The 55,345-nt window shown below is 67.9% G+C and carries 56 protein-coding genes, 1 tRNA gene and 1 riboswitch; of the genes, 11 read left to right on the top strand and 46 right to left on the bottom strand.

Annotation, left to right across the window (positions count from 1 at the left end; genetic code table 11):
* The first annotated feature begins 431 nt into the window (after positions 1-431).
* Positions 432-1,760, top strand: coding sequence for a CoA transferase (locus tag ACIOU8_RS15560; RefSeq protein ID WP_400791353.1), 1,329 nt, complete (start codon positions 432-434; stop codon positions 1,758-1,760).
* Here the strand turns inward: ACIOU8_RS15560 and ACIOU8_RS15565 are convergent.
* From ACIOU8_RS15565 to ACIOU8_RS15580, 4 genes are all read right to left on the bottom strand, one after another.
* Positions 1,745-2,542 carry a DUF4184 family protein gene (locus ACIOU8_RS15565; protein ID WP_400791356.1) on the bottom strand — a complete coding sequence of 266 codons (798 nt, stop codon included), beginning with the start codon at positions 2,540-2,542 and terminating at the stop codon, positions 1,745-1,747. The genes ACIOU8_RS15560 and ACIOU8_RS15565 overlap by 16 nt on opposite strands.
* Before the next feature lie 95 nt (positions 2,543-2,637).
* Entirely contained in the window at positions 2,638-3,939 is a 1,302-nt protein-coding gene (tyrS, locus tag ACIOU8_RS15570; RefSeq protein WP_400791359.1) for a tyrosine--tRNA ligase, read from the bottom strand.
* A 53-nt stretch (positions 3,940-3,992) separates the two neighbouring features.
* Positions 3,993-4,883: a hypothetical protein gene (locus ACIOU8_RS15575; RefSeq protein WP_400791362.1), complete on the bottom strand. Its 891-nt coding sequence runs from the start codon at positions 4,881-4,883 to the stop codon at positions 3,993-3,995.
* Positions 4,880-5,524, bottom strand: coding sequence for a SatD family protein (locus tag ACIOU8_RS15580; RefSeq protein ID WP_400791366.1), 645 nt, complete (start codon positions 5,522-5,524; stop codon positions 4,880-4,882). Before ACIOU8_RS15580 ends, ACIOU8_RS15575 begins: the two co-directional genes overlap by 4 nt.
* A 59-nt stretch (positions 5,525-5,583) precedes the next feature.
* Between ACIOU8_RS15580 and ACIOU8_RS15585 the strand changes: the two genes are divergently transcribed.
* Positions 5,584-6,171 (top strand): DUF1349 domain-containing protein, encoded by a 588-nt coding sequence (locus tag ACIOU8_RS15585; protein WP_400791369.1) that lies wholly within the window; start codon positions 5,584-5,586, stop codon positions 6,169-6,171.
* Between the two features lie 198 nt (positions 6,172-6,369).
* Positions 6,370-7,203, top strand: a complete 834-nt coding sequence (locus tag ACIOU8_RS15590; RefSeq protein WP_400791371.1) for a DUF559 domain-containing protein — start codon at positions 6,370-6,372, stop codon at positions 7,201-7,203.
* A 170-nt stretch (positions 7,204-7,373) separates the two neighbouring features.
* Here the strand turns inward: ACIOU8_RS15590 and argH are convergent, their stop codons facing one another.
* The 23 genes from argH to infC form a co-directional block, all read right to left on the bottom strand.
* A complete protein-coding gene (argH, locus tag ACIOU8_RS15595) occupies positions 7,374-8,804 on the bottom strand; it encodes an argininosuccinate lyase (RefSeq protein ID WP_400791903.1) in 1,431 nt (476 codons plus the stop codon).
* The gene (argF, locus tag ACIOU8_RS15600) at positions 8,804-9,733 is read right to left on the bottom strand and encodes an ornithine carbamoyltransferase (RefSeq protein WP_056373277.1); all 930 of its coding nucleotides are present in this window, start codon (positions 9,731-9,733) and stop codon (positions 8,804-8,806) included. Before argF ends, argH begins: the two co-directional genes overlap by 1 nt.
* Complete coding sequence (locus tag ACIOU8_RS15605) at positions 9,730-10,941, bottom strand: acetylornithine transaminase (RefSeq protein ID WP_400791375.1); 1,212 nt, start codon at positions 10,939-10,941, stop codon at positions 9,730-9,732. Before ACIOU8_RS15605 ends, argF begins: the two co-directional genes overlap by 4 nt.
* Entirely contained in the window at positions 10,938-11,855 is a 918-nt protein-coding gene (argB, locus tag ACIOU8_RS15610; RefSeq protein ID WP_042536571.1) for an acetylglutamate kinase, read from the bottom strand. Before argB ends, ACIOU8_RS15605 begins: the two co-directional genes overlap by 4 nt.
* Complete coding sequence (argJ, locus tag ACIOU8_RS15615) at positions 11,852-13,009, bottom strand: bifunctional glutamate N-acetyltransferase/amino-acid acetyltransferase ArgJ (RefSeq protein ID WP_400791378.1); 1,158 nt, start codon at positions 13,007-13,009, stop codon at positions 11,852-11,854. The genes argB and argJ overlap by 4 nt, the downstream gene beginning before the upstream one ends.
* Complete coding sequence (argC, locus tag ACIOU8_RS15620) at positions 13,006-14,058, bottom strand: N-acetyl-gamma-glutamyl-phosphate reductase (protein WP_400791381.1); 1,053 nt, start codon at positions 14,056-14,058, stop codon at positions 13,006-13,008. The genes argJ and argC overlap by 4 nt, the downstream gene beginning before the upstream one ends.
* A 244-nt stretch (positions 14,059-14,302) precedes the next feature.
* The gene (locus ACIOU8_RS15625; protein WP_400791384.1) at positions 14,303-16,453 is read right to left on the bottom strand and encodes a bifunctional hydroxymethylpyrimidine kinase/phosphomethylpyrimidine kinase; all 2,151 of its coding nucleotides are present in this window, start codon (positions 16,451-16,453) and stop codon (positions 14,303-14,305) included.
* Positions 16,450-17,298, bottom strand: coding sequence for a hydroxyethylthiazole kinase (gene thiM / locus ACIOU8_RS15630; RefSeq protein ID WP_400791387.1), 849 nt, complete (start codon positions 17,296-17,298; stop codon positions 16,450-16,452). Before thiM ends, ACIOU8_RS15625 begins: the two co-directional genes overlap by 4 nt.
* Positions 17,289-17,382: riboswitch (TPP riboswitch) on the bottom strand. (Overlaps the previous gene by 10 nt.)
* A gap of 23 nt (positions 17,383-17,405) precedes the next feature.
* The gene (locus tag ACIOU8_RS15635) at positions 17,406-18,371 is read right to left on the bottom strand and encodes an NAD-dependent epimerase/dehydratase family protein (RefSeq protein WP_400791390.1); all 966 of its coding nucleotides are present in this window, start codon (positions 18,369-18,371) and stop codon (positions 17,406-17,408) included.
* Positions 18,372-18,434: 63 nt separating this feature from the next.
* On the bottom strand, positions 18,435-19,151 hold the full coding sequence (locus ACIOU8_RS15640; RefSeq protein ID WP_400791393.1) for a DUF402 domain-containing protein: 717 nt from the start codon (positions 19,149-19,151) through the stop codon (positions 18,435-18,437).
* Between the two features lie 133 nt (positions 19,152-19,284).
* Complete coding sequence (gene pheT / locus ACIOU8_RS15645) at positions 19,285-21,789, bottom strand: phenylalanine--tRNA ligase subunit beta (protein WP_400791396.1); 2,505 nt, start codon at positions 21,787-21,789, stop codon at positions 19,285-19,287.
* Positions 21,789-22,829 (bottom strand): phenylalanine--tRNA ligase subunit alpha, encoded by a 1,041-nt coding sequence (gene pheS, locus ACIOU8_RS15650; protein WP_400791399.1) that lies wholly within the window; start codon positions 22,827-22,829, stop codon positions 21,789-21,791. Before pheS ends, pheT begins: the two co-directional genes overlap by 1 nt.
* 71 nt (positions 22,830-22,900) lie before the next feature.
* A complete protein-coding gene (locus ACIOU8_RS15655) occupies positions 22,901-23,860 on the bottom strand; it encodes an amino acid ABC transporter permease (RefSeq protein WP_400791402.1) in 960 nt (319 codons plus the stop codon).
* Positions 23,857-24,513: an amino acid ABC transporter permease gene (locus tag ACIOU8_RS15660; RefSeq protein ID WP_400791405.1), complete on the bottom strand. Its 657-nt coding sequence runs from the start codon at positions 24,511-24,513 to the stop codon at positions 23,857-23,859. Before ACIOU8_RS15660 ends, ACIOU8_RS15655 begins: the two co-directional genes overlap by 4 nt.
* Before the next feature lie 59 nt (positions 24,514-24,572).
* Positions 24,573-25,481 carry a glutamate ABC transporter substrate-binding protein gene (locus ACIOU8_RS15665; protein WP_400791408.1) on the bottom strand — a complete coding sequence of 303 codons (909 nt, stop codon included), beginning with the start codon at positions 25,479-25,481 and terminating at the stop codon, positions 24,573-24,575.
* 47 nt (positions 25,482-25,528) lie between these two features.
* Complete coding sequence (locus ACIOU8_RS15670; protein WP_400791411.1) at positions 25,529-26,278, bottom strand: amino acid ABC transporter ATP-binding protein; 750 nt, start codon at positions 26,276-26,278, stop codon at positions 25,529-25,531.
* Positions 26,279-26,630: 352 nt separating this feature from the next.
* A complete protein-coding gene (locus tag ACIOU8_RS15675) occupies positions 26,631-27,611 on the bottom strand; it encodes a TAXI family TRAP transporter solute-binding subunit (RefSeq protein WP_400791414.1) in 981 nt (326 codons plus the stop codon).
* On the bottom strand, positions 27,608-28,984 hold the full coding sequence (locus tag ACIOU8_RS15680) for an ATP-binding protein (RefSeq protein WP_400791417.1): 1,377 nt from the start codon (positions 28,982-28,984) through the stop codon (positions 27,608-27,610). The genes ACIOU8_RS15675 and ACIOU8_RS15680 overlap by 4 nt, the downstream gene beginning before the upstream one ends.
* A 6-nt stretch (positions 28,985-28,990) precedes the next feature.
* Positions 28,991-29,659 carry a response regulator transcription factor gene (locus ACIOU8_RS15685; protein ID WP_400791420.1) on the bottom strand — a complete coding sequence of 223 codons (669 nt, stop codon included), beginning with the start codon at positions 29,657-29,659 and terminating at the stop codon, positions 28,991-28,993.
* Between the two features lie 77 nt (positions 29,660-29,736).
* Positions 29,737-30,549 (bottom strand): TrmH family RNA methyltransferase, encoded by an 813-nt coding sequence (locus tag ACIOU8_RS15690; RefSeq protein ID WP_400791423.1) that lies wholly within the window; start codon positions 30,547-30,549, stop codon positions 29,737-29,739.
* Between the two features lie 102 nt (positions 30,550-30,651).
* Positions 30,652-31,038, bottom strand: a complete 387-nt coding sequence (rplT, locus tag ACIOU8_RS15695; RefSeq protein ID WP_029262486.1) for a 50S ribosomal protein L20 — start codon at positions 31,036-31,038, stop codon at positions 30,652-30,654.
* Between the two features lie 32 nt (positions 31,039-31,070).
* Positions 31,071-31,265, bottom strand: a complete 195-nt coding sequence (gene rpmI, locus ACIOU8_RS15700; protein ID WP_036278714.1) for a 50S ribosomal protein L35 — start codon at positions 31,263-31,265, stop codon at positions 31,071-31,073.
* Positions 31,266-31,337: 72 nt separating this feature from the next.
* On the bottom strand, positions 31,338-31,988 hold the full coding sequence (gene infC / locus ACIOU8_RS15705; protein ID WP_079113185.1) for a translation initiation factor IF-3: 651 nt from the start codon (positions 31,986-31,988) through the stop codon (positions 31,338-31,340).
* Between the two features lie 231 nt (positions 31,989-32,219).
* Between infC and ACIOU8_RS15710 the strand changes: the two genes are divergently transcribed.
* Positions 32,220-32,618 carry a DUF1844 domain-containing protein gene (locus tag ACIOU8_RS15710; protein ID WP_042536542.1) on the top strand — a complete coding sequence of 133 codons (399 nt, stop codon included), beginning with the start codon at positions 32,220-32,222 and terminating at the stop codon, positions 32,616-32,618.
* Positions 32,619-32,667: 49 nt separating this feature from the next.
* Here the strand turns inward: ACIOU8_RS15710 and ACIOU8_RS15715 are convergent, their stop codons facing one another.
* Together ACIOU8_RS15715 and priA are read right to left on the bottom strand one after the other, a co-directional pair.
* A complete protein-coding gene (locus ACIOU8_RS15715) occupies positions 32,668-33,492 on the bottom strand; it encodes an SseB family protein (protein WP_400791429.1) in 825 nt (274 codons plus the stop codon).
* Positions 33,476-34,222 (bottom strand): bifunctional 1-(5-phosphoribosyl)-5-((5-phosphoribosylamino)methylideneamino)imidazole-4-carboxamide isomerase/phosphoribosylanthranilate isomerase PriA, encoded by a 747-nt coding sequence (gene priA / locus ACIOU8_RS15720; RefSeq protein WP_400791907.1) that lies wholly within the window; start codon positions 34,220-34,222, stop codon positions 33,476-33,478. The genes ACIOU8_RS15715 and priA overlap by 17 nt, the downstream gene beginning before the upstream one ends.
* Positions 34,223-34,376: 154 nt before the next feature.
* Here priA and ACIOU8_RS15725 point away from each other — a divergent pair, with 154 nt between their 5' ends.
* Complete coding sequence (locus ACIOU8_RS15725; RefSeq protein WP_400791431.1) at positions 34,377-35,951, top strand: MinD/ParA family protein; 1,575 nt, start codon at positions 34,377-34,379, stop codon at positions 35,949-35,951.
* A gap of 13 nt (positions 35,952-35,964) precedes the next feature.
* Here the strand turns inward: ACIOU8_RS15725 and hisH are convergent, their stop codons facing one another.
* The 4 genes from hisH to ACIOU8_RS15745 all read right to left on the bottom strand — a co-directional run bounded on the left by hisH (position 35,965) and on the right by ACIOU8_RS15745 (position 38,756).
* A complete protein-coding gene (gene hisH / locus ACIOU8_RS15730) occupies positions 35,965-36,606 on the bottom strand; it encodes an imidazole glycerol phosphate synthase subunit HisH (RefSeq protein ID WP_311260383.1) in 642 nt (213 codons plus the stop codon).
* Positions 36,603-37,220, bottom strand: coding sequence for an imidazoleglycerol-phosphate dehydratase HisB (hisB, locus tag ACIOU8_RS15735; protein ID WP_400791434.1), 618 nt, complete (start codon positions 37,218-37,220; stop codon positions 36,603-36,605). The genes hisH and hisB overlap by 4 nt, the downstream gene beginning before the upstream one ends.
* Positions 37,217-38,311 carry a histidinol-phosphate transaminase gene (locus ACIOU8_RS15740; RefSeq protein ID WP_400791437.1) on the bottom strand — a complete coding sequence of 365 codons (1,095 nt, stop codon included), beginning with the start codon at positions 38,309-38,311 and terminating at the stop codon, positions 37,217-37,219. The genes hisB and ACIOU8_RS15740 overlap by 4 nt, the downstream gene beginning before the upstream one ends.
* 82 nt (positions 38,312-38,393) lie before the next feature.
* A complete protein-coding gene (locus ACIOU8_RS15745; protein WP_400791440.1) occupies positions 38,394-38,756 on the bottom strand; it encodes a LysM peptidoglycan-binding domain-containing protein in 363 nt (120 codons plus the stop codon).
* A gap of 281 nt (positions 38,757-39,037) precedes the next feature.
* On the opposite strand from ACIOU8_RS15745, the gene lexA reads away from it, so the two are divergent.
* A complete protein-coding gene (lexA, locus tag ACIOU8_RS15750; RefSeq protein ID WP_400791443.1) occupies positions 39,038-39,724 on the top strand; it encodes a transcriptional repressor LexA in 687 nt (228 codons plus the stop codon).
* A gap of 109 nt (positions 39,725-39,833) precedes the next feature.
* The gene (locus ACIOU8_RS15755) at positions 39,834-41,693 is read left to right on the top strand and encodes a prolyl oligopeptidase family serine peptidase (protein WP_400791446.1); all 1,860 of its coding nucleotides are present in this window, start codon (positions 39,834-39,836) and stop codon (positions 41,691-41,693) included.
* On the opposite strand, the gene smpB is transcribed toward ACIOU8_RS15755, so the two are convergent.
* The 3 genes from smpB to ftsE form a co-directional block, all read right to left on the bottom strand.
* Positions 41,694-42,170 (bottom strand): SsrA-binding protein SmpB, encoded by a 477-nt coding sequence (gene smpB, locus ACIOU8_RS15760; protein ID WP_042536531.1) that lies wholly within the window; start codon positions 42,168-42,170, stop codon positions 41,694-41,696.
* An 85-nt stretch (positions 42,171-42,255) separates the two neighbouring features.
* Positions 42,256-43,170, bottom strand: coding sequence for a permease-like cell division protein FtsX (ftsX, locus tag ACIOU8_RS15765; RefSeq protein WP_400791448.1), 915 nt, complete (start codon positions 43,168-43,170; stop codon positions 42,256-42,258).
* On the bottom strand, positions 43,167-44,228 hold the full coding sequence (ftsE, locus tag ACIOU8_RS15770; RefSeq protein WP_400791451.1) for a cell division ATP-binding protein FtsE: 1,062 nt from the start codon (positions 44,226-44,228) through the stop codon (positions 43,167-43,169). Before ftsE ends, ftsX begins: the two co-directional genes overlap by 4 nt.
* Positions 44,229-44,366: 138 nt before the next feature.
* Between ftsE and ACIOU8_RS15775 the strand changes: the two genes are divergently transcribed.
* Complete coding sequence (locus tag ACIOU8_RS15775) at positions 44,367-45,692, top strand: DUF2510 domain-containing protein (protein WP_400791453.1); 1,326 nt, start codon at positions 44,367-44,369, stop codon at positions 45,690-45,692.
* A 246-nt stretch (positions 45,693-45,938) separates the two neighbouring features.
* Here the strand turns inward: ACIOU8_RS15775 and prfB are convergent, their stop codons facing one another.
* Complete coding sequence (prfB, locus tag ACIOU8_RS15780; protein ID WP_400791456.1) at positions 45,939-47,048, bottom strand: peptide chain release factor 2; 1,110 nt, start codon at positions 47,046-47,048, stop codon at positions 45,939-45,941.
* A 108-nt stretch (positions 47,049-47,156) separates the two neighbouring features.
* Here prfB and ACIOU8_RS15785 point away from each other — a divergent pair, with 108 nt between their 5' ends.
* A complete protein-coding gene (locus ACIOU8_RS15785) occupies positions 47,157-48,389 on the top strand; it encodes an MFS transporter (RefSeq protein WP_400791909.1) in 1,233 nt (410 codons plus the stop codon).
* Positions 48,386-48,940, top strand: coding sequence for an NUDIX hydrolase (locus ACIOU8_RS15790; RefSeq protein ID WP_400791459.1), 555 nt, complete (start codon positions 48,386-48,388; stop codon positions 48,938-48,940). Before ACIOU8_RS15785 ends, ACIOU8_RS15790 begins: the two co-directional genes overlap by 4 nt.
* Before the next feature lie 24 nt (positions 48,941-48,964).
* On the opposite strand, the gene ACIOU8_RS15795 is transcribed toward ACIOU8_RS15790, so the two are convergent.
* From ACIOU8_RS15795 to ACIOU8_RS15825, 7 genes are read right to left on the bottom strand one after another with little or no spacing between them, the layout of a single operon-like run.
* On the bottom strand, positions 48,965-49,375 hold the full coding sequence (locus tag ACIOU8_RS15795; protein WP_400791461.1) for a hypothetical protein: 411 nt from the start codon (positions 49,373-49,375) through the stop codon (positions 48,965-48,967).
* A complete protein-coding gene (locus tag ACIOU8_RS15800; protein WP_400791464.1) occupies positions 49,372-49,803 on the bottom strand; it encodes a TadE family protein in 432 nt (143 codons plus the stop codon). Before ACIOU8_RS15800 ends, ACIOU8_RS15795 begins: the two co-directional genes overlap by 4 nt.
* Positions 49,796-50,206, bottom strand: coding sequence for a TadE/TadG family type IV pilus assembly protein (locus tag ACIOU8_RS15805; RefSeq protein ID WP_400791466.1), 411 nt, complete (start codon positions 50,204-50,206; stop codon positions 49,796-49,798). Before ACIOU8_RS15805 ends, ACIOU8_RS15800 begins: the two co-directional genes overlap by 8 nt.
* 12 nt (positions 50,207-50,218) lie before the next feature.
* Complete coding sequence (locus ACIOU8_RS15810) at positions 50,219-50,431, bottom strand: hypothetical protein (RefSeq protein WP_400791469.1); 213 nt, start codon at positions 50,429-50,431, stop codon at positions 50,219-50,221.
* Between the two features lie 19 nt (positions 50,432-50,450).
* Positions 50,451-51,389, bottom strand: a complete 939-nt coding sequence (locus ACIOU8_RS15815) for a type II secretion system F family protein (protein WP_400791471.1) — start codon at positions 51,387-51,389, stop codon at positions 50,451-50,453.
* A complete protein-coding gene (locus ACIOU8_RS15820; protein WP_400791473.1) occupies positions 51,386-52,243 on the bottom strand; it encodes a type II secretion system F family protein in 858 nt (285 codons plus the stop codon). Before ACIOU8_RS15820 ends, ACIOU8_RS15815 begins: the two co-directional genes overlap by 4 nt.
* Positions 52,240-53,439, bottom strand: coding sequence for a CpaF family protein (locus ACIOU8_RS15825; protein ID WP_400791476.1), 1,200 nt, complete (start codon positions 53,437-53,439; stop codon positions 52,240-52,242). The genes ACIOU8_RS15820 and ACIOU8_RS15825 overlap by 4 nt, the downstream gene beginning before the upstream one ends.
* A gap of 120 nt (positions 53,440-53,559) precedes the next feature.
* Here ACIOU8_RS15825 and ACIOU8_RS15830 point away from each other — a divergent pair.
* Positions 53,560-53,641, top strand: a tRNA-Leu gene (locus ACIOU8_RS15830).
* 19 nt (positions 53,642-53,660) lie between these two features.
* On the opposite strand, the gene ACIOU8_RS15835 is transcribed toward ACIOU8_RS15830, so the two are convergent.
* Positions 53,661-54,854, bottom strand: coding sequence for a tyrosine-type recombinase/integrase (locus ACIOU8_RS15835; RefSeq protein ID WP_400791479.1), 1,194 nt, complete (start codon positions 54,852-54,854; stop codon positions 53,661-53,663).
* Entirely contained in the window at positions 54,838-55,245 is a 408-nt protein-coding gene (locus tag ACIOU8_RS15840; protein WP_400791482.1) for a helix-turn-helix domain-containing protein, read from the bottom strand. The genes ACIOU8_RS15835 and ACIOU8_RS15840 overlap by 17 nt, the downstream gene beginning before the upstream one ends.
* Positions 55,246-55,345: the final 100 nt, after the last annotated feature.

Raw genomic sequence — 55,345 nt, forward strand, 5'->3', positions numbered from 1 at the left:
CATTTGACAAGTGCACGCTGTTGAGTTCTCAAGGATCGGATGCTCCCACGACCCAGTCATCACAACCAGGCCCGAAGGGCAACTTCTCTATCTTAGCCATCCCGTCTCGCTTGTCAAATCAGCGCGCCGTGCGGATCTTGGATCCGGTGCGCAGCCTGCGACAGCCGCAGATGGGGTGGATCTCCCATCCTAGACGCACGCGTCTGTTCTCACAAGTGAGTGGATTGGGAGGTGGTTCTCCGCTTGAGGGGGGTGAAGCTCTCGGCCTCTCCGCTTCCCTGTGGGGCGAACAAGTAATAAGTTACGTGGGTTCTGGGGTTTTGGCAAATCGGGCCACCACCCCCGGGCGTGTCGTCGCTCCTCTGGAAGGCGCTTTTCCCAGTCCAGCGCCGGTATTCATCACGGATCGCCGCCAGGAGTACGATCGCACCGTGAATGAGCCTGCGAATCACTGCCCTGTAGCCGCACTGCTGGACCGAGTGTGGGCAGACCTCGGCATCGACGCGGGGTTCGCCGACGCCGACGCTCCACCCCGTCATCCTGTGCCTCTTCCGTCGCGCCTTGCGACGGGTGAGCTGGCATGGGCGAGCGTCCGCGCCGCATGCCTAGCGTCCGGCATCGGCACCCTCCCCGACCCCGACCGCGTAGCCGTCGCCTATCGGAGTGATCGTGCTCTCACCGTCGAGGGCGCCTCGCCCGATGTCTGGTCGCCGTACTCGGGGTTCTTCCGCGCATCCGACGGGTGGATCCGCACTCATGGGAACTATCCGCACCACGCGACGCGCCTGCACGCCGCACTGGATCTGTCCCCCGGCGCCGATGCCGACGATGTGCGCAAAGCCATCCTGCCGTTGAGCGCTGCCGAGGCGGTGGATCGCATCACGGCCGAGCGCGGGCTGGCCGTGCGCGTTCAGCAGGAGAACCCGGAGCACGACGCGAAGCTGCGCGCCACTCCCCTGCTCCAGGTCGAGCGGATCGACCTCCCCTCTCGTGGTGGACGACACGGCGCGGGCACTCGGGACGATCGCGCGCCACTCGCCGGCGTCCGGGTGCTCGACCTCACTCGGGTGATCGCCGGCCCCGTGTGCACTCGCACCCTCGCGCTTCTGGGCGCCGACGTGCTCCGCATCGATCCACCGCATCTGGTCGAACCCGAGTGGCAGCACCTCGACACCGGTCACGGCAAGAGGTCAGCGCTGCTCGACGCTCGTACCGATCGGTTCGAGGAACTGCTCACATCGGCTGACGTCGTCGTTCTGGGGTATCGGCCGGAGGCCCTCGACCGTCTCGGGCTGTCGGCAGCCGCATTGCTCGAGCGACAGCCCGGTCTGGTCGTCGCCCAGCTCAGCGCCTGGGGCATCGAGGAACCGTCCCGTGCCGGGTTCGACAGTCTCGTGCAGGCCGAGGCCGGCATAGCCATGACCGAGACCCTCGACGGTGATCGCCCTGGCGTTCTGCCTGCACAGGCTCTCGACCACAGTGCGGGGTATCTCCTCGCGACCGCGGTCATCTCGCTTCTCGAGCGACGTCGGCGCGAAGGTGGAGGCTGGGTGGTGCGAACCTCACTGCGTCGGATTGCGGCCGAGCTCCTCGGGATGCCGCGATTCTCCCGACCGGAAGCGGGACAGGAGCTGGACCTCACCGCCCATACGTCCGCATTCGAGGTCGCAGGGCAGACCGTCGTCACCGCCTCATCAGTGCTTCCCGGCTTCGAGTTCGCAGCTCCCCACCGCTGGGGATCCGATCAGCCTCGCTGGTGAAGACGGCGGAACAGTGGCAGCGAGAGGCAGAGCGCGAGCGTCAGGACACCCCACAGCGCACACGCCGGCGGCAGCATCCGGTAGGCCAGATGCTGATACGTGAACCCGTCGGTGAACGGTCCGTACGCCGCGTATCCCACGACCCACGCCGTGATCAGCACTGCGGGAAGCGACAACCACCACGCGAGTCGGACGGCTCCTGGCACGGAGCGCTCAACGTCGTCGCGAGGATCGGCGCGACGCAGCCGCAGGATGGCCCAGCTGCCGATGACGAGGAGCCCGATCACGCTCGATCCGTGCTGCAGCCACTTGTACCCCGTCAACGGGCCCCACATGACGTCGAGCGCGGGAAGCGCATCCACTCCCCATCGACCCTCGTGCGTGAACAGATCCCAGACGATGTGCGTCAGGGCGCCCAGCACGAGCGAGGCCGCGAGCATGATCGGGTACAGCCGATTCTGCGCGCCGATGCCGACGGCCGCTCGCGCGGCCGCGATGCCGGACTCCGACCAGTCGGCGGGCAGTCGCCGAGCCAGCCAGAGCGGTGACAGCTCTCCGACCGCCGGGCGCAGCACCACGCGCCACAGCAGGAACAGAACGAAGGCGACCAGCGCGGTCCAGAGCACGTTGCCGAACGTGTGGGTGAACGAGTACTGGAGGCCGATGCCCCGGAGGAACAGGGGAAGGTCCGGGGTCATGGCACCGATCGCGATCGCGGCCGGCACGAGCGGGGTGCGGATGAAGGGCAGGGCGACCAGCGCGTGACTCGGCGTGAACGGCATCGGCTCTCTCCTGACGAGCTGGGTGGCGAGAAACGTGACGGCGGTCGTCCGAGAGCTCCTCAGACGGCCGCCGTCATGCAATCAGAAACGTATCTTCAGGCGACGAAGACTCCTGCGAGAGTCTTCTTGCCGCGGCGAAGCACGGAGACCCCGCCCGGCAGGGTCCCCTGCACGGTGGCCGAGTCGTCCTCGACGCGTGCGCCGTCGAGCGACACCCCGCCCTGGTTGATCGCACGGCGCGCTTCGGACAGGCTGGATACCAGCCCGGTGGCGACGAGCGCATCCACGACCGGTGAACCGGCGTCGACTGTCGCGTGCGGCAGCTCTTCCAGGGCGGTGCGCAGCGTCGACGCGTCGAGCGCGGTCAGGTCACCCTGACCGAACAGCGCGTCGGATGCGGCGATCACGGCCGCCGTCGCATCGATCCCGTGGACGGTCGCCACGACCTCGAGCGCCAGACGCTTCTGGGCAGCGCGACGGAAGGGCTCGGACTCGACGAGCGCCTCGTACTCCTCGATCTCGGCGCGGGTCAGGAACGTGAACACCTTGAGCCGCTCGATGACGTCGGCGTCAGCCGTGCTGAGCCAGAACTGGTACATCCGGTAGGGGCTGCACATCTCGGCATCGAGCCAGATCGCATTGCCCTCGCTCTTACCGAACTTGGTTCCGTCGCTGTTGGTGATCAGCGGTGTGCCGATCGCGTGCGCAGCGACCCCCTCGGCGCGACGGATGAGGTCGGTGCCGCTGGTCAGGTTGCCCCACTGGTCGGAACCGCCCGTCTGCAGGACGCAGTCGTACTGGCGGTAGAGCTCGAGGAAGTCCATCCCCTGCAGGATCTGGTAGCTGAACTCGGTGTAGCTGATGCCCTCATCCGAGTTCAGGCGCGCGGCGACAGCATCCTTCTTCAGCATCGTGCCGACTCGGTAGTACTTGCCGATCTCGCGCAGGAAGTCGATAGCCGACATCGGCGCCGTCCAGTCGAGATTGTTGACGATGCGCGCGGCGTTCTCACCCTCGAAGCTCAGGTAGCGCTCGACCTGCGCCCTCAGGCGACCCACCCACTCCTCGACCGTCTCGCGGGTGTTGAGCGTGCGCTCGGCCGTGGGACGTGGGTCACCGATCAGGCCGGTGGAGCCACCGACGAGGCCGAGGGGCTTGTGACCGGCGAGCTGGATGCGACGCAATGTCAGCAGCTGCACCAGGTTTCCGAGGTGCAGGCTGGCGGCTGTCGGGTCGAAACCGCAGTAATACGTGATCGGGTCCCCGGCGAGAAGGGCGCGCAGCGCCTCCTGGTCAGTGGACACGTGGACGAGGCCGCGCCACAGCAGTTCGTCCCACACGTTCTCGAACGTGGGGTCGATCGCCGGCGGGGCGGTCGTCAGAGCGGAATTCGACACGCGCCCCAGGCTATCAGCGGTCGGGGCACGCGAAACGCCGTGACCGCGGTCGATCAGCTGTGCGCAGCCCACCACACGAGGAAGGCCGCGCCCAACCCGATGACCCAGCTCACGAGACTGCCGACGAGGAAGTACTCCGCGCGCGCCCCGGTCTCTCCGTCGCGCGAGATCTCGGGGAAGCGGACGATTCCTTTGGCTGCCAGCATCGCGGCGAGAATCGGATACGCGGCGGCCAGGGTGAGGAGCATCACGAGAATGCGTTCGAGCGGACCGATCAGTCGACCGCCCTTGAAACCGGCTCGGGGATCGCGTGCGGGGACGGCGTCGGCTTCGCCCGCCTGCTCGGCCTTTTCTGCGTCCGCTGAGCCGGAACCACCCGCGCCGATCACACCGATCACACCGTCATCCAGGAGAGCGCCAGCGGCCACCGGATGCGAGACCGGGGCGTCGGAAGCCGTCGGCTGCGCGCCTGCGGTGTCGAGCGCCGTGGGTCGCCGTAATTCGGCAGGCCGCCACGTGTGCTCGCCGTCGAGCGCTGCCCGGACCACGAGATTGGCGGACTCCAGGAGGAACACCCCGGTGCCCACCGTGAGGATCGCGAGATCGAACGAGACCTCTCCGAACGGCGAGCGCATGCTCCACACCGAGCCGATCAGACCGGCATCCGCTCGGGCGCCCAGCCAGACGACCGATCCGATGCTCAACACACCCAGCAGCACGGCGGGCCAGAAGCCGAGTGGCGCACGCCTCGCGGATGGCATGCACCACACCCAGAGCGCCCCCACCGCGAGCCCCAGCATCATGGGCAGCAGCGCATCGCTCACGCTGCCGAGCAGAAGGAGGATCACTGCCACGGTGAGGTAGCCGACCCATCGATGCGGGGCGAACTGGCGGACGAGATCGGCTGAGCCCACGGCCAGCAGGATGAATCCGGCGACGATCATGCTCTCGCCCCCCTCAGCGCGGCCACGCCTTCGATGAGCGCGGCGCTGCCGGCGTTGCGCAGAGACTTCGAGACGCTGGGCTGCGAAATGCCCTCCTCGGCGGCGAGGTCATGCTGCGATCTGCCGACCAGGCGGCCGAAGGTCAGGCGACGTTCACGCTCGTTCATCGCCCCGACCAGCTCGTCGCGGACGAGGAGGTAGGCGTTCGATGAGGCGATCGTGCTGTCCATGACCTCATCCTGCCCCGGGGCTCCGACAATCCACGTGCGCGTGCGCGGTACGGTGCGACTCTCCCTCGCATGCACGGTCTCGATCGCGGCACGCGCCGCGTACCACCCTGGTCCGTCGGCGAGTTCGCCGTGCACGGAGTCGACAGAACGCACGTCGCCTACACCGATCCCGAATCGGAAGGCGATGCCGTCAGGAAGTGCGAGCTGGATCATCAGCAGCGACACCATCGCGTCCTCGAGTCCGAGGTAGACGCCTTGCTGCTCATCCCCTACCGTGGGCGTCAGCGCGTGGTGCGCGAGGGGCAGATGCTTCTCGACACGAGCGATGGTGTCATCGAGCACGCGCTGCGCCGCAGAACGATCATCGAGCTTGCGAGACCCCACGATGTCGGCGAGCACGGCGATGACCATGTGATAACCGTATCACGAATAACTTACGTTTATGCCCTATTTGGCTATAGTCTGAGAACATGCCTGAATCAGACATCATCTCCTGGTCCGAAGGGTCTTGGACCCACGCCCCCGCTCAGCTCGCCCCCGGCGACGACCACCTGGACGTGACCGCCGCAGAGGGCAGCGACGCCTGGCGACACACCGCCTACGGATTCGTGCACGATACCGAGCACGCTCTGCTCGCTCCCCTGGCGGTGGGCGAGGCGATGGAGGTATCGTTCCGCGCCCCCTGGGACGGGCAGTTCGACCAGGCCGGCGTCTTCGTGCGCATCGACGACGAGCACTGGATCAAGGCGGGCGTCGAGTACGCCGACGACCATCTCGGTCTCGGCGCGGTCGTCACCGACATCCGCTCGGACTGGTCGGTCGGCTATGTCGACGACTGGCACGGCAGCGAGATCACGGTCCGCGTGAGCCGTTGGCCGGATGCCGTGATCGTACGTGCGCGCGCCGACGACGGCGACTGGCGCCTGGTGCGGGTGGCGCCGTTCGACGGTGAGGCCACGGCATCCGCCGGCCCGTTCCTCGCCGGCCCCACGCGCTCAGGACTCGTCGTCCGCTTCACCCGCTGGACGCGCTCGACCGCCGACGTCGCGCTGCACTGAGCCGCGCGGCTTCACTCGACGGTTGACGGAGGGCCGGACGAATCACGGAGGATCTGTCGAAAATCTTCCGCTCATCGTCCGGCCCTCGGCTGATCGTCACGCGGGGTTCTCTCCTCCACGACCGGGGGCCGATCGAACTCATCCACATTTCGCGCGTCACGTTCGACGCACGGTCTGGCGCTGCGGCACGGTGGTCGGATGCTCTCTCCGAAAGACACCATCTCGAGCCTCGGCGGCATCGCCCGGGGCACCCGACTTCAGCAGTTCGGGATCAGCCGTCAAACGCTCGCGAATCAAGTGAGGGCCGGTGCGATCGTCAGGCTGCGTCCCGGCGTCTTCGCCGTCCCTCCGATTGCTCCGTCGCTTCGGGAGGCGATCGCGCACGGAGGTGCTCTGACCTGCGCGAGCGTCCTCAGAGCACACGGAGTCTGGGTTCTCCCTCCGGCCGACGGACTTCACGTGTGGCTCGCCCCGGGACAGCATGCGCTCTCGCACCGTGGTTGCACCTGCACCTCCCACTACTACTCGGGCGATCCTCCCCTCGGTGAGGCGAGCATCGAGATCGCACTGGTGCACCTGTACAAGTGCGCTGGCGCCGAGGCCTTCTACGCCGCATTCGAGTCCGCCTGGAATCTCGGCATGCTCTCGACGCGGAGCCGAATGAGGGTGAGAGCCGCGCTGCCGAATCGGGCTCGTTGGCTCGTCGATCTCGCGCAACCGGATGCCGACAGCGGCCTGGAATCGCTGTTGCGGCTGCGACTGCACCTACTCGGCATCCGACTCGACTGCCAGGTCACGATCCACGGTGTCGGAAGAGTCGACTTCGTCATCGCCGGACGGCTGATCATCGAGGCGGACGGCAAAGGCAACCACGAGGGAGAACTCCGACATAAGGACCTCGTGCGGGATGCTGCCGCGTCACTCCTCGGCTACGAGACGCTGCGGTTCGACTGTGCCCAGATCGTCCATGACTGGGCGACGGTGCAAGCCGCGATTCTCGGCGCTCTGGTCCGCCTCGAGGTGCCGTTGTGACAACGGACGACGGACAGTCCCTCGGACGGATCACGGACCTACGGACGGATCACAGAGAAACTTGCTCAGAACGTCCGCGATGCGTCCGTTCGTCCGCGAATCGTGCCCCATCCGAAGTCGGGTGTCCGAGATCCGGACGGCTGTCACCCGACATCCGCCGCGGCGTCCTGCTAGAGCCCCAGAGCGTGTGCGGCCGCCTGTGCCCTGGCGACCAGTTCGGCACGCTGCTCGGCGACCCGGACAGGGGCAGTTCCGCCGACACCGGTGCGGGAGGCCACGGATCCTTCGATCGTGAGCACCTCGCGCACCTCGGGCACCAGGTGGGGCGACACCGAGATCAGCAACTCGTCGGATGCGTCCTCGAGGCCGATCCCCTGCTCCTCGCAGGCACGCACCAACGCGCCGGAGATCTCGTGCGCATCGCGGAACGGCACACGGCGCTTCACGAGCCACTCGGCGACGTCGGTCGCGAGCGAGAACCCCTGGGGTGCGAGGGCGGCCATGCGCCCGGTGTCGAAGCGCAGCGTCGCGATCATCCCGGCGAAGGCCGGCAGCACGACCTCGAGGGTCTGCACAGAGTCGAAGACCGGCTCCTTGTCTTCCTGCAGGTCGCGGTTGTACGCGAGCGGAAGCCCCTTGAGCGTCGCCATCAGCCCCGACAGGTTGCCGATCAGCCGCCCGGACTTGCCGCGAGCGAGCTCAGCGATGTCGGGGTTCTTCTTCTGCGGCATGATGCTCGAGCCCGTCGAGTACCCGTCGTGCAGAGTCACGAATCCGAACTCGCGAGTGTTCCAGAGGATGATCTCCTCACTCAGACGCGAGATGTCGACGCCGATCATCGCCGTGACGAAGGCGAACTCGGCGACGACGTCGCGCGCCGCGGTTCCATCGAGCGAGTTCTCGGCCGGGCGGTCGAGTCCGAGCTCGGACGCGACCAGCGCGGGGTCGAGTCCGAGCGTCGAGCCCGCGAGAGCTCCCCCGCCGTAGGGCGAGACGCCCGCGCGGCGACGCCAGTCGACCAGACGCTCGAGCTCGCGCACGAGCGGCCATCCGTGGGCCTGCAGGTGGTGCGCGAGGAGCACGGGCTGCGCGTGCTGCAGATGCGTGCGTCCGGGCAGGATCGCCTCGGGGTGCGCCTCCGCCTGTGCGACGAGCGCGTCGATGACCCGCAGGAGGTCACGCGCGATCACCCGGGCGTGGTCGATCAGGTACATGCGCACGAGCGTGGCGATCTGATCGTTGCGGCTGCGGCCGGCACGAAGACGACCGCCGAGCTCTGGCCCGAGTTCGGCGATCAGAGCCTGCTCGAGAGCTCCATGCACGTCCTCATCCGAGGGGACGGGCCGCAGGGTGCCGTCGGCGACCTTGCGCGCCACGGCGTCGAGCCCCTCATGCATCCTGGTGGCCTCGTCGGGTTCGAGGTAGCCGGCGGCCTCCAGCGCTTTCGCGTGCGCGTGCGACCCCGCGATGTCGTACGGTGCGAGAATCCAGTCGAAATGCGTCGACCTGCTCAGCTCGACCAGCTCGGGAGACGGTCCGCTCGCGAAGCGGGCACCCCACAGCGCGCCCTCGTTCGTGCCGTCGTTCTTCGCGTCGACCATCATGCGTCCTTCTTGTCGAGCAGCCAGACGAGCAGGGCCTTCTGCGCGTGGAGGCGGTTCTCCGCCTCGTCCCAGACGACGCTCTGCGGTCCGTCGATGACCTCGGAGTCGACCTCGTAACCTCGGTCCGCGGGGAGGCAGTGGATGAAGATCGCCTCGGAGTCGGCGATCTCCATCGTCTCGGGCGTCACCTTGTAGCCGCCCAGATCGCGGATGCGCGCGAGCTTCTCCTCTTCCTTGCCCATCGACACCCAGGTGTCGGTCACCACGACGTCGGCACCCGCCGCAGCCTCGACCGCATCGGTGAACAGGGTGATCGAGCCCCCGGTCTCCGCCGCGCGGCGGTCGGCCGCCTCGACGACATCCGCACGCGGCGCGTAGTCGGCGGGTGAGGCGATGCGCACGTGCATGCCGGCAGTGACTCCCGCCAATGCGTACGAATGCGCCATGTTGCTCTGCCCGTCGCCGAAGAACGTCAGGGTCAGCCCCTTCAGGTCGCCCTTGTGCTCGCGGATCGTGAGGAGGTCGGCGAGCAGCTGGCACGGGTGGAAGTCGTCCGAGAGTGCGTTGACGACAGGCACCGTGGTACCGGCCGCCATCTCCTCGAGCCCTGCCTGCGCGTACGTGCGCCAGACGATCGCCGCGACCTGGCGCTCGAGCACACGAGCGGTGTCGGACGGGGTCTCCTTGCCGCCCAGCTGACTGCTGGCTGTCGAGATGATCAACGGTGAACCACCGAGGTCGGCGATCCCGACGGCGAACGAGACACGGGTGCGGGTGGACGACTTGTCGAAGATCACCGCGACAGTCTGAGGGCCTTCGAGGGCCTTGTTCGCCCAGCGGTCCTTCTTCAGCTCGATGGCGAGATCGAGGATCTCCGCCTGCTCAGCGGGGGTCAGATCGTCGTCACGCAGCAGGTGGCGGGTCATGCGAGGGCCTTTCCGGATTCGGCGAGGGATGCCTGGACGTCGGAGAGCGACGCGGCGAAGAGCTCACGGAACTCGGCGAGTTCGGCGTCTCCGATGGTGAGGGCCGGCGCGATGCGCACGGTCTCGGGGTTCGCGGCGTTCACGATGAGGCCGCGCTGTTGGGCGGCGGCGACCACGTCATTCGCGACGGGGGCGCCCAGAGCCACCCCGATCAGGAGTCCGCGGCCACGCACTCCTGTGACGAGGGGCGAGTCGATACCGGCGATGATCTCGCGGATCTCCTCGCCACGACGCGCGGCGTTGTCGACAAGACCCGCGCTCTCGATCTCGGTGAGCACTGCGTCGGCGACGGCGGTCGCCAGCGGGTTGCCGCCGAACGTGGAGCCGTGCGAGCCCGGGGTGAAAAGCGAGCTCGCGGAGCCATACGTCACAAGGGCTCCGATCGGGAAGCCTCCGCCGATTCCCTTCGCGAGCGTGATGGCGTCAGGGGTGATGCCTTCGTGGCTGAAGCCGAACCAGGCACCCGTGCGCCCTGCACCCGTCTGGATCTCGTCGACGATGAGCAGCGCCCCGTGCGTCAGCGTGAGCGACCTCGCGGCCTGGAGGTACCCCTCGGGCAGCTCGACGACGCCCGCCTCGCCCTGGATCGGCTCGACGATCACGGCGGCGACGCGGTCGTCCATCGCGGCCCCGAGGGCCTCGATCGTCGCCGGGATGTGCTCGACTCCCCCGGGCATGGGCTCGAAGGGCGCGCGCATGGCCGCCTTCGCCGTGAGCGCGAGCGAGCCCATCGTGCGCCCGTGGAATCCGTTCTCGAGCGCGAGGATGCGGGGCTTCTCCGTTCCGCCGTGCAGGCGAGCGAGCTTGAACGCGGCCTCGTTCGCCTCGGCGCCGGAGTTCGAGAAGAACACGCGCCCGTCGATCCCGGCACCGGCGAGGCGCTTCAACCGTGCGGCGAGCGCGAGCTGCGACGGCGTCGCGAAGTAGTTCGACACATGGGCGAGAGTCGCCGCCTGCCGCGACACGGCCTCGACGAACACGGGATGCGCGTGCCCGAGCGAGGTCACCGCGATGCCGGCGAGGAAGTCGAGGTGGCGCTTGCCCTCGGAATCCCAGAGGTACGATCCCTCACCGCGGGTCAGCATGGCCAATCGGGGCCCTGCGTTGAGGACCAGATCGCTTGCTGCGTCGTCCTGCCAGTTGCTCATGCCTTCACTCCTGCGCTTCCCATGACCACTTCTGTTCCGATTCCCTTGCTGGTGAAGAGTTCGACGAGCACCGAGTGCGGCACGCGTCCGTCGATGATCGCGGCGGCGTCGACGCCGCCCTCGATCGCGTCCAGGCAGGCCTTCATCTTCGGGATCATGCCGGACTCCAGGGTCGGCAGCATCTCGATGAGGGCCTCCGACGTGAGGTGCGACACGAGAGAGTCGCGATTGGGCCAGTCGGCGTACAGCCCGGGTACGTCCGTGAGGATGACGAGCTTGCGCGCCTTGAGAGCCACCGCGAGCGCGGCAGCCGCGGCATCCGCGTTCACATTCAGCGACTGGCCCGGGTGATCGAGGTCGGGGGCGATGCTCGAGACCACAGGAACGCGACCGGCCGCGAGGTGATCGAGCACCGGCGTCGGGTCGACCTCGACGACGTCGCCCACCCGACCGAGGTCGATCTCCTCGCCGTCGATCACGACGCCGCGGCGGCGCCCGCCGAACAGCCCCGCATCTTCACCGCTGAGCCCTGTCGCGATCGGACCGTGGGAGTTGATCTTCGAGACCAGCTGCGGGTTCACCTGGCCGGTGAGCACCATGCGCACGACGCTGATCGCCTCGGTGTTGGTGACCCGGTATCCGCCCTTGAACTCGCTCGGGATCTCGAGGCGCTGGAGCATGTCGGAGATCTGCGGTCCGCCGCCGTGCACGACGACCGGCAGCACGCCGACGTACCGCAAGTAGGCGATGTCCTGTGCGAAGGCCTCCTGCAGCTCGTCCGAGACCATCGCATTGCCGCCGTACTTGACGACGACGATCTGATCGCGGAACTTCTTCAGCCACGGGAGCGACTCGATGAGCGTCGCGGCCTTGACGGCGGCGACGTCAGGCGTGGTGTCCTGAATGTCGGTCATGAGGCGTAGGCGCTGTTCTCGTGCACGTAGTCGTGGGTCAGGTCGTTGGTGAGGATCGTCGCGGTCGCCTCGCCGACCTTGAGATCGATCACGAGGTGCGTGGCGCGAGGGGTGAGATCGACCTCTTCGCGCGGCCGATCGGGGCCGCCCTCGCTGCACACCCGGACGCCGTTCATCCAGACGTCGACGTCGTACGGGTCGAACTGCGCGTTGGTCGTGCCGATCGCGGCGAGCACCCGCCCCCAGTTGGGGTCGTTGCCGAAGATCGCGGCCTTGAAGAGGTTGTTCCGTGCGACCGAGCGGCCCACCTCGACGGCCTCCCCCTCGGTGGCGGCGTGCCGCACCTCGATGGTGATGTCGTGGCTCGCACCCTCGGCGTCGCTCTGGAGCTTCACCGCGAGCACCTGGCACAGCTCTGCGAGTGCCGCTGAGAAGTCCTTCAGATCGGGGGTCACCCCGGAGGCGCCGTTGGCGAGCAGCGTGACCTGGTCGTTGGTCGACATGCAGCCGTCGGAGTCGAGGCGATCGAACGTGGTGCCGGTCGCGAATCGCAACGCCGCATCGGCCTCGAGAGGCTCGAGCACGGCATCCGTCGTGAGGACGACGAGCATCGTCGCGAGGCCGGGAGCGAGCATGCCCGCACCCTTGGCCATGCCGCCGATGGTCCAGCCGTCCCGACTCACGACAGCGGTCTTCGAGACGCTGTCGGTGGTCATGATGGCCTCGGCCGCGACCTGGCCGCCGTCGGTCGACAGCTCGGCGATCGCCTGTTCGGTGCCCGAGAGCACCTTGCCACGGAAGATCTCGTCGCCTACGCCGATGAGGCCGGTCGAGCAGACCAGCACGTCGCCGGCACTGACACCGAGAAGCTCTGCCGCCTTCTCGGCGGTCTGGTGGGTCGTCTGGAAACCGAAGCTGCCGGTGAAGCAGTTCGCTCCGCCGGAGTTCAGAACGACGGCTTCGACGACGCGGTCGGCCACCACCTGCTGCGACCAGATGATCGGGTTGGCCTTGGCGCGGTTGCTCGTGAACACGGCTGCACCGACCTTGCGGGGGCCGCGATTGACGACGACCGCGACATCGGGCTTGCCGGTCGACTTGAGGCCGGCGGCTACTCCGGCCGCCTCGAATCCTGCGGGGGCGGTGACGCTCACGGCGCGACTCCGTTCACTGAGAGGGCGCGGGACTCTGGCAGTCCCAGCGCGAGGTTCATGGATTGGACGGCAGCGCCTGCGGTGCCCTTGACGAGATTGTCGACCGCAGTGACCACCGTCACGCGGTTCGCCGGCCGGTCGATCGCGAGGCCGATCAGTGCGGTGTTGGCCCCGAGCACGTCGGCGGTACGAGGGAAGTGCCCCGCAGGCAGCAGCTGCACGAAGGTCTCGTCACCGTAGGCGCCCTCCCATGCGGCGCGAATCTCCGCATCGCTGGCATCGCCGACGATCGGCGCGGTGGAGGTGGCGAGGATCCCCCGAGACATCGGCACGATCACCGGAGTGAAGGAGATACGGATGCCGTCGGGCGCCGCTCCGGATGCCGCCGCGAGCGCCTGGCGGATCTCGGGGATGTGCCGGTGGGTGCCGCCGACCGCATACGGGTTGGCGCTGCCGAGTATCTCGCCTGCGAGCAGGTTGGTCTTGAGGCTCTTGCCCGCCCCCGACGGGCCGACGGCGAGCACCGAGACGATGTCGCCCGCGTCGATCACACCGGCGGCGACGCCGGGCGCGAGACTCAGGCTCACGGTCGAGGCGTTGCAGCCGGGAGCGGCGATCCGCTTCGCGTCTCGCAGTGTCTCGCGCTGCTTGTTCCCGCCGACGAGCAACTCGGGGACGCCGTAGGCCCACGGCTCGTGGAAGTCGCCGCCGTAGAAGGCGTCCCAGGACTCGCGCGAGGTCAGACGATGATCGGCCCCTGCGTCGATCACCAGCGGGGTGTCGCCGAGCGCATCCGTGTACTGACCGGACTGGCCGTGCGGCAGAGCGAGGAAGACGATGTCGTGCCCGGCGAGCGTCTCGGGCGTGGTGTCCTGCAGGGTGAGGTGTGCGAGTGACCGCAGGTGCGGCTGATGCTGCACGAGCGGCTGACCGGCGTTCGAGTGCGCCGTCACGGTGCGGATCTCGATGTCCGGGTGAGACGCGAGGAGGCGCAGGATCTCGCCGCCCGCATAGCCGGATGCGCCGGAGACGGCGACGGAGTACGTCATTCTTCTACCTTAACGGTCGGACCCCGTGTCGAACGCGGGGTGCAGTGTCGGGAACCGGGGCGGCGACACCGGCACTCGACCGCCGTGCGTATGCAGGCAGAAGCGCAGGGTCGCCTAGAGTCGGCGGCCGCTGCGGCGTCGGCGCACGGCGATTACGCTCGGGACGAGCGTCAGAGGAGCGGTGGCGGCCGAAGGCATGCCGCGACGATAGCGCGCTCGTCGCGGCATGCGCAAATCCGGTCCGTCATGCAGAGACCGCGGTGCCGAACGGCGCAGCGAAGAAGGCGAGCTCGTGAGCGCTCGACGTCTCGAATGCCCGCAGCATCCGCGCTCGAACGCGGGCGGATGCCGCAGCGCCCGCCGCGGTGACATAGCCGATCGCCTGATCGGTCGCCGCCTCGAACGCGGGGTCGGCGTAGGTGGCGAGCCACGATGCGTACGGATGCCGTGGGTCACGGGCGAAGTCGCCGAACTCCCCCGCGTGCAGACGGCGCCCGAGATCGGTGTAGAGCCAGAAGCACGGCAGCACGGCCGCGATCAGCTCGGCGTAGTCGCCACCGAAGGCGACGGATCGCAGATGGTCGAGATACGCGACTGTCGCAGGCGCGGGCACGGCCGCGAAGGTGCCGAGATCCACTCCCTCACCGGGCGTCAGCCAGGATGCGTGCAGTTCGAGCTCGCCGACGATCGCCCCCTCGGCCGAATGCGCCCAGAACGCCTGCTCGTGGGGCGTGGGGGCGAGCCGCGAGGCCTCGGCGAGCACGCGGGAATAGTCGCGGAGATACAGCGCGTCCTGCGCGAGGTAGAACAGGAACGGCTCCTGTTCGAGAGTGCCGTCGGCCAGGCCGCGGATGAACGGGAGGCTGTCTATCCCCGACCGCACGGCGGCCGTTCGCTGCCACCAGTCCGCGCGGATCTGTTCCGCAGTCTTGGTCGTCTCGACCCCGCCGCGCTGCCAGAGACCCGCGAAGTGATTGATCGGCCCGTGACCGCGGCCGACGTGCAGGCCCCCGCTCTCGCGCAACGCCTCACGCAGCCACGCCCGCGACGAGGCGACGGCCTCGACGGGGCTCTCGCCGCGAGCGAGACGGGTGGCCAGCGCGGAAGACAGGGAGCAGCCGGTGCCGTGCGTGTTCGCGGTGCGGATGCGTGACCCCGGATACTCCGCCCGCACTCTCCGGGCAACGTCAACGAGCCCATCCGGCACATCGTCGCCGTCGAGGTGCCCGCCCTTGACGAGCACCGCCGCGTCGATACGCGATGACAGCTCCTCCGCCGCGGCGACCGCGTCGTCCCATCCCGAGATGGGTCGTCCTGCCAGCACCGCGAGTTCTTCGAGGTTGGGGGTCACGACATGAGCACGTTCGAGCAGCGAGCGCAGTGCGGCCTCGGCATCCTGATCGAGCAGCCTGTCGCCGCTGGTGGCCACCATGACAGGGTCGAGCACGACGATCGGCGGGTTCACGGCATCGAGCCAGTCTGCGACGGTGCGGATGACGTCGGCGTTCGCGAGCATCCCGATCTTCACCGCATCGACGACGATGTCGTCTGAGATCGCGTCGAGCTGCTGCCGGAGGAATATCGCGGGCGGCACGTGCACTCCACGCACCCCGACGGTGTTCTGGGCGGTGAGGGCGGTGAGCGCGGCCATGCCGTATCCGCCGTTGGCGGCGATCGACTTGAGATCGGCCTGTATCCCTGCGCCGCCCGACGGATCGCTGCCGGCGATGCTGAGCACCCGCGGCGTGCCGGATGCCCGCCAGCGGCGCACGAAGTCGCCCGCAGCGCGGGTCGGATCGTCCACCGCGCAGAGCGCCGACACCACGGCGAGTCCTGCGGCACCCGCATCGCGAAGCGATTCGGTGTCGTCGATGCCGACGCCACCGATGGCGACGCACGGAAGCGCCGTCGTCTCGACGAGGGCACGAAATCCCTCGACGCCGAGGGCCGGCGGATGGTCGGGCTTGGTGCTGGTGGGGCGGATGACGCCGACCCCCAGATAGTCGACCGTACCGAGCGGGAGCGCGCGCACCGCCTCGAAATGTTCCCGGCTGTTCGCCGTGAGGCCGATGACCGCGTCGGGACCGAGCATCTCGCGCGCCCGCAGCACGGAGTCGTCCCCCTGTCCGAGGTGCACCCCGTCGACCCTTGCGCCCTGTACACGGGCGGCGAGAGCAGCATCGAGGCGATCGTTCACCACGAGCAGCGCTCGCCCGTCGATCACGCGCGAGAGATCGACGAGCTGAGCGACGATCTCGGCATCCGTCGCGGTCTTGTCGCGCAGCTGCACGATCCGCACACCCCCATCGACGGCCTGCCGCACGGTATCCACGACGCCCCGCTCACCGCAGAGTGCGGGATCCGTCACGAGATACAGCGAGAGATCGACGATCACAGCGTGCGCTCCTCGACCCGTGCCGCCGCAGCGATCTGCTGCGGCGTGACGGTGGCGAGCGCGTCGAGCAGCGCGACCGCGAAACTTCCGGGCCCCGCTGCATGAGTCGCGGCGTGCTCGGCTGCGACCGTGTAGACCAGACTCGCCGAGGCGACTGCGGTGAGCGGATCTATGCCCGACTCGCGCGCCGCCCCGAGGAAGGCCGCCATCACGGCACCCAGCGCGCACCCTCCGCCGGTGACACGGGTGAGCATCTCGTGTCCGTTGGCGATGCGCACCACGCGCCGCCCGTCGGTGATGAGGTCGACCGGCCCCGACACCGCGACGACCGATCCGTGCCGGGCGGCGAGCTCCAGCGCCGCCTCTTCAGCGGCTTCGGTGCTGTCGGTGGCATCGACGCCTCGGCCACCCGCACTGAGCCCGGCCAGGGCGAGGATCTCTGAGGCATTGCCTCGAATCGCGGTGGGGCGCGACGCGGCGAGCTCGTGCGCCAGCGCCGTGCGCACGGGCAGTGCTCCGATCGCCACGGGATCGAGCACCCACGGAGTGCCCGCGGCTGCCGCGCCTGTCACGGCCTGGAGGCTCGCGGCCCGCTGCTCTGGCGTGGGCGTGCCGAGGTTGATCAGCAGTCCGGACGCCACCCCCGCGAACAGGCCGGCCTCGTCGACGATGTCGACCATCGCCGGGGCCGCGCCGAGGGCCAGCAGCACGTTGGCGGTGAAGCCGGTGACGACGCTGTTCGTGATGCAGTGGGTCAGCGGTGGTGTCTCGCGGAGCGCGGACAGCAGCTCGGCGGCCGACGCCGCGAGGGTCGAATCGGTATGTGGACGCAGACGATCGCTCAATGCGACATCCCTTCGCTAGTACGAACTAGATCAGGTTCGACGGGTCTGTTCTCAGCCGCGGATGCGGCACCCCGTGTCACTGCTCGCAGTCTAGCGATCTCCGGTCGTCAGCCGAGCAGCCGCACGAGCTCCAGCTCGTCGGCACGGGTCAGGCCCGCACGTCGCGTTCGGTCGACGCCGCGTTCGCGCTCGTCCGCGACGACAGCGGCGATCGTCTCGTCGATCGGGCGGAGTCCTCCCGCGGCATCCCGATACCTGGCGTTCGAGCGAGACATGAAACCGGGCATGTCGGCGGGCAGCCACAACGGCAGCGATCGCTCCCCCGCCCAGTGCTCGACGCCGTTCGCGGTCAGCCAGTCGTCATCCGCCACCGGCGTCTCCCCGATGTGCCCTGCCGCCTGCCGGATGGCGTCGAGTACTTCCGTCAGCGAATGCCGGTCACCGACCGCGTTGCTGACTCCTGTCGCCGAGGTCGTGGCGACGAACTCCGCCAGGTCATCGACGTCGATGACCTGCGCACTGCGTCCCTCCGAGCGAGGATGCAGCACGGGGCCATCCTCGGCCCGCAGGAACGCAGCAGCCCAGTAGCCGAACCGATCGCTCGGGTCGCCCTCGCCGACGATCAGGCCAGGACGCACGATCAGCGTCCGATCTCCGAGGGCACGCACGGCATCCTCGGCGGCGACCTTCTGCGGCCCGTACTCGTACTCATCTCCGGGGCCCGCCGGCCGATGCAACGGCGCGGACTCGTCCGCCCCGACCGTCTCATCGTCGGAGTATGCCGACACCGACGACACGTACGTCCACCGCGCGGCTCGATCGCCGAGCGCCTCGACCGCCGCCGCGACTTGTGCCGCGTTCGATGACACATCGATCACGTGGTCCCAGGCGCGACCCCGGACGGCATCGTACGCGTCAGCATCTCCCCGATCGGCCAGAACCAGGCTCGCCCCGTCCGGTGAGGGCCGTCCTCCCCTCGCGAGGCACAACACCGTCGCGCCGTCCACCAGCAGCCGTCTGGCGATGCGGCCGGACAACCAGCCGGTTCCGCCGAGGATGAGAACGTCGGTCATGGACCCATGCCACCACCTTCGCCGTGCGAAGGGAAGTGCCCTCCGCTCACGGCGGATGCCGGTTCACCGACTGCGGAGGTCGGACAGCCCCGCCAACTCCGGGACGGACCAGGAGGGATCAGGCCGCCAGTCGCACCATTCCGCGGCGAATGGCCAGTCCGCCTCACGGAACGACTCGATCGCGGCATCCGCGTGCCGCTCGATCTGCGCCGCCTGCTCGGAGGTGAGGCGTCCCTGCTCGACGGCCGCGATGAGCTCGTCCTCGTCCTTGAGGTGCACTCGACCATCCGGCTCGATCTCGACGTCGAGGATGTGGTCGGACGAGTATGTGTCACGATCGGTGCGCAGGTGCGCGTTCTCGAGGTTCACGTACCAGCCGGCGAACTGCCAGTCCGAACCGTTCGCCTCGCTCCAGAAGAGCCAGACCGACCACGCCGCACCCGCGGGCGCGATGCGGAGGATGCCGTTGCCCCACCATTCCTCGACGATCCGCGACCGCGGTTCGAGCCATCGCCGCTCGAGCGGGACCGTCCGGACGCGTTCTCCGGCAGGAGTGCCCTGCCCCTCCTGCAGCGTGCCCGGAGCGAGCCAGGCGACGAGACCCCGCTCGTCGTCGCGGACCACGCGCATGGGTGTGATCGTCGATGCGTCACCGGGCTGCCAGCCCGGCTTCCGGTAGTGCCAGGAGACCTGATCACCCGGGGTGAGGAACGGCCCCTCGCCCATCGCTCGGACGCCGTCGGGAACCGCCGCAGGAGTGCTGTGGGGAAGGATGCTCATCACGACACGGTACCCCGGGGCTCGCCGGGTTCAGGTCGGCTCGGCGGTGATGCGTGCAACAGCGGCACAGACGACGCACGCGAGCTGCACATCGAGTGCAGCCCGCGTGCGAATCGGTGCGCGCCGTGCGGTGTCAGTCGCGCAGCGTGGCGCCGAAGCGCTCGGACGCGACGGCGACCCCGGCGAGCTTCGCCTCGGTGGCCTCGGCAGCGGTGAGCGTGCGGTCGTCAGCGCGGAAGCGCAGCGCGAACGTCAGACTCTTCTCACCCTCGTCCACTCCCTCGCCGCGGTAGTCGTCTACGAGTCGAATCGCCTCGAGCAGTGCGCCCGCCCCTTCGGCCAGCGCGGCCTTGACCTCGCCGGCGGGGACGTCAGCCCCGAGCACGAGCGACACGTCCTGCGTGGCGGCGGGGAACGTCGACAGCGAGGCAGCGACAGCTCGGCCACCCCCCAGCGCGAGGATCTGGTCCAGATCGAGCTCGAGCACGGTCGCGCGACCCGGCAGGTCTGCTCCCGCTGCGACGTCGGGGTGGAGCTCTCCGACGTAGCCGACCTCGACGCCCCCGACCGACAGCACGCCGGTGCGCCCAGGATGCAGCGCCGCGCGCTGCCCCTGCGCCACCTCGATGTCGACCCCGGAAGCTGCCGCGATGACCCGGGCAGCGTCCAGTGCCTCCGACAGCCCTGCCGGTTCAGCCGCGCGAGCGGGCTGACGAGCAACGACATTGCCGGTGAGAAGCACGGCGACGTGACGGTGCTGCGGCGGGATGGACTCGTTCAGCGCGGCGAGGGTCTCGTCAGACGGACGCTCTCCGAGCGGCGGAACCGCATCGGTGCCGTACTCGACGCCGGGCTCGGGCAGGAACACGACTCCGGTCTCGAAGAGGGAGAGATCCGTGAGACCGCGCGAGATGTTGCGGTGCGCTGTCTGCAGCAGGCCGGGGATGAGCGAGCGCCGCAGGAACGGAGCAGAGCCATCGAGCGGGTTCGCGAGTCGGATGCCGGGCAGATGCTCCCCCGCCGCCGACCCGTGCAGGTCGTTGTCGGCTTCGGTGGTGAACGGGAACGACGGCGTCTCGACGAACCCGGCAGCCGCCAGCGCATCGGACACTCGACGACGACCCTGCTGGTGGGGGGTGAGCCCGCGGCCCGAGGGAGGCGTCGGCAGCACCGAGGGGATGCGGCCGAGGCCGTGGATGCGCGCGACCTCTTCGGCGAGAGACCACTTGTCGGTGAGGTCTGGGCGCCAGGTCGGCGGGATGACGGTCCACCCGGCATCCGAGTCCGACACCTCTGCGCCGATGGTGGTCAGCGCGCCCGTGATCTCGTCGTCGCTGTAGTCGACGCCGATGAGTCCCTGGACGAAGCCCTTCGGCAGGTCGATGTCGGCGACGAACACCTCGGCGAACAGGGCGCCGCCCTCTTCGGTGAGCGTGCCGCCGGCGAACTCGACCATCAGGTCGGCCGCGCGCCGCGCTGCGACGAACGGCACGAGCGGATCCACTCCGCGCTCGAAGCGCTTGGACGCCTCGCTGGGCAGCTTGTGGCGACGAGCGGTGCGGGCGATCGTGACCGGGTCGAAGGTCGCCGCCTCGATGAGCACGTTCCGCGTGGTGTCGCTCATCTCGGTGGTGCCGCCGCCCATGACACCGGCGAGGCCGATCGGACCCGACTCGTCGGTGATGAGCAGGTCCTCGACGTGGAGCTTGCGCTCCTGACCGTCGAGTGTCGTCATCTTCTCGCCCGGCGTGGCGCGGCGGACGGTGATGCCTCCGGCGAGCTTGTCGAGGTCGTATCCGTGCAGCGGCTGGCCGAGTTCGAGCATCACGTAGTTGGTGATGTCGATCAGGATCCCCAGTGAGCGCATGCCTGCGAGGGAGAGTCGGGCGATCATCCACGGCGGGGTCGGACGCGCAGGGTCGACATCGCGGACGACCCGCGTGACGAACTCGCTCGCCCCGACGTGCCCCCGAACCGGCGCGACGTCGTCGACGATCGCCGTGTGCCCGGTGCCGGGCTGGAGCTCGGCGAAGTCGCGATCCGCGGGGTCGCGGAACGTCGCGCCTGTCGCGTGAGAGTACTCGCGTGCCACTCCGCGCAGCGAGAACGCGTAGCCACGGTCAGGGGTGACGTTGATCTCGACGGCGACGTCGTCGAGTCCGAGCAGGCTGATCGCATCGGTGCCTACCGGGGCATCGATACCGAGATCCGCGAGCACCAGGATGCCGTTGTGTTCCTCGCCGAGGCCCAGCTCCCGCGCCGAGGCGATCATGCCGTCGGACACGTGACCGTAGGTCTTGCGCGCGGCGATCGGGAACGGCCCAGGCAGCACGGCACCCGGCAGGGTCACGACGACCTTGTCTCCGGCGACGAAGTTGTGCGCTCCGCAGACGATCCCGCGGATGCCGCCGTTCGCCTCGCCGACGTCGACCTGGCACCAGTTGATCGTCTTGCCGTTGGACTGCGGCTCAGCCTCGAGAGACACGACCTGTCCGACCACGACGGGACCCGAGAGCTCGAAGCGGTGGACGTCTTCTTCTTCGAAGCCGACGGTGACCATCGCCGCCAGGACATCCTCGGGCGTCGCATCCGCTGCCAGATCGACGTACTCACGCAACCACGAAAGCGGGACGCGCATCACACCACCATCCCGTACTGCTCGCTGAATCGGACATCGCCCTCTGCCATGTCACGCATGTCCTGGACGTCGCTGCGGAACATGAGTCCTCGCTCGACACCCATGCCGAAAGCGAAGCCGCTGTAGACGTCGGGGTCGATTCCCGCTGCACGCAGCACATTCGGGTTGATCATTCCGCAGCCGCCCCACTCGATCCAGCGAGCGCCCCCCTTGAAGGTCGGGTGCCACAGATCGAGCTCGGCCGACGGCTCGGTGAACGGGAAGAAGTTCGTGCGGAAGCGCGTCTTGGCCTCGGGTCCGAAGAGCTGACGCGCGACGTGGTCGAGCGTGCCCTTGAGGTGGGCCATCGAGATGCCCTTGTCGACGACGAGGCCCTCGAACTGCGTGAAGACCGGGAGATGCGTCGCGTCGAACTCGTCGGTGCGGTACACACGACCGGGGCACAGCACGTAGATCGGCACATCGCGGTCGAGCATCGAGCGCACCTGCACGGGGCTCGTGTGCGTGCGCATCACGAGGTGACGCGACGGCGGGTCGACGTAGAAGGTGTCCTGCTCCTGGCGAGCGGGGTGATCGACGTCGAAGTTCAGGGCGTCGAAGTTGAACCACTCGTGCTCGAGCTCAGGCCCTTCCGCGATCTCCCAGCCCATGCCGACGAAGATGTCGGAGATCTGCTCGCTGAGCAGAGTCAGCGGATGCCGCGCGCCGACGCGCGTGCGCGAGGGGACGGCGGTGATGTCGATGCGCTCGGATTCGAGACGGGCGGCGACCTCGGCGGCAGCGAGCGCCTCTTCTTTCGCTGCAAGCGCCTTCGTAACCTGTCCGCGACCCTGGCCGACGAGCTTGCCGAAGGCCGCCTTGTTCTCCGGGGCCACTTGGCGCATCGACGCGTTCAGGACGGCGAGCGGAGAACCGTCTGCGACATGAGCGGCTCTCGCCGCCTTCAGCTCGGTGGTATCGGCGGCAGCGTTGATCGCTTCGAGCGCGGCCGCGACGGCGGCTTCGACCGCTTCCGGGGTGATTTCGGGAGACTCAGACACGAGACACGAGTCTACCGGGGGTCGTGGATCACGATCTCACGCAGACTTTCGGCCCGCTTCGCGACGGCGCCTCAGACCTTGCCCGGGTCTCCGCCGCCCGCAGGTCCACCAAGGCCGCCGGCGCCACCACCACCGCCGAAGCCGCTGCCTCCCCGCTGCAGGGTGATCAATTCGGTGTCGGTGCCGTCGCCGTGCTGGCGAGGGTCCTCTGCCGCGTGGATCGCCTTCACCTTGGGCGAACGCCGAGTCTGGACCTCGACCCACTTGGCGATGCCCGACAGGATGAGGCACATGATGATGTAGATACCGCCGATGACGAAGGCCGACTGCAGGATAGGGCGTCCCTGCTGAGACGTCAGCTGCTTCGCGTAATACAGCAGTTCCGGGTAGGTGATGATGAAGCCGAGAGCGGTGTCCTTCATCGTCACGACCAGCTGGGCGACGATAACGGGCAGCATCGCCCGGATCGCCTGCGGCAGCAGGATGAGGCGCATCACGCCGCTCTTGCGGAGCCCGATCGCGTAGCCGGCCTCCTTCTGCCCGCGGGGCAGGGATTCGATGCCGGCACGCAGCACCTCGGCGAGGACGGAGCCGTTGTACGCCATCAGCGCGATCACGACGGCCCAATACGGCTCCATCTTGATGCCGACCACGGGAAGACCGTAGTAGAGCAGCATCATGAACACCAGCACCGGGACGGCCCGGAAGAGCTCGGTGATCACGGTCACAGGAATCCGCACCCACGCATGCTCCGAGAGCCGGCCGATCGCCAGCACGAAACCGAGGATGACGCTGAGGACGGCGGCCAGCGCGAAGGCGGCGAGGGTGTTGCCCAGTGCCTTGAAGATTCCCATCCACACGTTGGAGAACGTGAACACGAACCATTTCTCAGCCGAGAACTGGCCCGTCTCCACCATGCGGTAGACGATGAAGCCGACCGCCGCGAGAACGAGGACGATGGTGGCGGCCGCGAGCACCCGGTTGCGGGCGATCGCCCGGGGTCCGGGGACGTCGTACAGTACAGAGCTCATCGCGCGATCCTCCAACGGTTCTCGAGATATCGCTGCAGCCAGCTCAACAGCAGCACCAGAACGACGAACACGACGGCGACCCAGAGGAGGACCTCCATCGGGTTGCCCGGACGGTCGGCGGAGTCGTTGATCGTCGATCGCAGGGCCGCAAGCTCGGCGACCGAGAATCCGGCAGCGACGGTGGTGTTCTTGAGCAGGGCGATGAAGACGCTCATCATCGGCGGCACGACCGAGCGGAACGCCTGCGGCAGAATCACGAGGCCCATCACCTGGCCGAAGGGGAGCCCGATCGCCCGCGCGGCCTCAGCCTGGCCGACGGGGACCGTGTTGATTCCCGCCCGTAGCACCTCGGCCACGTAGGTCGCCGTGTAGATGCCGATGGCGAGGATGCCGAGTGTGAGATTCGAGAGGTCGGGCAGTCCGAGCTGCGGGTATCCGAAGATGAAGAAGAAGAACACGAGGGTGAGCGGAGTGTTGCGCACGATGTTCACGTACGCCGTGCCGACGCCGCGGGCGATGGGCACCGGGGCCACACGCATCGCCCCGACTACCAGGCCCAGGACCAGCGCGATGATCCCGCCTGCGAAGAACACGATCAGCGTGTTGCTGATCGCCTGGCCCCACAGGTCGAGGTTGCCGAAGATGACGTCCACGCCACCCTCCCTTCTTCAGAATGAGTGGGCGGCCTCCCTGAGGAGGCCGCCCATGTCGATCAGTACGCGTCGACCTCGGGCTGGTCGACCTCGATGCCGCTGGAACCGAGGTTCGCGTCGAAGATCGCCTGCCAGATGTCGCCGTTGTCGGTGAAGAGATCGTTGATGTGCGTCCGCAGGGCGTCGTCACCCTTCGTGAGGCCGACACCGTAGCGCTCCTCGGTGAAGAGTCCGCCGGTGACCTTCACGTCATCCGGGTACTGTGCTGCGTAGCCGATCAGGATCGCCTGGTCGGTGGTCACCGCGTCGACCTTGCCGTCGATGAGGTCCTGGACGCAGGCGGAGTACAGGTCGTACTCCTGCGTCTTGATGTCGGGGAAGTTCGCCTTGATGTTCTGGATCGGCGTCGAGCCGGTCGCAGAGCAGACGGTCTTGCCGTTGAAGTCCTCGAGCGCCTCCGCCTCGTCAGCATCAGCGGCGACCAGAAGTCCCTGGCCGGTGATGAAGTACGGGCCCGCGAAGTCGATGAGCTCCTTGCGCTTGTCGTTGATCGAATAGGTGCCTACGTAGTAGTCGATGTCACCGTTCGTGATCGCCTGCTCGCGGTTGGCGGAGGCGATCGGCTTGAACTCGATCTGGTCCTCGTCGTATCCGAGCGATGCGGCGATCCAGCGCGCGATGTCGACATCGAAGCCGGTGCGCTCACCCGTCGTGACATCGAGGTAGCCAAGACCGGGCTGGTCCTCCTTGACGCCGACGATGACGCCGTCGCGCTCCTGCATGGCGTCGAACGTCGGGCTGCCTTCGAGCTGGACGTCCTCAGCGACCTCGAACCAGGTGGAGTCCTCGCCCTCGTCACCGCCGGTTCCGGCGCCGGGGCTGGACGGGCTGCCGCTGTTGCAGGCGGTCAGGGCGAACAGCGCTACTGTCGCGATCCCGATTCCTGCCAGTGTCCGTGTGCGTCGCATGTGCGTCTCCTTCGTGTGCTGTGTGTGCAAAGGTCTGTTGAAGCCGGTCAGTGCGTGAGGAGCTTCGAGAGGAAGTCCTTGGCGCGGTCGCTCTTCGGATTGGTGAAGAACTCCTCGGGCGTCGCCTCTTCGACGATCTTCCCGTCTGCCATGAAGACGACTCGGTTCGCGGCCTTGCGGGCGAAGCCCATCTCATGGGTCACGACGATCATGGTCATGCCGTCGCGGGCGAGCTCGACCATGACATCGAGCACCTCGTTGATCATCTCGGGGTCGAGCGCGCTGGTGGGCTCGTCGAAGAGCATGACCTTGGGCTGCATGGCGAGGGCGCGGGCGATCGCGACGCGCTGCTGCTGCCCTCCCGAGAGCTGGGCGGGAAGCTTGGAAGCCTGCTGAGCGACACCCACGCGATCGAGGAGCATCATCGCCTCCTTCTCGGCATCCGCCTTCTTCAGCCCCCGGACCTTGATCGGGCCGAGCGTGATGTTCTCGAGGATCGTGAGGTGCGCGAAGAGGTTGAACGACTGGAACACCATGCCGACGTCTGCTCTCAGGTGAGCAAGCCCCTTGCCCTCGGCGGGGAGCGCCTTGCCGTCGATGCTGATCGTTCCGCTCGTGATCGTCTCGAGTCGGTTGATCGTGCGACACAGGGTCGACTTGCCCGAACCGGAGGGACCGATCACGACAACGACCTCACCGGCGTTCACCGTGAGGTCGATATCCGTGAGTGCCTGGAAGTCGCCATAGTGCTTCTGGACGTTGTCGACAACGACGAGAGGCTTACCGGTGGTCATCATTTCTCCAAACTAGCCAGGTCGAACACGTGGCTCCAGACAGGCGGGTCGACATTTACACGTTCGTAACCACGCAGAGAGGCCGATCCCGTCCCAGAGCCGGAGTGCCCCACGGTCCGCCCCCGCGGACCGTGGGGGCGTCCCTGCTGCTCCGTCCCTCCCCCGAGTAGAACGTCGCAGCAAGCCTCCGACCGGATCCGACCGCAGGACGCTTCCGGAGAACGACCGAAAGCGCGCCCGAGTGAAGGGCGTGGGCTCAGTGGCATCTGAATTCTCCGTCGAATCGAGTGCGATCGACCACCACATTGGCAGAGCGGCATGCCGGCATGAGACTTCTTGAGGATTTCTTGAGGCCTCAGTCGCGCTGATCTCGGTAGTACTCGATCGCGCCGGGATGCAGGTCGACCGGCCCCGTGAAGATCGCCTGCCTGCGGTCGAGCAGGGAAGCGACCGGCACCCGCTGCGCGATCTCCGCGCGGGCGTCGAAGAGGCTCGCGAGGACGTCTCGCACGACGCCGTCCGGAGTGTCGGACGACGTGACCAGATAGTTCGGGACCGCCATCGTCGGCGCCGACTCCTCGAGTCCATAGAGCCCGACAGGGAAGTCGGATGGACGGTAGGCATCGGAATAGCGCGCGTTGATCTCTGCGACCCAGGTCTGCTCCACCGGCACCAGCCGCACGGGGGTGGTCTTCGCCAACTCGGCGATGCCAGGCGTCGGGATGCCGCCGACCCAGAAGAATCCGTCGATTCCCGACCTCTCGAGCGCGCTGATCGACTCGCCGAGGTCCATCTGCGGATCCGTGATCGTCGCGATCTCGACCTCTGCGGCATCGAGGGCTCGTGCGGCGATGACATTGACGCCCGAGTTCTCCGCGCCCAGCGACACGGTCTTGCCCGCGAGGTCACCGAGTTCCACGATCTCCGAGTCGGCGCGCACGACCACGTGGAGATACTCGTCGTACAGGCGGGCCACGGCCTGCACCGGCAGCGCCTCGTCGAACGCGCCGGCCCCCGCGACCGCGTCTGCTGCGGCATCTCCCTGCGCGAAGCCCAGGAGAGCCTCCCCCGAGCTCACCCGCAGAAGGTTGTCGACCGACCCGGCGGTCTCGGCCACAGCCACGCGGACGCCGAGCGACTCCGACAGCTCGCGAGCGACCTCTGCACCGTAGGCGTAGTAGACCCCATTGGATCCTCCTCCGGCGATCGCGTACTGGGAGTCACCCCAATCGGTCGAGCGAGCGCTGCATGCGCTGCTCGCGCCCGCGATCACGAGCACCGCCGCCGCGGCTGCGACCCTGCGCCACCGTTCGCGCCGCAGGCCACGCCCGCTCATCCTGCAGCTCCGTCCGGCAGCAACAGCGAGACCAGCAGTCCGCCGTCCTCCGGCGTGTCTACTCTCAGCTCCCCGCCGATCGCTTCCAGGAGGTCGGTGGCGATCGCCAGGCCGAGCCCTGAACCAGGAACCCCACCGCTGTCGTCGCTCCGCCAGAATCGGTCGGCGGCGTTCGCTGCCTGCTCGCGCGTGAGCCCCGGCCCGTGATCGCGGACCGTCAGCATGCAGAGCCCGTCGCTGCGGTGCGCTCCGATCTCGACGACCGCGTCGGCGGGAGAGAACTTCACCGCGTTGTCGATGACCGCGTCGAGCGCGCTCTCGACGATCGTGCGGTCCGTGACGCTCATCACGGGGTCGGCTCCCGTCGAGAGTGTCCGGATCCCCCGCTGAGAGGCCACCTCGCTCCAGGCGTCGGCGCGTCGGGCCGCCAGCGTCGTCAGATCGACGACCGAGATCGTGGTGTCGGAGCGTCCGCCTCGTGCGAGACCGAGGAGCGTCTCGAGAATTCGCGCCATGCGGCGCCCCTCCTCCCTCGTCTCCTCGACGTCGTCCTTCCAGTCGTCGTCGAGGCCGGTCGAGAGATGCTCGACGCGCAGAAGCAGAGCGTTGAGCGGGTTGCGGAGTTCGTGCGAGGCGTTCAGCGCGAACTCCTGCTGACGGGTCATGACGCGCTCGATCTCATCCGCCATGCCGTTGAAGACGCGGGTCATGCGGCGCAGTTCGGGAGGACCGGTGTCCTCCGCGACCCTGGCATCCATCTCGCCCCGCTCGATGGCGATCATCGCCTCATCGAGACGGCGCACCGGAGAGAGCACCCACTTGGCGAGCTGGAACACGAGCAGCACGCCCAGCCCGATCGACACCGTCGACACGGCAGTGAGCACGAGGATCTGCCGCAGGATCTCCGTCCTCGGCGCCTCGACATCGGCGGAGAGCATGACGGCACCGATGACGTCGCCGTCATCGAAGACCGGCTCGACGAGCGAGAAGTCCGCGGCGATCCAGGGGAACACCGGCTCGGGAGCTTCAGCCCGCCGACCCGAGAGCGCGAGACCGACGCGTGCGGCATCGTCGTCGGGCAGCACTTCGGCCGCGTCATCTCCCGACGCCCACACGCCGCCGGCGAGATCGAACACGACGACGTCGATTGCGTACACCTCGTGGAATCGCCGGACCTCGGCCTCGATCACCGTGGCACTCCCCGATCGCAACGCCTGTCGCGCGCTCGTCACGAAGTACCCCAGGTCACCGAGTTGCTCGGTGTAGAACGCCTGCTGGATGCTGCGGGTCGCACTCCAGGCCGTCGCACCGCCCAGTGACAGAAGGATCGCGACGAGCGGCACGAGGAACACGACGACCAGACGTCTGCGCATCGACCGCTACCCGGCCAGCCGGTAGCCGACACCGCGCACGGTCTCGATCAGATGACGCTGGCCCGCCTTCTTGCGGATCGCGCCGACATGCACCTCGAGAGAGTGTCCGAACCCGCGCCAGTCGGTGTTCCAGACCTCGCGGATGAGGCGCTCCTTCGGCACGGCCACCCCGGGGTAACGCGCGAGCACCGCCACGATGTCGAACTCCTTGCGAGTGAGCTCGATCGGAGCCCGTTCGATGAGCACCTGTCGGGCTACGAGGTCGATCTCCACATCACCGTCCTGCAGCCGCACCCGCGCCTCGGACTCCGGCCGCACCGGCCTCGAACGTCGAGTGACTGCTTCGATACGAGCCAGGAGCTCGTGCACGTCGTACGGCTTGACGACGAAGTCATCGGCCCCGGCCCGCAGCCCTCTGATGCGCTCGGCGACCTGGTTGCGCGCTGTGACGATGACGATCGGCACCTCGGAGCGGCCGCGGATCCGGCGGCAGAGATCGATGCCGTCGACATCCGGCAGACCGAGATCGAGGAGCACGACCTCGGTGTCCGCGCCCAGCTTCTGCAGGGCGGACGCGCCGTCTGCCGCGCGTACGGTCGCGTATCCGGATCGCGCGAGGAATGCCTCGAGTGCGGCGGCGACGCGCTCGTCGTCCTCCACGATCAGAATCTGCATCGACCCTGGATCCCCTTCTCCGCTCGAGCCGGGACAAACCTACCAGCAGGGCGAGACACCGGCCCGGCCGGCTGCGATCAGGCGGAGGATGCCGCCCGCTGCGAGAAGGCGCTCTCATAGAGGCAGACGCTCGCGGCGGTGGCCAGGTTCAACGACTCGGCTCGTCCGAAGATCGGCAGCTTCAGCACTCGATCGGCCTGGGCGAGCGCTTCCTCTTCGAGCCCGCGGGCCTCGTTGCCGAACAACCAGGCCGTCGGCTCCGCGAGGACTCCGTCCGCGCGTGCGCGAAGAAGATCGTCGCCCTTCACGTCCGCAGCGAGGATCTGGAGACCGGCAGCGTGCGCCTTCTCGACGACATCAGGGAGCTCGGCTCCCACCGACACGGGCAGGTGGAACAGCGAGCCCGTCGTGGCACGAACGACCTTCGGGTTGTACGGGTCGACCGTGCGCCCGGTGAGGACGACCGCATCCGCGCCCGCGGCGTCGGCGGCCCTGATGATCGTGCCGAGGTTTCCCGGGTCCCTGATCTCCTCACAGATCGCCACGAGCCGCGGAGACCCCGCGAAGATGTCGCGCACCGAGGTGGGTGCCTGCCGGACGACCGCGACCAGTCCCTGAGGCGTGACCGTGTCGGCCATCGCGTTCAGCACATACTCGGTCACGTGCTCGACGTCGATGCCGGCATCCGATGCCTTCGTGCGGATGTCCGGATGCTTCTCCCAGCCGGTCGGCGTCGCGAACAGCTCGACGATCGCCTCGGGGCTGTACGTCAGCGCCTCTCGAACAGCCTGCGGCCCTTCGAGCAGGTAGAGCCCTGTCTCCGCTCGCGCACTGCGCTTGGTCAGCTTGGCGACGGCACGGACTCGGGGCGAACGGGGGTTCTCCAGCACGTTCACAGTCTAGAGAACGGCAGAGCTGTTCCTGCGCAAACGCCCGGCGAACGACAGAGGACGCCCTCCCGAAGGAGAGCGTCCTCTGTGGTGAAGAGCTGCTTACGCAGCGGACTTCGGAGCGTTGACGTCAGAGGGCAGAGCCTTCTTCGCCGTCTCGACCAGCGTCGTGAAGGTCGCTGCGTCGTTGACCGCGAGGTCGGCGAGCATACGACGGTCGACGGTGACACCCGCGAGACCGAGGCCCTGGATGAAGCGGTTGTACGTGATGCCGTTCTGGCGTGCAGCAGCGTTGATGCGCTGGATCCAGAGGCGGCGGAAGTCGCCCTTGCGCTTGCGACGGTCACGGTACGAGTAGACCAGCGAGTGGATGACCTGCTCTTTGGCCTTGCGGTACAGGCGCGAACGCTGACCGCGGTAACCCTTTGCGCGCTCGAGGATGACCCGACGCTTCTTGTGGGCGTTTACCGCCCGCTTGACTCTTGCCATTTTCCTGTGTTCCTATTCGTGCGTCGGGCGCGTCAGCGGCCGAGAAGCTTCTTGGCCGTCTTGGTGTCAGCCTTCGAGAGCACCTGGTCCTGGTTCAGACGACGGGTACGCCGGCTCGACTTGTGCTCGAGGTTGTGGCGCATACCGGCCTGCTGCTTCTTCAGCTTGCCGCTGCCGGTGATCTTGAAGCGCTTCTTAGCACCCGAGTGGGTCTTCTGCTTCGGCATCTTCTCTTCCTTCGTATGGCGCCTTCTCAGGCGACGGTGTCAACCCGCGGTGCGGGAGTCTGTGGGCGGGAGTTACTCCGCTGCGGCCTCGGCCGGTGCGTCAGTGTCGCTCTTGGCTTCGCGGGCAGCCTGCTTGTTCGCTGCGCGCTGGGCGTCACGAACCGCGTTCTGCTCCTGCTTGGCCTCGGACTTGCTCTTGAGCGGAGCCACGATCATGACCATGTTGCGACCATCGATGGTCGGGTTCGACTCGACCGTTCCGAGTTCGGCGACATCCTCGGCGAACTTGCGGAGAAGGCGAACGCCCTGCTCGGGGCGCGACTGCTCGCGGCCGCGGAACAGGATCATCGCCTTGACCTTGTCGCCCGCCTTGAGGAAGCCCTCGGCGCGCTTGAGCTTGGTCGTGTAGTCGTGCGCCTCGATCTTCAGGCGGAAGCGGACCTCCTTGAGAATGGTGTTCGCCTGGTTGCGGCGAGCCTCCTTCTCCTTCTGGGCGGCTTCGTACTTGAACTTGCCGTAGTCCATGATCTTGACCACGGGCGGCTTCGAGTTCGGTGCGACCTCGACGAGGTCGAGGTCGGCTTCCTGCGCAAGGCGCAGCGCCGCCTCGATGCGGACGACGCCGATCTGCTCACCCGCGGGGCCGACGAGGCGGACCTCGGGGACGCGGATGCGCTCATTGGTGCGGGGATCGCTGATGCGTAACTCCTTAGACGATGGGATTCAGCCACCAGGACGCAGTCAGCATCCCGGGCGAAATCAGAATCGTCCCCACCCGCCGGCATTCAGACGCCGGCTCCGCACCCTACCTGCCGGATGAGTCTGACGACACGATCCGGTGGAGTGCAAGACCCGGTAGCCTGGAACGGCAAGCGCGGGTGGGAAGTGAATCCTCTTTCGTACCGGAGCATGACGCTCCGGAGCCCGACACAGTCTAACAGAAGGCAAGGCGAAGTGACGAACCAGGCATCGGATGAGGCTGCACGTGAGCGCGAAGAGCGCTGGGCACGGCAGGAGGAGGCGGCGTCTTCCGCCACTCGGGACATCGCAGACGTCCCGGCCGTCGAGGTGATCACGACTGCGGCAGTGCACCTCATGAGCGCGGCAGCGGTGAAGCTCGGCCTCGCCGACGACCCGCATGCGGCAGAGCAGCTCGATCTCGACGAGGCTCGCAAGCTGATCAACTCGCTGGCGGGCCTGATCACCGCCGGCGCACCGGAGATCAGCGACATGCATGCACGTTCGTTGCGCGACGGGTTGCGCTCGTTGCAGCTCGCGTTCCGCGAGGCATCGACCATCCCCGACCCGATCGGCAAGGGTCCGGGCGAGAAGTGGACCGGGCCGGTCAACTAGCGACCCGCTCTGCTCCGGCCCCGGCCGGCCGGCGACATCGCCGCGCCGGTCAGGCCGAGCGGCGGAGCTTCACGGTCAGCGAATCGGCGAGCACCGCGATGCGGTCGTCTGACGCCCAGCGCTGGGCCAGACGCGCGAGCACGGCATCGAGCACTTCGCGTTCGAGGCCATCGACGAGCTCAAGGATCACAATCAACTCGGGGCCGCGCAGGCGCGCGTCGGGGTCGCCCGGTGCGACAGACACGTCGATCACCGCGAGCTCGTGCGCGACGCTCTCCTGCAGAGCGGTGAAGACCTCGGGCGAGAGGAAGCTCGGCTCCCACGCATGCCCCTGCGCGATCGCCCATACCGCCGGACGCCGGAAGACGAACTCGGTCTCCGACGTCGGGTCGAGCACGATCAGGTCGGTGTCCTCGGCGGATGCCGCGAGCGCGGCGCGCGTCGCATCGACCGGGATCGGGCGTGCCGTCGCATCCCACCGCTGCATCGCCTCGACGGACGAGAAGACCGGCTGCACACGGCGGCCGTCAGGAGCGGCCACCGTCACGATCGACAGTTCCTGCGTCTTGTCGACGGCGAGCCCGCTGGGCGCCACCCCCTCTTCGCCCTTCTCGGCGATGAGCGGTATCAGCACCCGCGCACTGCGGAAAGCGTCGACCACCTCGCTCTGAGCACCATCTCCCGCTCGGAAGCGCAGAAGGGCATCGAGGAGCGCCGGGTCGGCGGAGCCGTCGTCGCCCGCGTGCGGATTCGACTCGAAACTGCGCCCCTCCCAGGGGACCCCGGCGGAGTCGCCGTGGTTCGCCGCGGCGGATTCAGGCGAGCCGGGTTCGTGCGGACCGTGGCTGCAGGCGTCGTCAGTCCCCTGCGACATCCAGGGCCTCAGCCAGCGTGAACGCTCCGGCGTACAGAGCCTTGCCGACGATCGCGCCCTCTACTCCGAGCGGAACGAGTTCGCGGAGCGCGGCGATGTCGTCGAGGTTCGCGATACCACCCGATGCGACGACAGGCTTCGGGGTGCGAGAGGTCATCTCGCGGAGAAGTTCGAGGTTCGGGCCCTTGAGTGTTCCGTCCTTCGTGACATCGGTCACGACGTAACGGCTGCAGCCGGCATCCTCGAGGCGCTCGAGAACCTCCCAGAGGTCCCCTCCCTCCTTGGTCCAGCCGCGGGCGGCGAGCGTGGTGCCGCGGACGTCGAGCCCCACGGCGATCGCCTCGCCGAAGCGGCCGATCACGTCAGCCGCCCACTCGGGGTTCTCCAGCGCAGCCGTGCCCAGGTTGATGCGGCTCGCGCCGCTTTCGAGGGCCGCCTCGAGCGTCGCGTCATCGCGGATACCGCCCGACAACTCGACATTGACGTTCTTGAACTGCTTGATGACCTTGCGCAGGATCGGGGCATTGCTGCCGCGTCCGAAGGCTGCATCGAGGTCGACGAGGTGAATCCACTTCGCTCCCTGCGAGACCCACTCCCCTGCGGCGTCGAGTGGATCACCGTAACTGGTCTCGGTGCCGGCCTCACCCTGGGTGAGACGGACTGCCTTGCCCCCGGCGACATCGACGGCGGGGAGCAGAGTGAGAGAAGGAGACTGCGCGAAGTCGTTCATGACGTCCTCAGGTGAGATGGAGAGCCGATTCACCGGCACGAGAGTCGACACTAGCCCGCGTATCGGCCCGCTCCAAAACGATGACAGCAGAGAACAGCGCGTGCCACGCGGTAGCCTCGATGACGCCCCTGTTCGGTCAATGAGGAGATGTTGCATGGTTCGCGATGCGGAAGCGCGAGGAGGCGGACCCCTGCGGCGCGGGAATGCACTGCCTCCCGAGACTCCGGATGACGGCGCGCAGCTGCCTGTCGCACCAGGCGAGATCCCCGTCGATGCACGTCAGCACCCGCTGCGCGATGACGCGCCGCCGAGCCCGCCCTTGCCCGGGACGCGCGCAGCCGCGGCGGCGGCGTGGGCGGCAGCATCCGCCGCCGCGACTCCGCCGACCGACACTCCACGAGCAGTCGACCCCTCGAGTCCGATCTCCCCTCCTCCCGCAGCGCCCGCAGTACCCTCGATCCCCGGGCCTCCGTCAGCCGTATGGTCGGAGCCGCAGGGCCCTGTCGGCCACGGTGCTGATCATCACGCGGAGCGAACTGCCGCCCCGGTCGCGAACATCCCGCCGACGCCGGCCGCTACGCCTGCACCGGCTCCTGCCGCTCCCGGTCCTGCGGCTCAGGCGCTTGCTGCGACGCCGGCACCGGCGAATGCCGTGCCGCAGAATCAGACCCCAGGCCTGCCGCCCGCTCCACCGCTGCCACAGCCGCAGCCGCTGCCACAGCCGACCAGCGCTGTTCCGACCGCTCCGAACGCGGCCGCCGCCGAGTCGGCGGCGTCGGCATCGTCGCGTCGTCAGCAGCGCGAGCAGGGAGTGGGGCGCCGCTCGTTCCTGCAGGAGGAGCGACGAGAAGAGCCCGCACGTCAGGGCGGGCGTGGCCTGCTCAATCGCGTCGGCTTCTCGCTCGGACCCAATGCCCGTGAGCGAGCGGTCCGCGACGACGAGCATGCGGTGAGCCGTCACTGGCCGGGGCCCCGCACCGTCGCGGTCGTCAACGGCAAGGGCGGGGCGGGCAAGACGCCGGCGACCGTGCTGCTGTCAGCGGTCTTCGCCCAGTACGGCGGGGCCGGAGTCCTCGCCTGGGACAACAATCAGACCCGCGGCACCCTCGGCTGGCGCACCGAGACCGGAGCGCACGACCGCACCCTGCTCGAGCTGCTGCCGCAGACTCAGCGCCTGTTGGGAGCCCAGGGGCAGTCGGCCGATCTCGCGCACTTCGTGCATCACCAGCCGCAGGAGAAATACGACGTCCTGCGGTCGAAGCCGATTCGGCTCGCGCACGAGAACCGGCTCAGGCCCGCCGATGTCGACTCCATCCACGCGATCGCGGCCAAGTTCTATCGTCTGATCATCATCGACTCCGGGAACGACGAATCCGATCCCATGTGGTTGCGGATGATCGATCTCGCCGACCAGATCGTCGTCGCGACGACGACGCGCGACGACCATGCCGAAGCGGGGGCCCTGCTGCTCGAGGCGCTCGAGGACCGCGATGAGCGCTCAGCACGGCTCGCGCGGGAATCGGTGGTCGTCGTCAGCCAAGCGGACCCGAAGGCGTCGCCCGCAGCGGTGACAGACGTCATCGCGGGATACCAGCCCCTCGCGCGCGAAGTCGTCGGCATACCCTATGACCGCGAGATGGTCGACGGCCACCTTCGTCTTCGTGCACTCGCGGCGCCGACGCAGCGATCGTGGCTCTCGGCCGCAGCGGCCGTCGCACGCGGCTTCTGAAGAGCCGCGCCCGTCAGGCTCGCAGGCTGTCGACCCAGTTGCGGAGCAACTGGATTCCGGCCTCCCCCGACTTCTCCGGGTGGAACTGGGTGGCTGAAAGTGGTCCGTTCTCGACGGCGGCGAGGAAAGGGTCTCCGTATGTCGACCACGTGAGCACCGGCTGCGGGAACGGCGGAATCACATCGAGCTCCCACGACTGCGCGGCGTAGGAGTGCACGAAGTAGAAGCGCTCGTTCTCGATGCCCTTGAACAGCACGGAGTCGGCGCCCGGCTCCACCGTGTTCCACCCCATGTGCGGCAGCACGGGCGCGTTGAGTTCCGTGACCGCTCCCGGCCACTCGCCGAGCCCCTCAGAATCGTGGCCGCGTTCGACGCCGTGCGCGAAGAGAACCTGCATACCGACACAGATGCCGAGAACGGGGCGTCCGCCTGCGAGTCGACGGTCGATGATCTCGTCGCCTCCGTGCGCGTAGAGCGCGTCGCGTACGGCCTGGAACGCACCGACGCCGGGCACGACGAGACCGTCTGCCTCGAGCGCTTCCTTGCGATCGCGTGTGAGCACCGCGTCCGCGCCTGCTGCGACGAGAGCCTTCACCGCCGAGTGGACATTGCCCGATTCGTAGTCGAAGACGGCGACCCTGGGTGCCGAGCTCACAGCGCGCCCTTGGTCGACGGGATGCCGTCGACCAGCGGGTCGAGCGCCTTGGCCTGACGGAACGCCCGAGCGAACGCCTTGTACTCGGCTTCGGCTATGTGGTGGGGGTCGCGTCCTCCGAGCACCCGCACGTGCACGGTCAGTCCCGCGTTGAAGGTGATCGCCTCGAAGGAGTGGCGCACCAGGGACCCGGTGAAGTGACCCCCGATGAGGTGGTGCTCGAAGCCCGCAGGCTCCCCCGTGTGCACGAGGTAGGGGCGACCCGAGATGTCGACGACCGCCTGGGCGAGCGCCTCATCGAGTGGCACGAGCGCATCGCCGTAGCGGGAGATCCCCGACTTGTCGCCCAGCGCCTCGCGGATGGCCTGACCGAGGACGATCGAGATGTCCTCGACCGTGTGGTGCGCGTCGATCTGCGTGTCGCCGGAGGCGCGCACCGTGAGGTCGGTGAGCGAGTGCTTCGCGAACGCCGTGAGCATGTGATCGAAGAACGGCACCGACGTGTCGATGCGGCTTGCACCACTGCCGTCGAGGTTCAGTTCGAGCTCGACAGTGGACTCGGACGTGCTGCGCACACGCGTGGCTGTGCGCGGGTTCTGGGCGGGGGTGCTCATGAAGCCGATCCTATCGAGGCGAGAGCATCGAGGAACGCCGTGGTCTCAGCCTCGGTGCCCGCGGTCACGCGCAGGTGACCGGGGATCCCGACGTCGCGGATGAGGACCCCCTGATCGTAGAGCTGCTGCCAGACCTTTCCGGGCTCGGAGACCCCGCCGAACAGCACGAAGTTCGACCACGATTCGTGAGGCGTGTAGCCGAGAGCCTCGAGCGTCGCCGAGATGCGATCCCGCTGCTCGACGATCTCCTCCACCATGCCGAGCATCACGCCGGAGTTCCGCAGTGCGGCTACCGCCGCCGCCTGAGTGAGAGCGCTGAGGTGGTAGGGCAGACGCACGAGCCTCAGCGCGTCGATGAATGCGGGATCCGCCGCGAGATACCCCACCCGCGCGCCCGCGAAGGCGAACGCCTTGCTCATAGTGCGAGACACTGCGAGCCGAGGGCGCCCATCGAGCAGCGTGAGAGCTGATGACGCCTCGTGCGGCGCGAACTCCTGGTACGCCTCGTCGACGACGACGATTCCATTCGAAGCCTCGTACACGGCCTCGACGACATCGAGACCGAGCGGCGTGCCCGTGGGATTGTTCGGGGAGCAGAGCAGGATGACATCGGGATCGACCTCTCTCACCTGCGCCGCCGCCTCCTCGGGCGTGATGGTGTAGTCGGGCTGCCTCGTGCCGGCGACCCACCGGGCCCCGGTCCCCTTCGAGATCAGCGGATACATCGAGTAGGTCGGGTTGAAGCTGAACGCCGTACGACCCGGCCCTCCGAATGCCTGAAGGATGTGCTGAAGGACCTCGTTCGACCCGTTGCCCGCCCAGATCTGACTGGCGTCCAGGCCGTGGCCGAGATACTCGGCGAAGCCCTCACGCAGAGTGGTGAACTCGCGATCCGGGTAACGGTTGACGTCTCGGAGCGCGACCGCGATGTCGTCGAGGATGTCGCTGGCCACGGCGTCCGGAACCGGATGCGTGTTCTCATTGACGTTCAGGGCGATCGGGAGTGGCGCTTGAGGTGCTCCGTATGGCGTGAGCCCCCGGAGGTCGTCGCGAAGCGGCAGGTCGTCGAGTGATGCAGTCACCCTTCCCATGGTAGGCCGCGTTCACCTCACGGATGCCCGTGAGGACCGAGTATGAAGACGAACTCGCTCGATCGACCAGCGCAGGCGAGGCTCACTCTGAGTACTGCGCCGGAATCGCCAGATCCTGACCGATCTGCAGCGTTCCGCCGCGCAGCAGATTCAGACGCGTGATGTCGCCGATCACGTCACGCGGGTCGGCGCCGGGTGCGATCGACTCTGCGATCGACCAGAGAGTGTCGCCGGGCATCACGGTCACCGTCGCGAACGACGCCGTCTCGGTCTGCTCACCTGACGCCATCGCGCTGCCACCGCTGAGCGCTGCGAACGCGATCCCGACTGCGAGAGGCACTGCCGCGACGGAGAGCACGACGCGTCGACCACGCGCCGTCAGACGGAGCCGCGTCGCCGGGCGAACCGGAAGGACTGCTGCACTGCTGAAGGTAATGGTGCTCATGTCGTGCTCCTCTGCATCTACCGCGTGGGCGGTGAAGTTGGCGTAGCGTCCGCATCCGCGCCTCGGCCGGGAGCCGTGGATGCGAAGCTACGTACCGAAGTTATCTTCGAATTCGAACATCTGTCAAGCGTTCTTCGAAACAGAAGTGCGAGAATCGGCCGACACGCTCGAACAGATCTTCCACATCGGCGCGTTTCTCGGATACGGTTTCGATAGGACCACCCCACCACGGGCCTCCGACATTCGAACTGAGACGCCGGATCGCACACCTGAGGAGCACCATGAGCGACAACTCCGCCCCCGAGGCCGATTCCCCGCGCACTCGTCGCCGCAAGAACCTGAGCCCCAAGCAGATGGCGATCCTCGAGGTCATCCAGACGTCGATCAGTCACTACGGCTATCCCCCGAGCATGCGCGAGATCGGCGATGCCGTCGGACTCAAGTCGCTCTCCAGCGTGACCCACCAGCTGGGCCAGCTCGAGCTCAGCGGCTATCTGCGCCGCGACCCCGGAAAGACCCGCGCGATGGAGGTGCTGATCGACCTCCCCGGCACGAGCGGCGAGAACCCCGCCGATGTGGCGACGCCGGTCGGAGACGCCGCGCTGGTTCCTCTCGTCGGGCGCATCGCCGCCGGCGTCCCGATCACGGCAGACCAGCAGGTCGAGGAGATCTTCCCGCTCCCCCGTCAGCTCGTCGGCAAGGGCGACCTGTTCATGCTGAAGGTGTCCGGCGAGTCGATGATCGACGCGGCGATCTGCGACGGCGATTGGGTCGTCGTCCGTTCGCAGAACAGCGCTGAGAACGGCGAGATCGTCGCCGCGATGCTCGATGACGAGGCTACGGTCAAGGTGCTGCGGCGACGCGACGGCCACACGTGGCTGCTCCCCCGGAACTCCGCGTTCGAGCCGATCCTCGGCGACGAGGCGGTCATTCTCGGGAAGATCGTCGCAGTGCTGCGATCCGTCTGACTCCCTCCGCACGCGAGGTGCATGAACAGAGCACTCCCGAAGGCGTGAGGCCGCCGTCGTGATCGCACCGCGCGTGACGGCAAGCGCCGGTGCATCATAGGCTCGAACCATGTCGTCGCCATTCGGTACCTGGCCATCCCCGTTCACTCCCGATCGGATCGCCGCGTCGTCTCCGAGGATCGACGGCTCCGCCATCGTCGGTGATGACGTCTGGTGGGGCGAGTCGGTGCCTTCCGAGGGCGGGCGCCTGACTGTGCGCAGCTCCAGCGGCGCCGAGATCCTCCCCGCTCCGTGGAGCGCCCGGTCGCGGGTGCACGAGTACGGCGGCGGGGCATGGACGGCGGATGCCGAGGGCACGCTGTTCTTCGTCGATGCCAAGGATCAACGCGTGCATCGGATGCCGCGCGGCGGCGCTCCGACGCCCCTGACCCCTGCAGGGCCGGCGTACGGCGGCCTCCGCCTGCAGAACGGCCGCCTGTTCGCTGTGCGGGAGGACCTCTCGGTCGACCCCCACCAGCGCGGCATCGTCGAGATTCCGACCGACGGCTCAGCATCCGAAGAGCCAGCGCTCTTGACGGTTCTCGTGCAGGGAGGCTCGTTCTACGCGCATCCCGCGCTGTCGCCGGACGGAACTCGCACCGCGTGGGTCGAGTGGTCCGGCGAACGGATGCCCTGGCAGCACGCCTCGCTCGTGCTCTCCGACGGCACCGAGCGCACAGAGCTGCCCACACGGGCCGCCCTCCAACCGGAGTGGACGGACGACCAGGAGATCCTGTATTCCGACGATCCCTCGGGCCGCTGGGCGCTGCACCGACAGCACGTGGACGGCCTGCGAGCGGTCGGCCCCGCAGCGCAGATCGACGACGCTGACGCCGACACGGGATACGGTCTCTGGGTGCTCGGCAACCGGTGGTACCGACCACTCGCCGACGGCCGCATCGTGGCTGTCCGCACCAACGGACGCGACGAGGTGGTCGTCATGGAACGCGACGGCAGCGCCCGACGCCTGCTCGTCCCCGCCGACGGCCATGTCAGCGTCGACGACGTCGCGGGCTCCCGTGTGCTGCTCTCCGGCAACAGCTCGTCGACTGCGCCGGGCGTCTGGTGCGTCGACGTCGACTCCGGCGAGGTCGAGGTGGTCGCGGGAGCGACACCGGCGGACCCCACGTGGATGCCGGTGGCATCCGAGATCCTGGTGGATGGCGTGCACGGCCCCGTCCACGCCTTCGCCTACGAGCCGATGAATCCGTCGGCGTCAGCCGCAGACGACGAGCTCCCTCCCTACATCGTGCTCGTGCACGGTGGACCGACGGCTCACGTCACCGGCGCCGCGTCAGCGGCCATCGGCTTCTGGACCAGCCGCGGCATCGGCGTGCTCGATGTCAACTACGGCGGATCGACGGGCTACGGACGTGCCTACCGAGAACGGCTCGACGGCGCATGGGGCGTGGTCGACGTCGACGACGTCATCGCGGCGGCGCGCGGCCTCGCCGACACCGGACTCGCCGACCCCGATCGCATCGCGATCCGCGGGGGCTCGGCCGGCGGCTGGACGGTGCTCTCGTCCCTGGTGCGAGGCGGAACCTTCGCCGCGGGCATCAGCAGATACGGCGTGGCAGACCTGCGGATGCTGAGCGAGCACTCGCACGACTTCGAAGCGCACTACATCGAGGGGTTGGTGGGGCCACTGCCCGATGCGGAGGCCGTCTACATCGACCGCTCGCCCCTCACCCACGTCGATCGGATCGACGTGCCCGTGCTGCTCATGCAGGGCGCGGAGGACCGCGTGGTGCCGCCGTCGCAGTCCGAGGCGATCCGCGATGCGCTGGCGCAGCGAGGCGTGGATCACGAGTATGTGCTCTACCCCGGTGAAGGACACGGCTTCCGTGCGAGCGAGACCATCGTCGACGCGCTCGAAAGGGAGCTCGCTTTTCTCGGGCGCGTGTTCGGCTTCACGCCCTCGCGCTGATCACTCTCCGACGCGGTTGCGCAACCGCATGGCACGATCGGCCTCGCGGGTGTCCTGACGCTCGCGCAGGGTCTGACGCTTGTCGTACTCCTTCTTGCCCTTGGCGAGGGCGATCTCGACCTTGGCGCGTCCATCCGAGAAGTACAGCTTCAGCGGGATCAGCGTGTACCCACCCGCGGACACGGCATGCTGCAGCTTCGCGATCTCCTCGCGGTGCAGCAGCAGCTTGCGCACGCGCTTCGCCGAGTGGTTGGTCCAGTGCCCCTGCGAGTACTCCGGAATGTGCACGGAATCGAGGAAGACCTCGTTCCCCTTGACGAACGCATATCCGTCGCTCAGATTCGCGCGCCCCTGACGCAGCGACTTCACCTCGGTGCCGGTGAGCACCATCCCCGCCTCGTACGACTTCTCGATGTTGTAGTCGTGACGTGCGCGACGATTGGTCGCGATGACCTTCTCCCCGCGTTCCCTGGGCATGATTCTCTCCTGATCCGTGTCGCGCAGTGGTTCCAGAGCCCTGGTCGGGCGCACGACAGCCTGTCAGTCTATACCGGCGAGCCGGTCAGGTGCGAAGCCAGCGCCGGATCGCGAAGCCCGCCGAGAGTGCGGCCAGCACGACGCCGATGCCGATCAGCACCGGGACGACGACGACGGCATCCTGCATCGTCACCCACGTCGTGATGAACGGCACGCGCCCTCGCAGGTAGCCGTCGACACCGAAGTGCACTCCGGCGACGACAGCGGCGCTCGCGAGCGCCGAACCGAGGAACGCGGCGAACACGCCCTCCAGCACGAATGGCGTCTGGATGAAGCGGTTGGAGGCACCTACCAGGCGCATGATGCCGATCTCCTTGCGCCTGGCGTAGGCGGAGAGCCTGATGGTCGTGCCGATCAGCAGGATGGCGGCGATCAGCATCAGCGTGGCGATCCCCACCGCGATGTACGTGGCGACCGTCAACGCCGAGAAGAGCGGCTCGAGGTACTGCAGCTGATCCTGCACCTGCTCGACGCCGGCGACGCCGTTGAACGCCTCGGAGATCACCTGCGATCGACCGGGGTCCTTCATGGTGACGAAGAAGACCTCGAACGCCTGTTCAGGGGTGATCACGCTCGCCTGATCCTCGCCGAGCTGTTCGACGAGCTTGGCGTAGGTGTCTTCCTTGGAGTCGAAGCTGACCTCGCTGATCAGAGGGGCGAGAGCCTCGCCTTCGAGCTGGGCTCGCACGGCGTTCACCTGCTCGTCCGAAGCGCCGCCGTCGACGCAGGTGTCCTGTTCTGAGATGTCGGAACACATGTACACGGCGACCTGGGCCCGCTCGGTCCAGTAGCCGCGCATGGTGCCGATCTGCGCCTGCATGAGGATCGCGGCGCCGACGAACGTCAGCGACACGAAGGTGACGAGCACGACGGAGATGACCATCGAGATGTTCCGTCGAAGGCCACCGAGCGCCTCGGTGAGGATGAGTCCGATTCTCATGACGTCGGCCCCACTTCTTCGGTGCCGTCATCGGACAGGCCGAGGCGATCGGCCACGCCGAGCTCGGCGACGTCGACCTGCGGCATCGCGATGGGGTGCGTCCGAGGCGCGGCAAGGGCCTGGGCGGCAACCGCCTGCTCCTCGAGGGTGGGGGCTTCGATCGGGGCGGCCTGAGCCTCAGGTGTCTCGGATGCGGATGGCACCGCATCCGCGGATGCCCCTGCGGCCCTGCGCTGAGCGTCGAGCTCCTCAGCGAGCGCCGCGCGGACGACGGAGAGATCGGCGGTCTGTCGCTGCACCTCCTGCACCGCGGTGAGAGCAGCCGCAGCTGCGGCGCCGCGCACCTCCTCAGGGACGAGACGCGGGATCTTCGACGTGTCCCCATAGCCACCGTGCACCTCGTCTCGCACCATCACGCCGTCGCGGAGTTCGATCACTCTGCGCTGCATCTGGTCGACGAAACCCGCCTCGTGAGTCGCCATGAGAACAGTCGTACCGCCCGCGTTGATCCTCGCGAGAAGCTGCATGATGTCGACCGATGTCGCCGGGTCGAGGTTTCCGGTCGGTTCGTCCGCCAGCAGCACCTGGGGGCGGTTGACGAGAGCACGAGCGATCGCGACGCGCTGCTGCTCTCCGCCGGAGAGCTCGTGCGGCATCCGCTTCTGCTTGCCGTCGAGCCCGACCAGCGCGAGCGCCTCGGGAACGGCCTGCTGAATGAAGCCGCGTGACGACCCCGTGACCTGCAGACTGAAGGCGACGTTCTGATAGACGGTCTTCGAGGGAAGCAGTCGGAAGTCCTGGAACACGGACCCGATGTGACGCCGGAAGTACGGCACCTTGCGGTTCGCGAGCGAACGCAGGTCGCGCCCGAGCACGGCGACGCGACCTGTGGTCGGCACGTCCTCGCGGAGGATCAGCCGCAGACAGGACGACTTGCCCGACCCCGACGCGCCTACGAGGAAGACGAACTCCCCGCGCTGCACTTCGAAGTCGACGTCGGACAGAGCGGGCCGTGAGGTCCCGCGATAGCGTTTCGTGACGTTCTCGAACCGAATCATGGCGGTTCGAGCCTAAGTGCGCCCGTTCATCTGCTCGCGAGCGACACCCCGCGCAGCCCCCCTGAGTGTCGCACCGCACTGCTATACATGGAGGTGCCGCTCCATGCCGCCGCGTGGACGAGACTCCGAGGGGGAACCATGACGACGCCTGCAGGCTGGTACGACGACGGATCCGGACGCCAGCGCTGGTGGGACGGCACCCAGTGGACCGAACATTTCGCGCCCGTCGTCGAGTCTGCGGAGTCTGCGGAGTCCGCGGCCGACGCCGAGACCGCCGCATCGATCGCGTCTGTCGCTGCCGTCGAGAGCCAGTCATGGAACACCCGCGCGCCGTCCGATGCCGATGCCGATGCCGATGCCGATGCCGATGCCGATGCCGATGCGCAGGCTCCGACTGGAGCGCCCATCGACGAGGTCGCGGCTCCCGAGCCCGAATCCCCCTGGTCGACCACCGACGCTTCCGCTGCAGAGCCCGGCGCCGAGCAGGAACCCGGTTTCACCGCTCCGGGAGCCATGGCGCCGGTCGATGACGCCGTCCATCCGTATGGCGCGGACGCACCCTCCTACCCCGGTGCCGCTGCTCCCGTGCAGCCTCAGGACTACCCCGTGGCTCCCGGGTACCCGGGGGCGGCAGCGCCGAGCTACCCGGGCAATGCACCCTACGCGTCTGCGGGACAGCAGTACGGTGCCCCCGCGGGCTACCCGCCCGCATACGGAGCGACGGCCCCCGCAGCGCCCTCGGGTCCATCGATCCTCGGGCTCGTCGGGCTCGGGCTCGCGGCGCTCGGCACCATCCTGTCGTGCATCCCGACGATCTTCTGGCTCGGCTGGCTGCTGCTCGGCGTGGGCTTCATCACCTCCCTGATCTCGCTGTTCCTCAAGGGCAAGAAGTGGCCGGGAATCTCGGGCCTCATCCTCTCGGTGATCGGCGCGATCATCGCCGTCGTCATGTTCTTCGTCATCGTGTTCGCGACGGTGTCCGAAGTCGTCCGCGATCTGCCGACCGCACCCCCGTCGAGCGATTCGGACACCGGCAGCGGAACCGAAGAAGAGGGCACGGGCACACCCGAGGTCGTCGAGGGCGAGATGGGCTCCCCCGTACCGATCAATCAGATGGCCGCCACCAGCGAGGTGACGATCCACTCCGCCACCTGGGCGACGAGCGACGGCTCGAGCATCCCCTCGACGAACGGCGGCTATGTGATCCTCGACGTCACCTTCACCGGTGTCTCGGGCACGAGCTATCTGAGCGCTTTCAACTTCGGCATCGAGACGGCTGAGGGCGTCGAAGGGACTTATGACTACTACGTCGACGGGATCGTGGCTGAAGAGCTCGAGCCCGGCGACACGGTCGACGGCAAGATCACCTTCGACGTCGCGCAGAGCGAGTCCTACGACGTGATCTTCACCGACGAGGTCCTGCGGGAGGTCACCCGCATCACCGTCACCCCGTCAGCCGGCTAGAACACAGCGCAGGGCGAATCGGCCGGCGGGTGCCCGGCGGTTCGTACCGCAGGTGGGCCCGTGCCACGATGCTTCGGCATCCGGCACGGGCCCGCTTCTGCTCGGCCACCATCCGCCCCGCTGCCGCGCAGCCTTCGTACGTCGATCCCACATCGCTACCGTCGACCAGGCCCGTGCATCGCCGTCGGGGCAGACGAGAAAGCGGGCCGCCTCGAAGAGGCTGCCCGCTGAGAGTGGAGCCTTCGCTCAGTCCTCGTCTTTGCGCTTGCGCCAGCGGATGCCGGCCGAGATGAACCCGTCGAGATCGCCGTCGAACACGGCAGCCGGGTTGCCCGACTCGTGTCCGGTGCGGAGATCCTTCACGAGCTGCTGGCCGTAGAGGAAGTACGAGCGCATCTGGTCGCCCCAGCTCGCCGTGATGTTGCCGGCGAGCTCCTTCTTCTTCGCTGCCTCCTCCTCCTTCTGGAGGAGCAGGAGTCGGGTCTGCAGCACGCGCATGGCCGCGGCGCGGTTCTGGATCTGCGACTTCTCGTTCTGCATCGAGACGACGATGCCGGTGGGAAGGTGCGTGAGGCGCACAGCGGAGTCGGTCGTGTTGACCGACTGACCACCGGGGCCGGAAGAACGGAACACGTCGACGCGGATGTCGCTCTCGGGGATCTCGACCTCGGTCGCCTCCTCCATGAGCGGGATGACCTCGACCGCGGCGAACGACGTCTGGCGCTTGTCGGCAGAGCCGAACGGGCTGATGCGCGCGAGGCGGTGCGTGCCCGCCTCGACCGACACCGTGCCGAACGCGTAGGGCGCATCGATCTCGAACGTGGCTGACTTGATGCCGGCACCCTCGGCGTACGAGGTGTCGAGCACCTTGACGGGGTACTTGTGGCGCTCGGCCCAGCGCAGGTACATGCGCATGAGCATCTCCGCGAAGTCGGTGGCGTCGTCGCCACCGGCACCCGAGCGGATCGTGATGATGGCTGAACGCTCGTCGTACTCGCCGTCCATCAGGGTCTGGACCTCGAGCTGATTGATGATCTCGGTGAGAGCGTTCAGCTCGGTGCGCGCTTCGATGGCCGACTCCTCGTCGCCCATCTCGTTCGCGAGGCCGACCAGGACCTCGAGGTCGTCGAGTCGACGACCGATGCCCTCGACCCTGGCGAGCGCGGACTGCCGGTGGCTCAGCGCGCTGGTCACCTTCTGGGCGCGTTCGGGGTCGTCCCAGAGGTCCGGCACGCCGGCTTCCTCGCTGAGACGCGCGATGTCGGAACGGAGGGTCTCGACATCGATGACCTCGCGAATGTCACCGTAGGTGAGTCGCAGGGCCTGGATGTCGGCGGAGAGATCGAGTTCGAGCATGTCGCGTCCAGCCTAACGTGCCGCCTGTGCGGGCGGGTACGGCGTTCGAACGGGAGTAGCGTGAAACGAGTGAGCAACGCATCCACGGTCCTGAGGCGGTTCGGACCGATGGTGTACCTCCCCACCGTCCTCTTCTCGCTCGGCGAGGGCGCAGTCATCCCGCTGATCCCGGTCATCGCCGCGCGCATGGGCGCCGACATCGCGTTCGCCGCGCTCGTGGCATCCGCGCTGGTCGTCGGCCAGCTCTGCGGAAACCTCCCTGCCGGCTGGGCCGTGGGCCGCATCGGCGAACGCTTCACGATGGTGATCGCCGGCGTGATCGCGATCGGCGCCGGCGTGGGCATGGTCTTCGCTCCCTCGCTGGGGGTGCTCGCGGCATCGGTCTTCCTGCTCGGCTTCTGCGCTGCCGCCTTCGGCCTGGCACGTCACGCCTTCATGACCACGAGGGTGCCGATCGCCTTCCGCGCCCGCGCGCTCTCGCTGCTGGGCGGAAGCTTCCGGCTCGGCATCTTCATCGGGCCCTTCGTCGCAGCCGGTCTGCTGCAGCTGTTCGGTTCGGAGTCGGCGGCGATCTGGTTCTTCCTGGGCTGCCTCGTCGTGATGGTGCTGCTCGTGCTTCTGGGCCCCGATCCTGAGAAGACGATCCCCGCGACCACCACGGTGCGCACCGCAGCTCTGTCGGAGGATTCGGGCGAGGTGGTCACCGGATCGATTCCGACGGTCGAACGCACCGGCATCTTCCGCACCATGTGGCAGCAGCGCAGCGTGCTCGGACGACTGGGGCTCGCGGCCGCATCGCTGTCGGCCGTGCGGTCGGCGCGGCAGGTGGTGCTGCCGCTGTGGGGGCTGTCGCTCGGTCTCGACGCCTCGACGATCGCGCTGGTCGTCGGCATCTCGGGTGCGATCGACTTCGCACTGTTCTATGCGAGCGGCCAGGTGATGGACCGGTTCGGACGCCTGTGGGCGGCTATGCCGGCGATGGTGCTGATGGGAGCGGGGTTTCTCGCGCTCTCCTTCACTCATGATCTCGATGCGGCCGTGCTGTGGTTCGGCATGTTCGCCGCGGTGCTCGGAGTCGGCAACGGCCTCTCCAGCGGAATCCTGCTGACGCTGGGTGCCGATGTCGCGCCGAAGCAGCAGCCCGCCGCGTTCCTCGGGTCGTGGCGCACGCTGACGGATGCCGGTGGAGCCATCGCTCCCCTGCTGGTGTCGGCGATCATCGCGATCGCGTCGCTGCCGATCGCCGCAGCCGCCATGGGCGTGATCGGCCTGGTCGGCGCGGGCGGGTTCATCCGCTGGATTCCGCGCTTCGTCCCTCGCGCCAAGGAGGAGCCTTCATGACCGTCGCCCTCGGCGCCGACGTGCGTCGCCTGGTCGTCGACGCCGCGTCGTCGACGGCTCGCGAGCGGGATGCCGTCGCCGACTTCACGACGTTCTTCCACGACGATCACGGGCCGCTCTTCCGGGATGACGGACCACGCCACGCCACGGCATCCGCACTCGTGTTCGACCCCTCGCTCACCCGTACGCTGCTGGTCTTCCACGCCAAGGGACAGTTCTGGGTGCAGCCCGGTGGGCATCTCGAATCCGAAGACGCGTCGATCGCGGATGCCGCTCTGCGCGAGCTGCGCGAGGAGACCGGGGTCGCCGTGCCCGCTCTCGTCGAGCCCCTGGTCTATGACCTCGATCATCACCGGTTGTCTTCTGCCTTCGGTCGCTGCGCTTCGCACCTCGACATCGGGATTGCTGTCGTCGTCGGAGACGACCTTGCGCTCGTCGTGAGCGAGGAGTCGGAGGACGCGCACTGGTGGCCGATCGATGCGCTGCCTGCGCAGGTGCCGGATGGGTTCCACGGTCGGGTGCGCAGGCTGCGCGACCGTCTGATGAGCTGACTCCGACGCGCTCGCGAACGACTGTCAGCGCAATGCCGTGCGACTCGTTCCTGTCGCCTCCAGCCGTACCCCGTCTGGGACGAACAGCGTCACGAGCGGCGGGCTCCACATGACGGCGACGGTCACCCGTGAAGAGTGGCCGTCTGGGCTCGACGCCGATTCCAGGGTCGCCGCTGCCGGGAGGCTTGCGAGCAGCTGCTCGGCCTGATCTCTGACGCCCTGATCGGTGAGATCGGCGCGAGCGGTCTCGCCGTCGACAGCCAGCGTGAAGCCGTCCGCTCCGGCGAGCGCTGCCGCATCGGCGATCGCATCGAGTCTCTTCTGCGAGATGTAGAGGTCTGTCGCGCAGACGCTCACGAAGATGAGTGCGAGGGCGAGCAGCGCGTAGCCGAGCGTCAGCAGCAGCACGCTTCCGTCGTCGCCTGCCCGTCTCACCCGCCGCCCCACAGACGAGACAGCTTCTGCACCGCCGACCCCTCCACGACGATCGATGAGGCCTCATCCACTCCGAAGATCGTCGGCACGAGGGGCAGGGACACCGACGTCGCGACCGAGACGGACACGGTCGCGCCCGCCGACGGACATGCCACTTCTATGGGTGCGCAGGTCACAGACACCTCGATGGATTCCGTATCGATGCCGTACTGATCGGAGATGCTCGCGAGCACCTGCTCGCTCCGCATGGCTGCCGTGGCGGCATCCGGTGCGAGCGCGATGGCCCGTGCCGTGTGCCGTGCGGCCGCCTCGACACCCAGCGTCTGCTCCTGGATGGCCCCCAGGGCGGTGATCAAGTACACGAGCGGCACGAGCAGGATGACGCCGACTGCGATGAACTCGAGGGCGGCCGAGCCGTCGTCATCCATCGTCGAACGACTCCTCCGGTGCATGCGCCTGCACCTCCAACCCGAACGGCACGCCGAGAAGCCCGATCACCGGAAGCGTGGTGCGAATGCGAACCTCGATAGTCGGCTGAGCGAGCGCCATCGAGCGGACCACCGTCACATCTTCGGCGTATGCCGCACCGACCGCACGCGTGATGACCTCCCGTGCGCGCTCGGCCCCCTGCTCTGTCGTGGTGTCCGCAAGAGCCGCATGATAGGCACCGTCGACGGCCGCGTCGTGCACGATGTTGCGGACGTAGACGGCGAGTGCGAGCTGCATCACGCCAAGGGTCAGGAGGGTGAGCAACGTCCCGACGAGCACGAACTCGACCGGGCTGGATCCGCGCTCGTCCGCGAAGGAGAGCCGCGACTGTGCGACAGGCATCGGGATCTACCGTCAGAGCCCCGACACACGCTGGATGGCCTGCTCGAACAGGGCACTCAGCGCCGGGCCGGCAACCGCCCAGATCAGCACCACGAGACCTGCCGTCATGAGTGTGACGAGCACCCAGCCGGGGACGTCTCCGGACTCATCATCGACGAGATCCTGAAGGAGGGCCTGAGGGCAGGAGTCCGCGGAGCGCGTCCTCCGGAGTCGAGAGATGTTCATGTCGTCCTTTCGTGATCACTCAGCCGATGCCGAGTCGCAGAATGAAGAGGCCTGGGTAGATGGCGAAGAGAACGGAGAGCGGGAGGATCAGGAACACGAGCGGGAGGAGCATCAGGATCTCCTTGCGTCCGGCCTGTTCGATGAGGACCCGCTTGGCGTCCTCGCGCGCGTCGCCGGCCTGCGCATGCAGGACGGCCGAGAGAGGGGCACCGTGCTCGAGTGCGGCGATCACCTGGTCGATCGCGCGGGAGAGGCCCGGAAGCTGCAGTCGAGCGGCCATCTCGGCGAGGGCATCGGCGAGCGTCGATCCCGTGCCGATCGCGAGAACCACACGACGGAACTCACCGGTGAGCTCTCCGGATCCGACTGCGGCCACTCGACGCAGGGAGTCGAGGAATCCCTCTCCTGCCGACAGACACAGCGCGAGGAACTCGAGTGTCGTCGGCAGCTCGTCGGTCAGTCGCGCTCGACGGCCTGAGACTCGTGCCGTGAGCTGCATGTCGTATCCGAACCCTGCGGCGGTGCCCAGGATGCCGGGCAGCAGCGCGGCCGGCGGACTCATGCGTCCCGCGATCGCCAGCACGATGACAGCGATCGCGCCGATCACGATGCCTGCGAGCACCCAACCGAGCTGACGCCCGCGGAAGGCGCCATGCTCCAGCGGGAGCCCGGCCTGCTCGATCCTGCGGCGAAGGGCTTCTCCACCACCGAGCAGGCGCTCGAAGACCGCCAGCGATCGGCGCCACACCGTCCGGTCGCCTGCGGACAGCGTTCCGACTCGTGGGAGCGCTCCGTCGGGCAAGTCGCCATCGGGGACCACGTCGCGCACGTACGGTGCGATCCGCAGTGTCAGAGGCGATGCCGACCAGTGCGGCATCGCTGCGAGGATGCAGAGCACTCCGGATCCGACTGCGACGCCGCCGAGAATCGCGACCGCGACCGCGGAGACCGAGTTCACCCGAACCACCTGCCTGGCTCGGGCAGACGACCGATACGGATCATGATGCGGTACGCGATCACCGACACGGCGGCGCCGAGGCAGATCACCAGCATCCCCTCCGCGGTGCCGTAGGCGGCAGCACCCTCGGGGCGCAGCACGAGCAGACCGAGGATCACCCAGGGTGCGACCGCGCCGAGCACCGCTGCGCCACGGATCCACGTCTGCCGGGCTTCGACCTCCCCGCGCAGCGCGGCGTCTGCACGAACGGACGACGACAGTGCGCGCAGCACACCGGAGAGTTCGGTCCCGCCGACCTGTCTCGCCATACGCAGCGTCTCGATGATCCGGTCGGCGATGGGATCGGCCAGCGCGGACTTCAACCGATCGAGGCTCGTCTCGAAACGACCGGTGGCACGCAGATCTCTGGCGAACACGACGAAGGCTGGCCGGATCATCGCCGGCGATGACTCCGCCAGGCTCGCGACGGCATCCGGCAGTGACAGTCCCACGCGGATGGATGCGATCAGGAGGTCGCAGACATCGGGCCAGAGCTGTCGCCGCATCTTGCGCAGACGCAGGCGTCGCGATCGCACGAACACGATCGGCGCGACGCCTGCCGCCGCACCTGCCAGCCCGGCGAGGATCGGAATGGCCGTGAAGAGCCAGACAAGGGAGGCTGCGGCGAGCGCAACCATCGCCATCACCAAAAGAAGCGTGCGCGGACTGATGGAGGCGAGGCCGCCCTCCTCGAGCAACCGAGACAGTCGCCCGCGGCGTCTGACCTTCTCTTCTTCCGGACGCGGAGGCCACAGCCACGGCGATGCGCACAGCAGCACGCCGGCGGCGAGCATCGCACCGAGCAGCACCGTCATCGTGTGCCTCCCTCAGCGTGCAGCTCGCCGCGTCTCCATGCCGTCCCGCCGTCGACGGCCTCGCTGCCGAGCGTGTAGATCTCTCGCGCGACGATCCGCCCGTCGATCACTTCGCCGGTCGGCGCGATGACCTCGTGCACCCGTCGGACTCCGTCGGCGCCACGCGCACAATGCACGACGAGGTCGACGGCTCCCGCGAGGGCAGGAACGATGAACGCTCTGTCTATGTTCCGCCCGGCGAGCAGCGGCAGCAGCGTGAGCTTGTCGAGCGCCTCGGCAGCGGAGTTCGCGTGCACGGTCGCAGCGCCCGGCACTCCGGTGTTCAGCGCGAGGACGAGGTCGAGCGCCTCCGCGTCTCTGACCTCCCCCACCACCAGGCGATCGGGCCGCATCCTGAGCGCCTCCTTCACGAGCCTGCGCAGCGTGATCTCGCCCGTTCCCTCGAGGCTCGCCTGGCGCCCCTGCAGGGAGACGACATCAGGACCCTGCACAGCGAGCTCGAATGTCTCCTCGACGGTGATGATCCGTTGACGGTCGGCGCATGAGGCGAGCAGCGCACCGAGGAACGTGGTCTTGCCCGCGTGGGTGGCGCCGGACACGACGACGCTCTTACCCGCGCGCATCGCGTCGCGCAGTCCGTCGCCGAGCTCTGCGGTCAGAGCGCCGTGCTCGACCAGCGCCTCGAGGGTGCGGAAGCGAGGCAGGAACTTGCGGATGTTGACGGACCAGGATCCACGGACGACATCTGCGATCGCGACATGCAGGCGAGACCCGTCGGGAAGGGACGCATCCACGAACGGTTGGCTGATGTCGACACGGCGGCCTGTCGACTGCAGCATCCGCTCGACGAGGTCGCGCAGGGCCGACTCGGTGAGCCGCAGCTCGATGCGTTCGGCGACTCCCCCGCGCGCGATGTGGATGCTCTCTGGACCGTTGAGCCAGATCTCCTCGATCTCGGGGTCGTCGAGAAGCGACTGCAACGCCCCGAAGCCGCTCACCGCTGCGAGCACGTCGCGCACGCATCCGGCTTCGTCGTCGATCATCGCCGCACCGCGCGCGAGCGCCAGATCGTTGAACCTGCGCACTTCGGCCAGTGTGACGCTCCGCGCGGCCGCGGAGTCGAATGTCGGATCGGTGCCCTCAGCGCGGAGTCGCTGCCGGACGCGCTCGGCGACGAGGACGGAAGGCTGGATCACCCGAGCATCCTCGCAAGGATCGCGTGTCCCCCGTCGGAGTTATCCACAGCGACGGCGCTCGGGCTGCGGGCGGATCCTCAGCTACGCACGATCCCCCGATCAGTAGACTGATTTCACCGCGCGGGAGTGGTGAAATTGGCAGACACGCAGGATTTAGGTTCCTGTGCCCTAGGGCGTGTGGGTTCAAGTCCCACCTTCCGCACCCGGCTTTTGGCGCGTGATTACGCGGATACAGCGGCCTCATCAGCACCGTCTGACCACGTTTTGCCCACACTCGCAAGCGATGCGGCCTGATCGAGCGCATCCGAAACGGTGTCGATGTCATCTTCGAAGAGGTCGGCGTACACGTCGAGCGTCATCGCCGCAGAGGCGTGACCCAGCATCCGCTGAACGGCCTTGGGGTTCGCACCCGCGCTGATCGCGAGGCTGGCCGCGGTGTGCCGCAGGTCATGCACGCCCATGCGCTGCAGGCCCGCGGCAGCGAGTGCGCGGAGATACCACGATGTCGTGTTCTCGCTCGTGTTCGGACGCACCATGTAGCCGCCCGTCGGCGCCTCGAAGAGCAGAGCATCCGGCGCGCGTCCCTGCAGCCGCGCATCGATGAGCGACGACAGCAGTCGCGGGTAGGCGACCTCGCGAACCTCATGGCTCTTAGGCGTTCCGACAACGATGCGCCGCCCCACCATCACGGCATTTTCACGAACGGTGAGCCGCCGCCGCACCTGGTTGACATCGCGCACCCGAAGCGCGGCCACCTCGCCCCACCGAAGACCGCAGTATGCGAGCGTCAGCACCACGGCGCGATACTCCCCCGCAGCTTCGGCGAGCGCGCCGACCTGAGCATGAGTCAGATAGATGCGCGGGCGCGGTGACTTGCTCGGCAGGTTGTCGACGCCGCGGGCAGGATTACTCGAGATGCGCCGATCCTTGGCAGCGCCGTCGAGGATCGAGGCGAGCACGCCATAGGCCCGCTTGACCGTCGTGGCGCTCTTCGGCTTGGCCTCCGCCTTCGAGATCCGGCGCTTGGGGCTCCGGCTGTTCACCGCCGTGCCTGCCGACAGTTCGGCCACCCATTCCGCCACGTCGGAGTGTCGCACCGCGCCGACTGGCGTGGCGCCCCAGCGGGGCGATACGTAGACGCTCCACGCGGCCTGGACTGTGCGAAACGTCGACGCCTTGAGCTTGGCCTCTTTGACCTTGAGCCAGGGCTCGGCGAGCTCCGCGATCGTCACTCGGGAAGCGCTGGCATTCACGTACTCGCCGCGGGCCTTGCTCACTTCGACGGACGCCGCGAAGAGTTCGGCATCGCGTTTCGTCTTGAATCCGCGCTTATCTGTCTGCCGGTGATCCGGGGTCCGATACCGGACCCGATAGCGCTTGCCGGCAGCGGTCGCGTAGCTATTGATCGTTGCCATCGGTCTTCCGATACTCGGCGACTGCGTCGACCACGCGGCTGACAAAGTGCCGCATCCGGTCTTGCTCCCTGAGGTCGGCGAGCGCCTCGGCCGCGTCGTCGTCAGTGTCAGCGTGGAAAGTCTTACCAAGCGCATACGAGAGGTCGAGTGCAAGAAGCCGATCGACAGACACGTCAAGCGCTCGGGCGAGCAGGAAAAGATCATCTACGTCAACGCGGCGCTGCCCGCGCTCAATCCTTCGCAGCGCGAGGTCTGCCAGTCGTCCATCGGTGCGACGCGAGAGTTCCGCATATCCGACACCCTCTTGCTTGCGAAGCTCAAGCACATTGCGAGCGACCGCAACTCCCCGCTCGCCGACGACTACGTCTTTGCTGCTGTCAGGCCTGCTCATAAAATCATCCTTGCACTCTGATCGATCATTGTGATTCACTATCACCACGCACGATCAGAATAACAGATCACCCCGATCGATCACTAGAGCTGGAGGAATA

The sequence above is a fragment of the Microbacterium sp. NPDC087589 genome (assembly GCF_044743635.1).
Taxonomy (GTDB): domain Bacteria; phylum Actinomycetota; class Actinomycetes; order Actinomycetales; family Microbacteriaceae; genus Microbacterium.

Coding starts and splice junctions, on each gene's coding strand:
- ACIOU8_RS15565 (WP_400791356.1), bottom strand. CDS start 2,542: ATGCCGTTCACGCCGAGTCACGCGCTGGTCGCCCTGCCCTTCATCCGC.
- ACIOU8_RS15575 (WP_400791362.1), bottom strand. CDS start 4,883: ATGATCGTCGCCGGATTCATCCTGCTGGCCGTGGGCTCAGCCGATCTC.
- ACIOU8_RS15580 (WP_400791366.1), bottom strand. CDS start 5,524: ATGGTCATCGCCGTGCTCGCCGACATCGTGGGGTCTCGCAAGCTCGAT.
- ACIOU8_RS15585 (WP_400791369.1), top strand. CDS start 5,584: ATGCCTGAATCAGACATCATCTCCTGGTCCGAAGGGTCTTGGACCCAC.
- ACIOU8_RS15590 (WP_400791371.1), top strand. CDS start 6,370: ATGCTCTCTCCGAAAGACACCATCTCGAGCCTCGGCGGCATCGCCCGG.
- argH (WP_400791903.1), bottom strand. CDS start 8,804: ATGGTCGACGCGAAGAACGACGGCACGAACGAGGGCGCGCTGTGGGGT.
- argF (WP_056373277.1), bottom strand. CDS start 9,733: ATGACCCGCCACCTGCTGCGTGACGACGATCTGACCCCCGCTGAGCAG.
- ACIOU8_RS15605 (WP_400791375.1), bottom strand. CDS start 10,941: ATGAGCAACTGGCAGGACGACGCAGCAAGCGATCTGGTCCTCAACGCA.
- argB (WP_042536571.1), bottom strand. CDS start 11,855: ATGACCGACATTCAGGACACCACGCCTGACGTCGCCGCCGTCAAGGCC.
- argC (WP_400791381.1), bottom strand. CDS start 14,058: ATGACGTACTCCGTCGCCGTCTCCGGCGCATCCGGCTATGCGGGCGGC.
- ACIOU8_RS15635 (WP_400791390.1), bottom strand. CDS start 18,371: ATGACCGACGTTCTCATCCTCGGCGGAACCGGCTGGTTGTCCGGCCGC.
- ACIOU8_RS15640 (WP_400791393.1), bottom strand. CDS start 19,151: ATGAGCATCCTTCCCCACAGCACTCCTGCGGCGGTTCCCGACGGCGTC.
- pheT (WP_400791396.1), bottom strand. CDS start 21,789: ATGCGCGTCCCGCTTTCGTGGTTGCGTGAGTACGTCGATCTGGCAGCG.
- ACIOU8_RS15655 (WP_400791402.1), bottom strand. CDS start 23,860: ATGAGCTCTGTACTGTACGACGTCCCCGGACCCCGGGCGATCGCCCGC.
- ACIOU8_RS15665 (WP_400791408.1), bottom strand. CDS start 25,481: ATGCGACGCACACGGACACTGGCAGGAATCGGGATCGCGACAGTAGCG.
- ACIOU8_RS15670 (WP_400791411.1), bottom strand. CDS start 26,278: ATGATGACCACCGGTAAGCCTCTCGTCGTTGTCGACAACGTCCAGAAG.
- ACIOU8_RS15675 (WP_400791414.1), bottom strand. CDS start 27,611: ATGAGCGGGCGTGGCCTGCGGCGCGAACGGTGGCGCAGGGTCGCAGCC.
- ACIOU8_RS15680 (WP_400791417.1), bottom strand. CDS start 28,984: ATGCGCAGACGTCTGGTCGTCGTGTTCCTCGTGCCGCTCGTCGCGATC.
- ACIOU8_RS15685 (WP_400791420.1), bottom strand. CDS start 29,659: ATGCAGATTCTGATCGTGGAGGACGACGAGCGCGTCGCCGCCGCACTC.
- rplT (WP_029262486.1), bottom strand. CDS start 31,038: ATGGCAAGAGTCAAGCGGGCGGTAAACGCCCACAAGAAGCGTCGGGTC.
- rpmI (WP_036278714.1), bottom strand. CDS start 31,265: ATGCCGAAGCAGAAGACCCACTCGGGTGCTAAGAAGCGCTTCAAGATC.
- ACIOU8_RS15715 (WP_400791429.1), bottom strand. CDS start 33,492: ATGTCGCAGGGGACTGACGACGCCTGCAGCCACGGTCCGCACGAACCC.
- priA (WP_400791907.1), bottom strand. CDS start 34,222: ATGAACGACTTCGCGCAGTCTCCTTCTCTCACTCTGCTCCCCGCCGTC.
- ACIOU8_RS15725 (WP_400791431.1), top strand. CDS start 34,377: ATGGTTCGCGATGCGGAAGCGCGAGGAGGCGGACCCCTGCGGCGCGGG.
- hisB (WP_400791434.1), bottom strand. CDS start 37,220: ATGAGCACCCCCGCCCAGAACCCGCGCACAGCCACGCGTGTGCGCAGC.
- ACIOU8_RS15740 (WP_400791437.1), bottom strand. CDS start 38,311: ATGGGAAGGGTGACTGCATCACTCGACGACCTGCCGCTTCGCGACGAC.
- ACIOU8_RS15745 (WP_400791440.1), bottom strand. CDS start 38,756: ATGAGCACCATTACCTTCAGCAGTGCAGCAGTCCTTCCGGTTCGCCCG.
- lexA (WP_400791443.1), top strand. CDS start 39,038: ATGAGCGACAACTCCGCCCCCGAGGCCGATTCCCCGCGCACTCGTCGC.
- ACIOU8_RS15755 (WP_400791446.1), top strand. CDS start 39,834: ATGTCGTCGCCATTCGGTACCTGGCCATCCCCGTTCACTCCCGATCGG.
- smpB (WP_042536531.1), bottom strand. CDS start 42,170: ATGCCCAGGGAACGCGGGGAGAAGGTCATCGCGACCAATCGTCGCGCA.
- ftsX (WP_400791448.1), bottom strand. CDS start 43,170: ATGAGAATCGGACTCATCCTCACCGAGGCGCTCGGTGGCCTTCGACGG.
- ftsE (WP_400791451.1), bottom strand. CDS start 44,228: ATGATTCGGTTCGAGAACGTCACGAAACGCTATCGCGGGACCTCACGG.
- ACIOU8_RS15775 (WP_400791453.1), top strand. CDS start 44,367: ATGACGACGCCTGCAGGCTGGTACGACGACGGATCCGGACGCCAGCGC.
- prfB (WP_400791456.1), bottom strand. CDS start 47,048: ATGCTCGAACTCGATCTCTCCGCCGACATCCAGGCCCTGCGACTCACC.
- ACIOU8_RS15785 (WP_400791909.1), top strand. CDS start 47,157: ATGGTGTACCTCCCCACCGTCCTCTTCTCGCTCGGCGAGGGCGCAGTC.
- ACIOU8_RS15790 (WP_400791459.1), top strand. CDS start 48,386: ATGACCGTCGCCCTCGGCGCCGACGTGCGTCGCCTGGTCGTCGACGCC.
- ACIOU8_RS15800 (WP_400791464.1), bottom strand. CDS start 49,803: ATGGATGACGACGGCTCGGCCGCCCTCGAGTTCATCGCAGTCGGCGTC.
- ACIOU8_RS15805 (WP_400791466.1), bottom strand. CDS start 50,206: ATGCCTGTCGCACAGTCGCGGCTCTCCTTCGCGGACGAGCGCGGATCC.
- ACIOU8_RS15810 (WP_400791469.1), bottom strand. CDS start 50,431: ATGAACATCTCTCGACTCCGGAGGACGCGCTCCGCGGACTCCTGCCCT.
- ACIOU8_RS15820 (WP_400791473.1), bottom strand. CDS start 52,243: ATGACGGTGCTGCTCGGTGCGATGCTCGCCGCCGGCGTGCTGCTGTGC.
- ACIOU8_RS15835 (WP_400791479.1), bottom strand. CDS start 54,854: ATGGCAACGATCAATAGCTACGCGACCGCTGCCGGCAAGCGCTATCGG.
- ACIOU8_RS15840 (WP_400791482.1), bottom strand. CDS start 55,245: ATGAGCAGGCCTGACAGCAGCAAAGACGTAGTCGTCGGCGAGCGGGGA.